Annotated in this window: 50 protein-coding genes and 1 pseudogene (2 of these 51 running past the window's edge); 35 read left to right on the top strand and 16 right to left on the bottom strand. The window is 53.1% G+C overall.

What is annotated here, in order from left to right:
- On the bottom strand, positions 1-399 hold the start of the coding sequence (locus tag PSTEL_RS18520; protein ID WP_169744512.1) for an MFS transporter. 417 nt of this gene lie to the left of the window's left edge; the window shows 399 of its 816 coding nt (coding positions 1-399); the start codon lies at positions 397-399; its stop codon lies off the left edge, out of view.
- A gap of 127 nt (positions 400-526) precedes the next feature.
- Here PSTEL_RS18520 and PSTEL_RS28195 point away from each other — a divergent pair, with 127 nt between their 5' ends.
- The 4 genes from PSTEL_RS28195 to PSTEL_RS18505 all read left to right on the top strand — a co-directional run bounded on the left by PSTEL_RS28195 (position 527) and on the right by PSTEL_RS18505 (position 2702).
- Positions 527-775 (top strand): helix-turn-helix domain-containing protein, encoded by a 249-nt coding sequence (locus PSTEL_RS28195; protein ID WP_218917556.1) that lies wholly within the window; start codon positions 527-529, stop codon positions 773-775.
- A 15-nt stretch (positions 776-790) separates the two neighbouring features.
- Positions 791-1072, top strand: coding sequence for a hypothetical protein (locus tag PSTEL_RS28190; RefSeq protein WP_218917555.1), 282 nt, complete (start codon positions 791-793; stop codon positions 1070-1072).
- Between the two features lie 157 nt (positions 1073-1229).
- Entirely contained in the window at positions 1230-2042 is an 813-nt protein-coding gene (locus PSTEL_RS18510) for a polysaccharide deacetylase family protein (protein ID WP_084065177.1), read from the top strand.
- Between the two features lie 90 nt (positions 2043-2132).
- The gene (locus PSTEL_RS18505; protein ID WP_084065176.1) at positions 2133-2702 is read left to right on the top strand and encodes a cupin domain-containing protein; all 570 of its coding nucleotides are present in this window, start codon (positions 2133-2135) and stop codon (positions 2700-2702) included.
- Between the two features lie 152 nt (positions 2703-2854).
- Here the strand turns inward: PSTEL_RS18505 and PSTEL_RS18500 are convergent.
- Positions 2855-3673: pseudogene (locus PSTEL_RS18500) on the bottom strand (transposase); the annotation flags it as partial.
- Entirely contained in the window at positions 3613-4686 is a 1074-nt protein-coding gene (gene feaR, locus PSTEL_RS18495) for a transcriptional regulator FeaR (protein WP_084065174.1), read from the bottom strand. The pseudogene PSTEL_RS18500 and the gene feaR, both read right to left, overlap by 61 nt.
- 22 nt (positions 4687-4708) lie before the next feature.
- On the opposite strand from feaR, the gene PSTEL_RS18490 reads away from it, so the two are divergent.
- From PSTEL_RS18490 to PSTEL_RS18420, 15 genes are all read left to right on the top strand, one after another.
- On the top strand, positions 4709-5719 hold the full coding sequence (locus tag PSTEL_RS18490) for a carbon-nitrogen hydrolase family protein (protein ID WP_038697582.1): 1011 nt from the start codon (positions 4709-4711) through the stop codon (positions 5717-5719).
- Between the two features lie 157 nt (positions 5720-5876).
- Complete coding sequence (locus PSTEL_RS18485) at positions 5877-6431, top strand: P-loop nucleotide/nucleoside kinase family protein (protein ID WP_052098674.1); 555 nt, start codon at positions 5877-5879, stop codon at positions 6429-6431.
- A gap of 189 nt (positions 6432-6620) precedes the next feature.
- Positions 6621-7253 carry a DedA family protein gene (locus tag PSTEL_RS18480; RefSeq protein WP_038697580.1) on the top strand — a complete coding sequence of 211 codons (633 nt, stop codon included), beginning with the start codon at positions 6621-6623 and terminating at the stop codon, positions 7251-7253.
- Between the two features lie 24 nt (positions 7254-7277).
- The gene (locus PSTEL_RS18475) at positions 7278-8033 is read left to right on the top strand and encodes an ABC transporter ATP-binding protein (protein WP_038697578.1); all 756 of its coding nucleotides are present in this window, start codon (positions 7278-7280) and stop codon (positions 8031-8033) included.
- Positions 8008-8757: an ABC transporter permease gene (locus PSTEL_RS18470; RefSeq protein WP_038697576.1), complete on the top strand. Its 750-nt coding sequence runs from the start codon at positions 8008-8010 to the stop codon at positions 8755-8757. Before PSTEL_RS18475 ends, PSTEL_RS18470 begins: the two co-directional genes overlap by 26 nt.
- A gap of 101 nt (positions 8758-8858) precedes the next feature.
- Entirely contained in the window at positions 8859-9794 is a 936-nt protein-coding gene (locus PSTEL_RS18465) for a hypothetical protein (RefSeq protein ID WP_038697573.1), read from the top strand.
- A gap of 228 nt (positions 9795-10022) precedes the next feature.
- Positions 10023-11489 carry a sensor histidine kinase gene (locus tag PSTEL_RS18460; protein WP_038697571.1) on the top strand — a complete coding sequence of 489 codons (1467 nt, stop codon included), beginning with the start codon at positions 10023-10025 and terminating at the stop codon, positions 11487-11489.
- Positions 11486-12175, top strand: coding sequence for a response regulator transcription factor (locus PSTEL_RS18455; RefSeq protein WP_038697569.1), 690 nt, complete (start codon positions 11486-11488; stop codon positions 12173-12175). The genes PSTEL_RS18460 and PSTEL_RS18455 overlap by 4 nt, the downstream gene beginning before the upstream one ends.
- Positions 12176-12331: 156 nt before the next feature.
- On the top strand, positions 12332-13111 hold the full coding sequence (locus PSTEL_RS18450) for a COG4705 family protein (RefSeq protein ID WP_084065173.1): 780 nt from the start codon (positions 12332-12334) through the stop codon (positions 13109-13111).
- 73 nt (positions 13112-13184) lie between these two features.
- Positions 13185-14363: an MGDG synthase family glycosyltransferase gene (locus PSTEL_RS18445; protein WP_084065171.1), complete on the top strand. Its 1179-nt coding sequence runs from the start codon at positions 13185-13187 to the stop codon at positions 14361-14363.
- Complete coding sequence (locus PSTEL_RS18440; RefSeq protein WP_052098673.1) at positions 14353-15570, top strand: MFS transporter; 1218 nt, start codon at positions 14353-14355, stop codon at positions 15568-15570. Before PSTEL_RS18445 ends, PSTEL_RS18440 begins: the two co-directional genes overlap by 11 nt.
- Positions 15571-15573: 3 nt before the next feature.
- Entirely contained in the window at positions 15574-16392 is an 819-nt protein-coding gene (locus tag PSTEL_RS18435; RefSeq protein WP_038697565.1) for an undecaprenyl-diphosphate phosphatase, read from the top strand.
- 155 nt (positions 16393-16547) lie between these two features.
- The gene (locus tag PSTEL_RS18430) at positions 16548-17297 is read left to right on the top strand and encodes an ABC transporter ATP-binding protein (RefSeq protein WP_052098671.1); all 750 of its coding nucleotides are present in this window, start codon (positions 16548-16550) and stop codon (positions 17295-17297) included.
- On the top strand, positions 17294-18055 hold the full coding sequence (locus PSTEL_RS18425) for an ABC transporter permease (protein ID WP_038697563.1): 762 nt from the start codon (positions 17294-17296) through the stop codon (positions 18053-18055). The genes PSTEL_RS18430 and PSTEL_RS18425 overlap by 4 nt, the downstream gene beginning before the upstream one ends.
- 305 nt (positions 18056-18360) lie before the next feature.
- Positions 18361-20286: a beta-N-acetylhexosaminidase gene (locus tag PSTEL_RS18420; protein ID WP_038697561.1), complete on the top strand. Its 1926-nt coding sequence runs from the start codon at positions 18361-18363 to the stop codon at positions 20284-20286.
- Here PSTEL_RS18420 and PSTEL_RS18415 read toward each other — a convergent pair.
- A complete protein-coding gene (locus PSTEL_RS18415) occupies positions 20283-21170 on the bottom strand; it encodes a helix-turn-helix domain-containing protein (protein WP_245624984.1) in 888 nt (295 codons plus the stop codon). The genes PSTEL_RS18420 and PSTEL_RS18415 overlap by 4 nt on opposite strands.
- A gap of 204 nt (positions 21171-21374) precedes the next feature.
- Between PSTEL_RS18415 and PSTEL_RS18410 the strand changes: the two genes are divergently transcribed.
- The 3 genes from PSTEL_RS18410 (at position 21375) to PSTEL_RS18400 (ending at position 24897) form a co-directional block, all read left to right on the top strand.
- On the top strand, positions 21375-22691 hold the full coding sequence (locus PSTEL_RS18410; RefSeq protein ID WP_038697559.1) for a hypothetical protein: 1317 nt from the start codon (positions 21375-21377) through the stop codon (positions 22689-22691).
- Between the two features lie 122 nt (positions 22692-22813).
- Complete coding sequence (locus tag PSTEL_RS18405) at positions 22814-23830, top strand: NAD-dependent epimerase/dehydratase family protein (protein ID WP_038697556.1); 1017 nt, start codon at positions 22814-22816, stop codon at positions 23828-23830.
- Positions 23830-24897 (top strand): dihydrodipicolinate synthase family protein, encoded by a 1068-nt coding sequence (locus PSTEL_RS18400; protein WP_038697555.1) that lies wholly within the window; start codon positions 23830-23832, stop codon positions 24895-24897. The genes PSTEL_RS18405 and PSTEL_RS18400 overlap by 1 nt, the downstream gene beginning before the upstream one ends.
- Positions 24898-25078: 181 nt before the next feature.
- Here PSTEL_RS18400 and PSTEL_RS18395 read toward each other — a convergent pair whose 3' ends face one another.
- The 11 genes from PSTEL_RS18395 to PSTEL_RS18345 all read right to left on the bottom strand — a co-directional run bounded on the left by PSTEL_RS18395 (position 25079) and on the right by PSTEL_RS18345 (position 39282).
- On the bottom strand, positions 25079-25948 hold the full coding sequence (locus PSTEL_RS18395) for a sugar phosphate isomerase/epimerase family protein (RefSeq protein ID WP_084065169.1): 870 nt from the start codon (positions 25946-25948) through the stop codon (positions 25079-25081).
- Positions 25938-27002 carry a Gfo/Idh/MocA family protein gene (locus tag PSTEL_RS18390; protein ID WP_052098669.1) on the bottom strand — a complete coding sequence of 355 codons (1065 nt, stop codon included), beginning with the start codon at positions 27000-27002 and terminating at the stop codon, positions 25938-25940. The genes PSTEL_RS18395 and PSTEL_RS18390 overlap by 11 nt, the downstream gene beginning before the upstream one ends.
- Positions 26999-28342 (bottom strand): DegT/DnrJ/EryC1/StrS family aminotransferase, encoded by a 1344-nt coding sequence (locus PSTEL_RS18385; RefSeq protein WP_038697553.1) that lies wholly within the window; start codon positions 28340-28342, stop codon positions 26999-27001. Before PSTEL_RS18385 ends, PSTEL_RS18390 begins: the two co-directional genes overlap by 4 nt.
- A 39-nt stretch (positions 28343-28381) precedes the next feature.
- Positions 28382-29308: a Gfo/Idh/MocA family protein gene (locus tag PSTEL_RS18380; protein WP_038697551.1), complete on the bottom strand. Its 927-nt coding sequence runs from the start codon at positions 29306-29308 to the stop codon at positions 28382-28384.
- The gene (locus tag PSTEL_RS18375) at positions 29309-30550 is read right to left on the bottom strand and encodes a DegT/DnrJ/EryC1/StrS family aminotransferase (protein WP_038697549.1); all 1242 of its coding nucleotides are present in this window, start codon (positions 30548-30550) and stop codon (positions 29309-29311) included.
- Positions 30551-30555: 5 nt separating this feature from the next.
- Positions 30556-32364, bottom strand: coding sequence for an NHL repeat-containing protein (locus tag PSTEL_RS18370; RefSeq protein WP_038697547.1), 1809 nt, complete (start codon positions 32362-32364; stop codon positions 30556-30558).
- Between the two features lie 99 nt (positions 32365-32463).
- The gene (locus tag PSTEL_RS18365; RefSeq protein ID WP_038697545.1) at positions 32464-34083 is read right to left on the bottom strand and encodes a type 2 periplasmic-binding domain-containing protein; all 1620 of its coding nucleotides are present in this window, start codon (positions 34081-34083) and stop codon (positions 32464-32466) included.
- A 59-nt stretch (positions 34084-34142) separates the two neighbouring features.
- Positions 34143-35012, bottom strand: a complete 870-nt coding sequence (locus PSTEL_RS18360; RefSeq protein WP_038697543.1) for a carbohydrate ABC transporter permease — start codon at positions 35010-35012, stop codon at positions 34143-34145.
- A gap of 29 nt (positions 35013-35041) precedes the next feature.
- The gene (locus PSTEL_RS18355) at positions 35042-35983 is read right to left on the bottom strand and encodes an ABC transporter permease (protein WP_038697541.1); all 942 of its coding nucleotides are present in this window, start codon (positions 35981-35983) and stop codon (positions 35042-35044) included.
- A complete protein-coding gene (locus tag PSTEL_RS18350) occupies positions 35961-37691 on the bottom strand; it encodes a polysaccharide deacetylase family protein (RefSeq protein WP_052098667.1) in 1731 nt (576 codons plus the stop codon). The genes PSTEL_RS18355 and PSTEL_RS18350 overlap by 23 nt, the downstream gene beginning before the upstream one ends.
- Before the next feature lie 184 nt (positions 37692-37875).
- Positions 37876-39282 (bottom strand): extracellular solute-binding protein, encoded by a 1407-nt coding sequence (locus PSTEL_RS18345; protein WP_038697539.1) that lies wholly within the window; start codon positions 39280-39282, stop codon positions 37876-37878.
- Between the two features lie 193 nt (positions 39283-39475).
- Here PSTEL_RS18345 and PSTEL_RS18340 point away from each other — a divergent pair, with 193 nt between their 5' ends.
- Together PSTEL_RS18340 and PSTEL_RS18335 are read left to right on the top strand one after the other, a co-directional pair.
- Entirely contained in the window at positions 39476-40342 is an 867-nt protein-coding gene (locus PSTEL_RS18340; RefSeq protein WP_038697537.1) for a dihydrodipicolinate synthase family protein, read from the top strand.
- A gap of 76 nt (positions 40343-40418) precedes the next feature.
- Positions 40419-41084: a cyclase family protein gene (locus tag PSTEL_RS18335; RefSeq protein WP_038697535.1), complete on the top strand. Its 666-nt coding sequence runs from the start codon at positions 40419-40421 to the stop codon at positions 41082-41084.
- Positions 41085-41091: 7 nt separating this feature from the next.
- Here the strand turns inward: PSTEL_RS18335 and PSTEL_RS18330 are convergent, their stop codons facing one another.
- Positions 41092-41856, bottom strand: coding sequence for an IclR family transcriptional regulator (locus PSTEL_RS18330; protein ID WP_038697532.1), 765 nt, complete (start codon positions 41854-41856; stop codon positions 41092-41094).
- Positions 41857-42046: 190 nt separating this feature from the next.
- On the opposite strand from PSTEL_RS18330, the gene PSTEL_RS18325 reads away from it, so the two are divergent.
- The 11 genes from PSTEL_RS18325 to PSTEL_RS18280 form a co-directional block, all read left to right on the top strand.
- Complete coding sequence (locus PSTEL_RS18325) at positions 42047-43927, top strand: beta-N-acetylhexosaminidase (RefSeq protein WP_038697530.1); 1881 nt, start codon at positions 42047-42049, stop codon at positions 43925-43927.
- Entirely contained in the window at positions 43879-44073 is a 195-nt protein-coding gene (locus PSTEL_RS27715) for a hypothetical protein (protein ID WP_156995910.1), read from the top strand. The genes PSTEL_RS18325 and PSTEL_RS27715 overlap by 49 nt, the downstream gene beginning before the upstream one ends.
- Complete coding sequence (locus PSTEL_RS18320; RefSeq protein WP_038697529.1) at positions 44051-45361, top strand: M20 family metallopeptidase; 1311 nt, start codon at positions 44051-44053, stop codon at positions 45359-45361. The genes PSTEL_RS27715 and PSTEL_RS18320 overlap by 23 nt, the downstream gene beginning before the upstream one ends.
- Before the next feature lie 28 nt (positions 45362-45389).
- Positions 45390-45764: a RidA family protein gene (locus PSTEL_RS18315; protein WP_038697527.1), complete on the top strand. Its 375-nt coding sequence runs from the start codon at positions 45390-45392 to the stop codon at positions 45762-45764.
- A gap of 20 nt (positions 45765-45784) precedes the next feature.
- Complete coding sequence (locus tag PSTEL_RS18310; RefSeq protein WP_038697525.1) at positions 45785-46537, top strand: SDR family NAD(P)-dependent oxidoreductase; 753 nt, start codon at positions 45785-45787, stop codon at positions 46535-46537.
- 18 nt (positions 46538-46555) lie between these two features.
- Positions 46556-47656, top strand: a complete 1101-nt coding sequence (locus PSTEL_RS18305; protein ID WP_038697523.1) for an alanine racemase — start codon at positions 46556-46558, stop codon at positions 47654-47656.
- A 28-nt stretch (positions 47657-47684) separates the two neighbouring features.
- Positions 47685-48566, top strand: coding sequence for an SMP-30/gluconolactonase/LRE family protein (locus PSTEL_RS18300; RefSeq protein ID WP_038697521.1), 882 nt, complete (start codon positions 47685-47687; stop codon positions 48564-48566).
- 69 nt (positions 48567-48635) lie between these two features.
- Positions 48636-49910 carry an MFS transporter gene (locus PSTEL_RS18295; protein WP_052098665.1) on the top strand — a complete coding sequence of 425 codons (1275 nt, stop codon included), beginning with the start codon at positions 48636-48638 and terminating at the stop codon, positions 49908-49910.
- A 31-nt stretch (positions 49911-49941) separates the two neighbouring features.
- A complete protein-coding gene (locus PSTEL_RS18290; protein ID WP_038697519.1) occupies positions 49942-50769 on the top strand; it encodes an MBL fold metallo-hydrolase in 828 nt (275 codons plus the stop codon).
- A gap of 45 nt (positions 50770-50814) precedes the next feature.
- Positions 50815-52626: a glycoside hydrolase family 35 protein gene (locus tag PSTEL_RS18285; protein ID WP_038697517.1), complete on the top strand. Its 1812-nt coding sequence runs from the start codon at positions 50815-50817 to the stop codon at positions 52624-52626.
- Positions 52627-53074: 448 nt separating this feature from the next.
- A protein-coding gene (locus tag PSTEL_RS18280) for a right-handed parallel beta-helix repeat-containing protein (protein ID WP_038697515.1) crosses the window boundary here: on the top strand, positions 53075-57671 show its 5' portion. 3470 nt of this gene lie beyond the right edge of the window; only the first 4597 of its 8067 coding nucleotides appear in the window; its start codon is at positions 53075-53077; the stop codon falls past the right edge of the window.

The raw sequence follows: 57671 nt of genomic DNA, 5'->3' as shown, positions 1-57671 counted from the left end.
TTTGGCTGACGAAATATTTGACGAAACAAACGGGATGATCAGCTGTGCCGTAACACTGGAAAGGCCCATGAAGAATCCTGCAATTACCATTAAATTAAATGTAGAGACTAAAGTCATTAGATATAATAGTACAGCTGAACCAATCATACTTAAAATAATTAACGGTTTTCTGCTAAATCGATCTCCTAATGGAACAATAAACAACAACCCCAATGTATAGCCGATCTGTATAGAGGTTGCAAGCTTGCCGGATGAGGAAGCAGCTATAGAAAAATAATTGGAGATATCAGTCAATAAAACTTGATCGTAGTACAAATTGGCTACCATTATGGCACAAATAATGGACAACATTACTAATAATTTATTTGTGAAATTCCGGGATCTCAGATCACTGGTCATGTTCACATCTTCCTCTCTGTGAGTTATGAAGATAGTGTATAATGGTGAAATCATTTTAAATAGAAGCCAGGTTATCATATGATTAATAATGCCTATGTTCAGCAGAACCGAAATGGGAGAGGTCGTCATGATATCGAAAAGCAAGGAGCTTGGGTTTTTTTTAAAAAAGAAAAGATCCACACTGAGACCCGAACAATTCGGACTCAAATGCGATAAAAAAAGAAGAGTGGTAGGGCTGAAGAGAGAAGAAGTTGCGGATTTGGCCGGTGTCAGCATTGACTGGTATGTGCGCATCGAACAGGGACAGAATGTGAATCCATCCATAGACGTGCTGCTCTCTTTGAGTCGGGTTTTTCAATTGAATAACGAAGAATAAAGATATTTATTTAATTTGTCAGATAAAAAACCGCCTGTGGAAGACGCCGCTTCCGTTACGATTTCGGACACCTTGCAGAAATTCCTGGATAGTCAAAATCCTTCTTTATTCAATAAATGGTGGAATAACCAAGGCATTATGGGAACGCCAGAGGGTCAAAAACTGTTGCATCACCCTTTAGCAGGAAACTTATATCTTAGTTATATTTCATTTCGATCAACAGAAATTGAGGGAGCAAATATCACCATTCAAATGCCCATAGATGAGGGTACAAGGCATAAATTAAAACAGCTTTAATAGAAACTTGATTGGCTTCATGCCATCAAGTTTTTTTCTGCGAGGGGATGTATTGTGGAGAACGCGCTCTGGGATATATTTCTTCACTAAAAAACGGCTTTAATGGAGAAAGTATTTCTCATAGAGCCAGAACGGAATCGGAAAGGAACAGGGTCAAATGAGAAAAACATTTCGAACGATGATATTGATCATCACTTTTCTTTTGCTGTTCGATCAGGATACGGTATGGGGAAATGGCGTGATGCCCGCAAGCCGTGATCTGTATGAGAAGAATGGAACCGTGCTATGGGAAGTACATACCAATCAAAAGGTTATTGCTTTAACCTTTGATGATGGGCCTGACCCGGTGGAGACGGAACAAATACTAAAGATAATGAAGCAATATCATGCCAGATGTACTTTTTTCGCTATCGGAGAACGTCTCCATGCCTATCCCGAGGTTGCCCGGAAAGTTGTAGAAGAAGGGCATGAGCTGGCTAATCATACGTATCATCATGTGTATTTCAAACGGCCGGTTAACGGGAATCTCGTCGTTAAGGAGCTGGAGCGGACGGAGGAAGAAATTCTAGCCATTACTGGCAAACGGAGCGAATTGTTTCGGCCGCCGGGAGGCTTTTATGATGAAGACTTGGTGAACATCTCGACCCGGCTGGGGCAGAAGCTTATCCTCTGGTCATGGCATCAAGATACCAAAGATTGGAGCCGTCCCGGAGTAAATAAGATTGCGGATAAGGTCATACGAAACGCCAGAAACGGAGATATTGTTTTATTTCATGATCATGTATATGGCCATTCCCAGACTGTTCAGGCCTTGAAGATTATTATGCCCAGGCTGCAGAAACAGGGATTTCGCTGTGTGACGGTCTCTGAGCTCATGAAACTCTCCAATCAACGAAAGGAAAGCACAGAAGATTCTCCCGGGATTCCGCAGGATAATCTCATTTTTCCGAAGCTAACACCTGGGTCATAACGCTCTGGTTGCACTCCGGATTACATCATGCGGAACCTTTCTAACATATGGGCATATGCTGATGTATAAATGATGGAGGGAATGAGATACATGTTTTATGACTCGCGTTGGTACTCTTATCCGGTATACCCGTATCCTTATAGCCCGAATGTGATCCCGAATTATTATCAGGGTACAGGATATCAATCCGTAATTCCGCCATTGCCATTCAATGGCTCCGTGGCCGGGTATACATCTGTACGATTTGCGGAAGCTGTCAAAGACTATGGACCGAACCCGTACGTCGTTAATATTGAAAAGGCTGCGGAGCAAAACAACAACTACCGCACCGCAATATGGACGGGGAAGCATCTCCAGGTGACCTTGATGAGCATCAATGTGGGAGATGATATTGGTCTGGAAGTTCATCCGGATACGGATCAATTTATCCGGATCGAAGAAGGCCAGGGACTCGTTCAGATGGGGGATCGCAAAGATCAACTGGATTATGAGACTATGGCCTATGATGGATATGCGGTCATGGTGCCGGCCGGCAAATGGCATAATATAACGAATAAAGGGAACAGGCCGCTTAAAGTGTATGTCATTTATGCACCGCCGCATCATCCGTATGGGACCGTACATGTAACCAAGGCGGACGCGATGGCGTCCTCCAAGTAGTCATCTATAGCTTCATTAGAAGCAGGGCATTGGCTAAACCCGCCAATTGTGCTAGGGCAAAGGGGCTGTCCCATAAGTAGATTTTCTACGAAGAAACAGCTCATCTTAATTCCAAATGTTGTTAAAAAGACAGCAAGGCAGCGATTCTCCCGTTATTGGAGGGTCGCTGCCTTGCGTTTTTGGTCCACTGCGGCTTGCTTCAGCATATTATGGGCAAGCGAAAGCCACCCGACCTCAAGGGTCACTTTGGACAGCCCTCGAAGCAGAAAACGCCGGAATCCCCGGTTATTTTTCAGTTGCCCAAACACACTTTCTGGCTCAATCATTCGGCGTACAGCCAAGGTATATCCTTCCTCGCTTCGAAGGAGTTCCCGTGCTTGGTGCTGGTATCTTAATCGTTCCAGACTAACGACCACCTCCCGGTCTCCTTTTGCCTTCGTACAACGATCCTTCAGGGGGCAACCTTCGCAGGAGCGGCTTCGATAATGTCGTTTGTGAATTTCGTATCCACTCGTTAAAGCTTCCTTGTGTTCTCTATGAAACTCCAGCGTTTGCCCGGCTGGGCAGGTCCAGGCATCCTCCATTTCGTGATACGTCCAGTTCTCGATCTTAGAGATGTCCGCCTTCCACGCCTTGCTCTTCTCTTTATGGTAACTGCCGTATTTCACGACAGCCCGAATCTGTTCCTGTTCCAAGTAAGCGTAGTTTTCTTCACTCCCATAGCCAGCGTCTGCAATGACGGTCTGCGGCAATTTCCCCAATAATTCCTGAGCTTTATCCAAATGCGGCTGTAAACAGCGGGTATCCGTCGGTCGTTGATGAACACTGTACGCTAAAATGAACTGGTTTTCGGTTCCGATCTGTACGTTGTATCCCGGTTTCAGCTGGCCATTTCGCATGTGGTCTTCCTTCATCCGCATGAAGGTCGCATCCGTGTCTGTCTTACTAAAGCTGTTTCGGTCGCCAAGCAAGTGAATACGCTGCTTCGGAATCCGGTCGGGCTCATGCCAAAATGCTGCTTGAATATCCGGCTAAAATGGGCGGCATCATTGAAGCCCCACTGGAAAGCAATCTCCGTAACGGTGCGATGGGATTGGTTCAGATCGCTAAGGTCCCGGCGGCATTGCTCAAGGCGGCGATCCCGGATTAGCGCAGCGACCGATTGCCCTTCCGCTTCAAACAAGCGATGCAGGTAACGGATCGAAATCCCTTGGCTGGCCGCAACCATGGAAGGGGAAAGATTGGGGTCGGCCAGATGGGAGAAGATGAACGCCCGGGCGCCTGACAGATGGACATTGGCCGTGGAGACAGACTCGCTTAGCTCAGTGCCGGAATACGTACTCAGCGCAGCCGACAGCAAATCCATTGCACTCTCGGCTATTCGCATCCGGGCTGCGGGGTCCAGACCGCGATAGGAGGAGGCCAAAGTTCTGAAGAAGGACGATACCAGGTTGCCGACCGGGTGCTGTGCGCCGGGAATCCGGACAGAAGTCATGCGCTCCGCCTGTCTGCAGCGGGTTATCAGCAGCGAACGGGGAAATTGAAAGACGATTTGCTGGAACGGCTGCTCGAAATGCAGGACGTAGGGTCTGGTGCTGTCGTACAGGACAAAATCCCCCGGTGCGAGTCTCGCTTGACGGCGATCCTGCTCGGTATACCCTTGACCCGCCGTTTGCAGGCTGACGAGAAAATACTCCTCCCCGGATTTCGCGATCTGCTGGTTTGAGCGGACAACATGCTGCGGATCAGACGACACCTCGGATATCTGGATGTCCTCCAGATACCCAACCTCCATTCGTCCGGTGAATCTCTCCCTGGAAAGCTGGGATGCATCGAGCTGCACGAACACGTCACAGATCCGTTCACGCCAATAAGCGAAAGATTCCCGTTCGTCCACCTGCTCTGTCGATAAAATCGTATGCAAGGATAACCCCCCAGTCCAAGAAGTCTTCGAATACTTGAATTGAATAGCACATCGCTTCATTCCATACAGGGAGGTTTATCCAATGTCCAATTATCCCAAATACCGAGTAGCCGCCGTTCAGGCGTCTCCTGTTCTGCTGGACCTTGATGCGACAGTTGACAAAACATGCCGGCTTGTCGATGAGGCGGCAGCCAACGGGGCGAAGGTCATCGCTTTTCCGGAAGCTTTTATACCGGGATATCCTTGGTGGATTTGGCTTGGCAATGCGGATTACGGTATGAAATACTATATTGAACTGTATAAGAATTCCGTTGAGATTCCCAGTCTGGCTGTGCAAAAGCTAAGTGCGGCCGCCAAGCGGAATAAAGTCTATTTCTGTGTATCCGTCACTGAAAAAGAGGGAGGCTCCCTTTATCTGACGCAGCTGTGGTTTGATCCGAATGGGAATCTCATTGGCAAGCACCGTAAGCTGAAGGCGACGAATGCGGAGAAGACCATCTGGGGCGATAGAGACGGCAGCATGATGCCGGTGTTCGAGACGGAGTTCGGCAATCTGGGCGGGCTGCAATGCTGGGAGCATATGCTGCCGCTCAACCTTGCAGCGATGACATCGATGAATGAACAGGTGCATGTATCCTCCTGGCCGATTGGCATGCCGCAGGAAGGTCATTTATTCGGTCCGGAACAATGCGTGGTGGCTACCCGGTACTATGCAATGACCAACCAGGTATTTTGTCTGCTGTCCTCGCAAATCTGGACGGAAGCGCAGCGTGACAAAATATGTGAAACGGAAGAGCAGAAAAATTATATGAAGGTTGGTTATGGTTTCGCCAAAATCATTGCTCCTAACGGCATGGAAATCGGAAGCCCGTTAGCCCATGATGAAGAAGGGATCACTTACGCGGATATTGATTTGGAACAAATCATTCCCGGCAAATTCCTGATCGATCCGGCAGGCCATTATTCCACACCGGGATTTCTGTCCTTGTCGTTCGATCGAACGGAGCATAAGCCGATCAAGCATATCGGCGGGGCTACGCAAAAGGTTTTGACTTATGATGAGCTTCAATTCAAAAGCGAAGCCGGCATTTAGCCTATCAACATTTAAGCAGCAGAACGAATATAAATGAAAGTAGCAAATCCTCAACCCGGAGCGGTTCACGACCTAGCCTAATCACTTCCATGCGCAGCAGGAGTGATCTCATCTCGAACACAGCTTTGCAGGGAGAGACGTGGAAGGGGACTCTACGATGGATTACAAACTTCCCATTTTTTTCGTCATTGGCGCCAGCGGCTCCGGGAAAACAGCGGTTTCGAAAATGCTCCGCAAGACGATGCCGGAATTCGATATCTTCAGCACGGATATGCTTCACTGGATGACGCCTACCCTGGATGAAAGAACCCGGATGAACATTACGCTGCGGTCTGCCTACTCTATTGCGCGTTCTGGCAGAGGGACGATCATTTGCGGCAATTTTACACCATGGGACGCCGCTTTCTGCGAGGATTACGCGAAATTCAGCCAGATGTGCTATATCAACCTGCATTGTGATAGATCGGTTCGGGAGAAAAGGCTGATGAACCGGTTTGATAACTTTACATGGACCGCTGAACGATTTCAGGAGCATCACGAGTTTGCCGAATTGCTGCTTCAGTGTAGTGATACTCACTTTGATCCGCCGCTGTACACCATTGATACCGGTGCCCATTCGGTTCCTGAAGTTGCGGCGCTCATTAAGGAATATGTGATGCCCATTTGGAACGCGGAGCGAAATCTCGTTCTTGAAGACGAATTTGAATTTTAACGGACTTGCCGCCAATTCAGAACAACAATAGGAGCCTGCAGGATGTGTTCATGCATCCTGCAGGCTCTTTCTCTTTTTTACCGGGCAGATGATCCAATGCAAATTTAAGGAATCGTTAAGATTCGTTTCATATCCTGTTTATATCCGAACGTTACATTTAAACATAAGGGTTAGCCTAAGAGGAGGGAAATCATGCATCAACTGTTGTCTTGGATATCCGAAGCGGCGCTGAATCTGGTCAATACCATGGGAATTTGGGGGATCTGGATCGGCATGATACTGGAGAGTGCATGCATCCCGATACCTAGTGAAGTGATTATGCTCAGCGGCGGATGGCTGGCTGCGCAGGGCTCTCTTTCCTGGATTGAAGTCTTGATCGCGGGCAGTATCGGGAATCTGCTTGGTTCTTTAATCGCTTTTTACGTCGGCAGGGCGGGAGGTCGGCGATTGCTCGATAAATACGGGAGATATATCCTCCTTAACACGCATCATCTGGAGCAGGCCGAGCGCTGGTTCGCCCGGTTTGGCGAAGGGACGGTGCTGTTTACGCGGATGCTGCCCTTCGTCCGGACCTTTATTTCGCTGCCGGCAGGGATTGCCGGGATGAAGCCGGGGAGATTCATCATCTTTACCCTGCTCGGCTGTATCCCGTGGAATGCGGCCCTTGTCTATTTGGGATACCGCTTGGGCGATAATTGGGGTGTTGTGGAACAATATATGCGTCCGATCAGCTATGCGATCTGCGGATTGGTCGTCATTATGCTGGCTTGGTGGCTCCTGCGCCGCAACAAGGAACGGACCAATTCCCGGACAAGAGCCTGACCTGAGCGAGAAAGGAGGACTGACATGTATCCAATTGCGAAATTAACCGGAGTTACCAAGGAATTTCGGAACGGCAGAGGCATTAACGGAGTGGATTTGAGTCTGGAACAAGGGGATATCTACGGATTGCTCGGACCGAATGGCGCGGGGAAAACTACGCTTCTGAAAATGCTGACCGGACTGATTACCCCGAACTTTGGGAGCATAACCTTGTTCGGGCAGGACAGGGATGCGTCCTTCGCCTCGGTCATGAGAAAGGTTGGCTGCATGATCGAGTCGGCCGATTTCCACGAATATGTTACGGCGGGCCAATACCTGAAGCTGAATGCGAACTTTTATCCGGAGGTGGGCCGGGAACGAATTGCAGAAGTGCTTGAAATGGTCGGACTGGAGACATATGCCAAAGAGAAAATCGGGTACTTCTCCACCGGTATGAAGCAGCGGCTTGCCATGGCCTCTTCGGTCCTGCACAGCCCGGAGTTCGTCATCTGGGATGAGCCCACGAACGGGCTCGATATCGAAGGGGTTGTACAGTTCCGCGCTTTGGTCAAACGCTTATCGGATGAACAGGGAATTACTTTTTTGATATCCAGCCATATGATTCACGAACTGGAGCAACTCTGCAACCGGGTGGGAATTATTAACCGGGGTGTGCTGATCCGCGAGGGCAGGGTGCCCGATTTGATGAGTGACAACACGTCTCTGGAACAGTTCTACATGAATGAATTGCAGAGAGGAAAGGAGCTGATGGAATATGGACGGCCTGTCAGCGGGACTTAGAAACGAACTTCAGCTCATGCTTTATCGTAAGAAGACGATGGTATTCCTCGCCGTCACCCTGTTGATTCCGCTGCTGCTGGCGGCATTGTTCCGGGCGCTTCACCCTGTTCTTGGACTGGCCGCCGTCAGCTCCTCCTATCCGGTGCAAATGCTGGAGATCTATACGCTGTTCCTGATTCCCTTGTTCATGCTGTTGGAGATCGCCGATTTGTTTCCGCAGGAAATCTCGTCGCGAACCTTGAAGCTGGCGCTGCTTCGGCCAATCACAAGGTTTGGGGCATATATGGCTAAGTTCCTGGCGCTTGGCATATCGGTCGGGATACTGCTGATTCTACTGGGGACGGTGAGCGCCCTCTGCAATCTGGGACTCGGGATGGCGGATACGGGGGGCTTGCCTTTCTTCAATCTGATAAAGGCGTATTCGGCAGCTTTTCTGTCCATGGTGGCGCTTGCGGCTTTGTTTGTATGTGTCGCTCAATTTTTTCGCAGTGCAGCGGGCTTCATGGTATTCTCCATTCTGATCTATGCCGGAGTCAAGGCAGTTCCTTACTTCGTCAAAGGCTTCTCTTATTTCTCCATCGCCTCGTATACGGATTGGTATGTATTGTGGCTCAGCCATAGCGCGTCGGCGGCCCGGCTCGCAACCGGATCGGTATTTCTGCTCTCAGGAATGGTTCTGTTTCTGGCTCTAGGATTTCTTCTGTTCGACCGCAGGGAGGTATAAGGCGTAATTAAGAATGATTTAATAATCTCTTCACAGCGAGTTTAGGATTATCCCTTAGGCTTAGCTTGCAGGACAATTAAGCGGAAAGGGAGAATGGAAGGATGAAGAAGAAGTGGTTGTTAACCGGAAGCGCGGTTGGTATCAGCGGCACGATCATGCTGGTTACCGGTCTTACGGCGTTTGCGGGGACATCGGGTTATGACGATTACAAATCTGCGCTTAAAGCTACGGTGCAGAATCTGGACAGCGTCACGGTCAGCGCCAATGCCGAGCTTAAGGACGACAATACGCTGCTTGTTAAGACGCAGAGCCGGCTGAAGGCAGACGTGAAACGGGAAACCGTAAGCGGCTCCATTTATGTCAGCGGCACAGCCGGTGCCGTTAACCTGGACCTGTACAAGCAGGCCGGGGAAGAGGTCTGGAAGACCGGTGCTTCGGATACTTACTATGTGAAGAAGGACCAGGAAGATCCGGAAGGCAGGGAGCAGGATGAGAAGAGCAGAGACTCTCTCTGGTTCAGCAGCCAGGAAGAGACCGTTATTGATGCGCTGATCGGGAATTTAAAGGATGAGATAACCTCTACGGCCGGAGCTGACGGAACCAAGACGATTTCGCTGCAGCTTGACGGCGCGCAAATTCCGGCTGTCGTCCAGGCGATGGCCCCGCTTGCGTTCAAGCATCTGTCGGATCAGTCGGAATGGAATCGCGATGACAGCAATTCGGCTTCGCATTCATCCGATCCGGAGAAACTGCTGCGGCAGAATCTGGTCAATCTGAAGGATGTGAACCTCAAGGATGGCATCCAGATTCAGAGCGTCAGCCTCAAGGCGGTGATCAGCCCGGACAACGAGATTTCGCAGCAGCAATTAGACATCGCATTTACAGGCAAAGACGCCCAGGGAGTCGCCCATACGCTTACCGGCAGCCTGAATGTTCAGCTGACAGGCATCAACGGAACATCTCCGGATTCTATCGACCTGACCGGGAAGCATGTCGTTCAGGTTAAGGGAGAGCACGAAGGCAGACATCGCGACTAGAGCAGCTTAGTGCCGCTTAAATTCTGGCAGAGAATGCCGTGAGGGCGCAGCCGTTGAAGGAATCCGATTTGCACCGGACAGGATACTACTCCTAACAGGGAGGTCCTGTCCGTTTTTTATCCGCTGCATGACCCGTTTATCCTTGTGTGCATTGGAGGACAAGATGAAATGTCGTATGATGATTCCAGGGTGAAATTCAATCTGTAGATAAGGAGACCAACCCGATCCATGTCCATCCGAATTAAATTTTTACTGTCTTATGCGGCAATGCTGCTGGTTCCTCTGCTTCTGCTTGGCATCACAAGCCTGCTGCTTACGGTGGTCTACCACGGAGATGTGCAAAGTCTCAAGAATGCTTATGAGAGCAAGTTCGAGGGAATGGAAGAAAGAGATACGCATAATCTGATCAAGCATACTTTTCAGCAAAATGCCGCTCTCCTGACGGATCAGGCATTTCTTGCCGAATTCTCGGCGGATATGCGGAGCAAGAACACAGAGGTCTATATCCGTTCCGGCGACCAGGATATTTATATGTCGGATGATTTGAAATCCAGGGCCGGATTAATCGGGGAACTGCCCGCCTTTACGGAAGCCGGTTCTCGTCTCGAGCCGTTCGGCATTAAATATGGGAATGAATGGTACCAGATATCGCAGTTCGACATGCTGTCCAAGGATGCCAAGCCGGTCAGCCTGTTTCTGCTCACCAAGATTGATCCGCTGGTCCATTTCGTACGAACCTTCTTCCCCATTCTGTTTCTCTTGACGATTATTGTGTTCTTGCTAACGCATATCCTGCTGACCACCTATATGTCCAGAAGATTTATCCGCCCGCTGCTGGAGCTTAGAAATGCGGCCAAGCGGGTCGCCGATGGGGATCTTAATTTTCAGGTGAGGATTGGCGGCAACGACGAGTTGGGACAGCTGGGAAGAGTCTTTGAGGAGATGCGATCCCGGCTTCAGGAGTCCCTCGTCATCCAGCAGCAGTATGAATCGAACCGCAAAGAGCTGATTACGAACATCTCCCATGATTTGAAGACTCCCATTACGGCCATCAAGGGGTATGTGGACGGCATTCTGGAAGGAGTAGCGGATTCTCCGGAGAAGCATGACAAATATATGCGGACCATTGCCGCCAAAGCGGGAGAAATGGATCATCTGATCGATGAATTGTTCTTGTACTCCAAGCTCGATATGCAGAAGCTGCCGTTCTCCTTCGAATCCGTTCCCATCCTGCCTTATTTAATGGATTGGTCGGAGGAACTGAAGGTGGAGCTGGACAAACGCGGGGTTGATCTGGACATTGAGCTGGGCGGCGGAGAAGCGATCCGGGTCTCGATTGACCGGGATTCGTTCAAGCGCGTTCTCGGCAACATTATTCAGAACAGCCTGAAGTATATGGATAAGCCGGTCAAGCAAATTACAGTCCGCACCCGCCTGGATCAGAACGGCTTTATTCTCTCTATTGAAGACAATGGCTCCGGAATTCCGGAGGAGGCGGTGGAGCATGTGTTCGAGCGTTTTTACCGGGCGGAGGAGTCAAGAAATACGAACACAGGAGGCAGCGGACTCGGTCTCGCGATTGCCAAGCAGATTATCGCAGGGCATGGAGGCATCATCTGTGCGGAGAGCACGGAGGGGGAAGGCACCGCCATCCGCATCATCCTCCCGGCCCAGAAAGGAGATGGTCTACAATGAAGCGAACGGTTCTGGTTGTGGAGGATGAATCTGCCATTGCGGAGCTTGAACGGGATTACCTGGAGATGAACGGATTTCAGACCGAAATCGCCGTTGATGGCGAACAAGGACTTCATCTGTCCCTGAGCGGCAACTTCGACATGATCATTCTGGATGTCATGCTGCCCAAGCTTAACGGCTTCGAGATATGCAAAAAAATACGCGCGGAGCTGGATATTCCGATCCTTATGGTGACGGCCAGACGGGAGGATATCGATATTGTGCGGGGGCTCGGGCTTGGAGCGGATGATTACATCACCAAGCCGTTCAAGCCTTCGGAACTTGTAGCCAGAGTCAAGGCCCATTTATCCCGCTATGAACGTCTGAAGGGAAGCGGCGCTTCGTCAGCCGAGCTTGAGATCAGGGATTTGCGGCTCGACCCCGATTCCCGCCGCGCTTTTGTCAGAGACGAGGAGATTGTACTGACCACCAAAGAATTCGATTTGCTCCATTTTCTCGTGCTGCACCCGAATCATGTATTCAGCAAGGATCAGCTCTTTGAGCGGTTATGGGGCGCCAGTGCTCTGGGAGACACCCAGACGGTTACCGTGCATATCCGCAAGCTGAGGGAGAAAATTGAGGAGGATTCGGCCAATCCGGTCTATATTGAGACGCTGTGGGGAGCCGGTTACCGGCTTCGTTCCTGAATTAACTAGCAACGAGCCAAGGCCCATCTTCGGATGAGCTTTGGCTTTTTTTGGCCGGCAGAAGGAATTAAGAATTATTTAAGCGTCTGTTCACAGGCACTTTAGATTTACCCGTTAGGCTTGTATTGCGCGATAAAAAGCAGGAGGGGATTAGCATTGGAACAAACAGGGTCTCTATTCTCGAATGAACACGCAATAAGGAACAAAGTTCCGCAAGTCACACTTTTCTTCTGGTTGATTAAAATGATGTCCACCACTGTAGGAGAGACGGCAGCCGACTTTCTGAATTTCAATCTGAATTGGGGACTGACCAACACAACCCTCGTCATGAGCGGTCTGCTGCTGATTTCCCTGTATGTTCAGGTGTCGGCGAAAAAGTATGTCCCGGCTCTCTACTGGCTCGCGGTTGTGTTAATCAGTGTCGTGGGCACGCTGATCTCCGACAATCTGGCGGATAATCTCGGAGTTCCGCTTGAGTTGTCGACCGTACTCTTTGCTTCGGCGCTGCTGGTGACGTTCGTGGTGTGGTACAAGAGTGAACGGACGCTGTCGATCCATTCAATTACCACAAGAAGACGCGAGGCGTTCTACTGGTTGACCATTCTGTTTACGTTCGCCTTGGGTACTTCAGCCGGGGATCTTGTTGCGGAGAGCCTGAATCTGGGGTATTTCGTCTCGGCATTGATATTTGCGGCGGTAATCGGAGCGGTTGCGCTTGCGCACTATCGCTTTAAGCTGAATGCGGTAACGGCTTTTTGGCTGGCTTATATTCTGACCCGTCCTTTGGGAGCATCTCTTGGGGATTATTTGTCCCAGCCACGCAGTGAAGGCGGTCTGGAACTGGGCACGACTAGCACCAGCGTAACATTTGTGGTCATCATTTGTGGGCTTGTTGTTTATTTGACGAAGACGAAGAAAGATCAATTCGTGCTTTAGATTAAGTTAACCATCCCTTTACGATCATAAGTTACAGTCAAGAAAGGCCGGATAGAAAGAAGGGATCTTTCTTGTGAATAGGACACCAACAGTGCTTATCGTGACTTCCAAGTTCGGAGATGGACATGTCAAAGCGGCGGAAGCGATCAAACAGGCTTTTGAAGCCAGAGGCATCAATCAGGTTCATATTGTCGATCTGTTCGCAGAGGTCTTTCCGCGGCTCAATGAGCTGTCCCGAAGATTCTACTTGAATAACTCGCCCCTTGCGCAAGAGTTGTACGGGTTCATCTATGAAACGACAAGCACGATGAAACCGGATCGGGCCTTTGGGAAGCTGCTGCATTCTCTGGGAAAAATGAAAGTGCGGAGGCTGCTTGATAAGCTTCGTCCCGATCTCATCATTCACACCTTTCCGTATTTGGCTGCCGCCGGGATCAGCAGGGAAGCAGGCGGTCAGGTGCCGGTGTTCACAGTTCTCACGGATTATGTCGTGCATGGAAGATGGCTGCATCCTTATACGACCACATATTTTACCGCAAGTTCGGCAATGAAACAGGCTCTGCAGGCAGCGGGGGTCCCAGGTGAGAGCATTGTGGTCAGCGGGATTCCCATTCGGCGCCATTTCACGCAGCTTCTGGACCGCGAAGAAACGCTTTATGAGCACTGGCTGGACAGCAGCCGGCGCTATTTTCTAATTGCGGCAGGCGCTTACGGCGTTCTCTCCAATATCGGAGGATTGATTCAGTCCATCCTGAACCACACCGATTACGACCTGATTGCAGTCTGTGGCAATAACCATAAGCTGCGCGCAGCGATGGAAGAGAAATTTCAGGGGCAGGATCGGGTACATCTTCTGGGGTACACCGACAAAATGCATGAGCTGATGAGCATCTCCGATGGCCTCCTCACGAAGGCGGGCGGAATTACACTGACGGAAGCGCTGGCGAAATCTCTGCCCGTTATCGTCTATCGTCCGCTGCCGGGCCAGGAGGCGGGCAATGCCAGATGGCTGGCAGGCCGGGAACTGATCGATGTGGCGAATGACGAAGACCAGCTCATTGCGATGATTCGCAGGCTGGAGCAGCCCTTCTACCGCGAGGAGCGGAAGCGCGCGATGAGAGAGTACGCGGACCAAGCCTCTTCGGATCTTATCGTTGACGAAGCGCTGCGAGCACTGGAGCTGCACCATCCTGCTCGCCAGACGTCACCCGAATTCAAGGAAGGGCAGGCGAAGACCGCTCATGGATATTAGCGGAACGAAAGAAGGACAATCGCAGGCATTTACCGGACTGGCCATTATTTTGTTCTTGACCGAATGGATCAGAGGGGCCGTATTGGTCTCGTATTTGCCGGCTTATGCGATGACGGGTTTGGGGCTTTCCACTTCCGCCTTGGGAATCGCGGTGTCCGTCCACTATTTGACGGACAGCCTCATCAAAGGGCTGGCTGGCTATTTGCTCGACCGGTTCCCGGGGCGGATCGTGCTGCACGGCGGATTTATCATCGGGTTTACCGGTCTTGCCCTGCTGCTGACTGCACATAACCCCTGGCTGTTAATAGCCGCCGCCGCTCTAATGGGAGCAGGCTTTTCCCCGATTTGGATTCTTTGCATGAGCCAGGTGAAGGAAGATAACCGGGCGCAGCAAATGGGCACGCTCTATATGTTCTGGATGGCTGGTCTCGGTCTCGGTCCGGTCACGATGAATCTGATCGTCGGCCGAAGTATTCCGCTGTCGCTCACCGTCATTGCCGGTGTACTCGCAGCGGGATGGATTACGGCAGTCCTTGTGAAGCTGGACCGCTGCCGGATATCGCGAGTGAAGGTCTCTGCGGGCGAGCAGTTAGGCGCCTTGTGGAGCAAAGTGAAGAAAGGCGGCTTCCTGCTTCCCGGGATGCTGCTGCAGACGACGGCGGGCGGCATGCTGGTGCCTCTCTTGACAAGCTTTGCCGTCCAGCATGTCGGCCTGTCCCACTCCGAGCTGTCAATCGTGCTGCTGATCGGCGGGGGCGGCGCGGTTCTGCTGCTCGTTCCAATGGGCAAATGGTTCGACCACACCGGGGGAAGATGGTTCCTGGTGTCGGGATTCGGAGTGTTCGCGGCGGCCTTGTTCGCGCTGACCTCTGTCAGCACCTTCACGGGAGCCGCGGCATTATCCCTGCTGCTCGGCAGCGCCTATGCGGCCCTGCTGCCTGCATGGAACGCTTTGATGGCGCGTTATATTCCTGAAGAAGCAGTGGGGGTCAGCTGGGGTCTATTGTCTTCCGTAGAAGGACTTGGCGTTGTGATCGGTCCGGTTATTGGAGGCTGGCTGGCAAGCTATGGAGACGGGCTGCTGCCTTTCCGGGTCAGCGCGTTCCTGTTCGCAGTGATCGGACTTGTCTATCTAATGTCTCCTTCCCTCGACTCCAGACCGGCACATCCCACCGTAATGCAACCAAGCAGAAAGGAGCTTAGATAAAATATGCACAATACGTTTATTGCTATCATTCAAGGCATCGTGGAGGGGCTGACCGAATTTCTGCCCGTATCCTCGACCGGGCACCTGATCTTAAGCGGACAGCTTCTTGGATTCACGGGAGATAAAGCCGATACCTTCGAAATCATCATTCAGCTGGGTGCCATTTTGGCCGTGGCGATCATTTACTGGAGGCGCATACTGGGCCTGCTGGGGCTGAAGACAGTTGAGACCGGCGAAGCGGTTCAGAGCGGACAACCGAAGCTGAATCTGCTTCATGTCATACTGGCCTGCCTTCCGGCGATGGTGCTGGGCCTTGCCCTTCATTCCGTAATCAAGACGTATTTGTTCTCTCCTTATACGGTACTTGCGGGACTAGTGCTGGGAGGGGGATTCATGCTGCTTGGGCAAAAGAAACAGACCGCTGTACAGGCGGCGACGATCGACCAGCTGTCATATAAGCAAGCGGTATCCATTGGCCTGTTCCAATGCCTGTCGTTATGGCCGGGCTTCTCGCGTTCCGGAGCGACCATTGCCGGCGGACTGCTGTCAGGCGCGAGCTATAGCGCAGCGACCAACTTCTCCTTCCTGATCGCCATTCCGATGATGATCGCCGCTAGCGGCTTTGAGCTGTTAAAAAGCATTCATACGCTGAACGCGTCCGATGCCGGATTCTTCCTTACCGGATTTATTGTCGCCTTTGTCGTGGCGTTCCTGGCTGTCATCACGTTCCTGAAGCTGCTCGAACGGCTCAAGCTTGCTCCTTTCGCTTATTACCGCTTCGTGCTTGCTGCGGTATTCCTGGTCTATCTGCTGAGCCAGTAAGGGGAACCGAAACCCAAACTATATAGAGCCAATAGCTGAACAAACCGAGGGAGCTTCCTTCGGTTTGTTGGTCTTTAATATTCCCGCCACGGGACGAATTGGTATAATAAGTACCAGTGTCACGCACGCGCAATAAGGAGTCAGGAGGAGTGGAAGTGAACCCCATATTTGAACTGAGGAATGTGTCCAAATCGATCCGTGATCAGGAGGGACAGCCGTCCAAGCGCCTGTTCTCCAATATAACGGTCGAAATCACCCGGCCCGAACGGATTGCTCTGATTGGGGCGTCAGGACAAGGCAAGAGCACCTTGCTGCGGTTGATGGCTCTGCTGGATGCGCCGGATGACGGCGAACTGAGGCTGGATGGAAAAGCGTCCCGCGAGACGGACCCCCGGCAGTGGAGAATGGAGGCGGCTTATGTCGCCCAGCAAGCGGTGATGCTGCCCGGCAGCATCGAGGACAATCTGCGGACGGTCAGCGTTCTGCACGGAACACTGTATAATCAGGAGCTTGCCGCACGGCTGATGGAACAGCTTGGCCTGGACTATCTGGACCCCGGCAAGCAGGCATCCGACTGCTCGGGCGGCGAGAAGCAGCGGATATCGCTGATCCGGACGATGCTGCTTCAGCCCCGTATTCTGCTGCTGGATGAAATCACAGCCTCACTCGATGTGAACAGCGCCCGCAGGGTTGAAGAATTGCTGACGGGCTGGCACAGCGAAGAGGGCGGGTCGTACATATGGGTCACCCATGATTTGGAGCAGGCCCAAAGGATCAGCGATAAAGTCTGGGTCATGAGCGGGGGCGGGCTTCATGAATATCCTGGCGAATCATTCTTCAGCGTGCCGATCGACATGCTGGCGAAGCAGTATATTCAGCCTGCGGAAGGGAGTCTGCCGCAATGACGCTAACCGCACTCAGCTTCACGCTGCTGTTTGTAATTGGAACCATGCTCGTCTCCATTTGGCAGAAGCTTGGTCTGGAGAAAGATATTATGGTCGGAACGATCCGCGCGGCGGTTCAGCTTCTGGCCGTTGGATATGTGCTGCAGTTTATTTTTCATGCCGAGCATGTCGTCTATATTCTGATCGTGATCTTCATTATGATTGGCGTCGCCTCATGGAATGCAGCCAAACGGGGGCGGGGACTCAAGGGGCTGGTCTGGAGAATCGCGGTATCGATTGCCGCCTCCGAGCTGCTGATGATGGGCTTAATGCTGGGCCTGCATATCATCAAGCCGACTCCCCAATATATCATTCCGATCAGCGGGATGACCATCGGGAGCGCTATGGTGGTGTCCGGGCTGTTCATCAATCATGTCAAGCATGAGATTGCGCGGAGCGCAGGGGTGATCGAGACGCTGCTGTCGCTGGGCGCGACGCCCCGGCAGGCGATGCAGGACGTCCGGACAAGAGCGGTGAAATTCAGCATGATCCCGACGATCGACGGGATGAAGACCGTGGGCCTTGTGCAGCTTCCGGGCATGATGACCGGGATGATTATCGCCGGAGCAAATCCGGTTATCGCTGTGCGTTATCAAATTCTCATCGTCTTCTCGTTCACCTCTTCCGCCGCGATTACTAGCATTCTGCTCAGCATGCTCATTTACCGGCTCTTCTTCACCACCGATCAGCGGCTTAAGCCTCTTAAAGACGGTAAGTAGAGGGCTCGGCTGGTGCCGGTTGCGGGTTCAGAAGGCTGCAATTGTACAAAAAGAGGAATCATGCCTCCATCGACCGCCCGGAAGGGACGGCTATAAAATAAGGGGTGATCGGGCTTGAAACGCCATGACCACCATTCAGATTAGGGAGGCTGATTAGCATATGCGCACATCGTTAATAGGACCCGAAAGGACGAAGCCGGAATTTCCGGGACGCTTCGGACATCGCACATTCCGCTATCAAGGGGTAGACAGCAGGTTTAGCTGCCAGGATGTAGACCCGATCGCACAGGGAGGCGAGTCCTAAGATGCGGATTTACTTGCAGGGCGATTTCTCCTCGCTGGCGGCAGGGCTTCCCCGTCTGGCAAGCCGGCTTGACGGAATCGCGCTTGTTGAAACCAGGGAGGCGGCAATCCCCCTTGTGTGGGAGCTGCGGGAAGGGCCTCTTGAAGCAGAGTGGAACGGCAGCAGCGGGATAATCCGGTATGAGAAGCCCCATCACGGCTTCCGGGCATTCGGATTATTTGTGGAGAGAATGCGCAGCGAAGGAGCGGGCTCGGAGCCGCAGCAGCTTCCTTTTTTGATCCGGGAGACTCCGCGCTTCGATTCGGTAGGGATAATGATGGACGCTTCCCGCAACGCTGTGCCGACTGCCGACTCCCTTGAAGCAGCCATTGTTACGATGGCGTTGATGGGGATGAACCGGCTCATGCTGTATACAGAGGATACGTATGAGGTTGAGAGCTATCCTTATTTCGGCTACATGCGGGGACGCTATACGCAGCAGGAGCTTCGCCGGATCGACGATTGGGCCTATGCGCTCGGCATCGAAGTGGTTCCGTGCATCCAGACGCTGGCGCATCTTACCGAAGCATTGAAGTGGAACTACGCCGCAGGAATGCGGGACACTTCGGACATTTTGCTGTCAGGCCGGGAGGAGACATACGCTTTTATCGGGAGTATGATCCGGGCCGCCTCGGCTCCCTTTCGCAGCCGCCGCATCCATATCGGCATGGATGAGGCGCATCAGCTCGGGCTGGGCCAATATTTGAAGGACCACGGCTACCGGAACCGGTTCGAGCTGATGAACGAGCATTTGCACCGTGTGGTGGAGATCGCGGAGACCAACGGTTTGTCGCCGATGATCTGGAGCGATATGTACTTTCGGCTCGGTTCGCGCAGCGGGGATTACTATGATCCGGACGCTGTCATCCCCGAAGAGGTCCAAGAAGGCATACCGGAAGGACTTAGCCTCGTCTACTGGGACTATTACCATAAGGAACAGAGCTTGTACGAGACCTTCATCCGCAAGCATCTGGAGATCGGGAGGCCGGTTCTGTTCGCCGGCGGCGTGTGGACCTGGAACGGGATTGCCCCCAATACCGGAAAAATGCGCTCCGTCACCGACCCCGCGCTCCTCGCGTGCAAGAAGCTCGGCGTGAGAGAGGTCGTCGCGACGATGTGGGGGGACAACGGGGCGGAAACCCCCTGGATGTCCGCATGGTACGGGCTGCTGCTATATGCGGAGCACGCTTATGCGGAACAGGTGGATGAACGCCGCCTGGAGGAGAGATTCCGCTTCTGCGTGCAGGGTGAACCGGCGGATTTCCTGTCTCTTGGCCGGTTCGATGAGACGCCGGGGATCGAGCCCGGCAACGGCCAGGAATCCAATCCATCCAAGTTTCTGCTCTGGCAGGATGCTCTGATCGGCCTCTATGACGCCAATATTGAGGGGCTTCCGCTGGCGAACCACTATAGGCAGCTCACTGAAGATTTGGAGCATGCGGCTGAGCGAAATCCGGTGTACCGGAGCATGTTCGAATGGTACCGTATGCTGGCGGATGTTCTTATCTCGAAGTGCGATCTGGGGAACCGGTTGAAGAAGGGGTATGACTACGGAGATAAACAGGGACTCGCGCGGCTGGAGCAGGAAATGCTTGGGCTGATACTCCAGGTGGACAAACTGCGCAGGCTGCATCAAAAGGTATGGTTCGAGTCTTTCAAGCCTTTCGGCTGGGAGGTCATCGACATGCGGTACGGGGCGCTTCTGATCAGATTGCAGACAGCAGCAGACCGGCTGCATCAGTATCTCGACGGCAGTGTGGCTTCGCTGCCCGAGCTGGATGAACAGCGGCTTCCCTTCGATTCGGAGTGGGGATACGCTAACGGAACATTGGGAAGAGGGGTATATCACCGGATCGTCAGCGCGAACTGTCTGTTCAACCCGGTCTAATGGGCCGAGGAAGAGCTGCCGAGGTTCCTCCACTCCTTGGGAGATACTTTTTTCAATCGCTTGAACATGCGGCTGAAATAGTAGACATCGCTGAACCCTGTCGCCAGAGCGATTTCGGAAACGTTCATTCCAGTGCTGCGGAGCAGGTCCTCCGACCGGTTAATCCGGACGAGATTGATATACTCGGTTATCGTCTTATTTGTCAGCTGCTTGAACAGCCTGCTGAAGTGGACACGGCTAAGCGGGACTAGGGCGGCCAGTTGTTCAACTGTTATTTTCTCATTGTAATGCTCATCCACATATTGAAATACGAAATGAAATCGCTCCAAATCCTGCTGCCGGTGGCGGTATGCGTCCGCCTCAGTGGCAGGTGTTACATACTTGCGGACCAGCACAGTAAGCAGCCCATACAAATGCGATTTGATCGACAGCTCGTAGCCAAGACTGCGTTCATTCAGTTCACGGACCAAAGAGATTAAGCAGTTGTTGATATCGGCATCGCCGGTAATCAAGTTCTCGAACAGCATCAGATTGCGGGAAATGGGAGTAATAAATTTCGTCTCGATAGCGTCGACGAAGTGGCTCTGGAGCAAGGAGAGGTCAACAATAATGACATAATAGAACAAATCATCGGCGGTGCTGATTCCGTAGTGCAGCTCGTTGCTGTTCACAACGACCAGATCCCCGGACTCTGCGTGCAGCTGCGTGGCGCTGCATTCAATCGTGGCGCTGCCCGATGCAATATATAGAAATTCGAGATGCTCATGCCAATGATGGGAGAAGAGCGTCTGGCCATGCTCATAATTGGAGACTTTATGGAGCTTCACCGGAAATGAAGGATCGGGCATCGGCATCGGTTCTTTCAATGCAAGCGGCTTATGCAAGACATTCACTCCTCAATGCGGAATCTGCAGGGGTATCCTTCCTTTTGAGTATAAACCGAAGTGACCGATAATGCGATTGGGACGGGACTGATCCCGCTTGGCTGGCCCTGTGATGATCGGACTTCGGGTTGTATTCATCCGGTACGGCTCGATATAATCAATACTGAAGTTCAAGCCTGATGGCCGGAGGAATGAGACCCTTACATGCAAATCAAGATCGGAATCATTGGAACGCGGGCGGTAACGGAAAAAATAATAAAGATGGTTCAATCCTTTCCCACCTTCGATCCCGTTGTACGGATTGTCAACCATGAGGAGGAAGCCGCAGCCTGCGCTGTGGAGCTGAGTCAGGAAGTTGAAGTAATCCTGTTATCGGGTCCGCTGGCGCATTGGAAAGTAAAAGAAGTGCTGCCGGCCTCGATCCCCGTCCATTATGTCCCGCTTACCGGCGCCGGGCTGTTCAAGGCGCTCCTGCATCTGGTGGCATTGGGGAAGCAGAGCGGTACGCTGTCAGTTGATACGTTAACCCAAACCATAGCAGCACGTACTTTGCGCGACCTGGAGCTGGACCGCTTTCAGGTGGTTGTATATAACGGGCCTGCCTATTCGTCGCCCGAGGAACTGATTGCCTTTCATCGCGAGCAGTCGGAGAAAGCCGATTTCTCCATGGCCCTGACCGGAGTAGAGCGGGTGGCCCAGCGGCTGACGGAGCTACAGATTCCGAATGAGTGGATGATGCCCTCCGATCAGGATATTATCGTATCCCTCGAACGTGCCCTGCTGTCCACCGAATCGCGGCGGGGGAAGGAGCTGCAAATTGTCGTTGGCATCATCAATGTCGATGATTTCGGCAGGCTGGTTATGAAGTGGAACAGTGAACATGAGGTGCAGAAGCTGAAGCTGGATATTCATCGAATGGTCCTCGGGTATGTGGAGTCGCTGGACGGCTATTTAATCTCTACCGGCGGAGATGAATATCTCTTCTTCACGACACGGGGAATTTTCGAGCGGGAGACCGGGGGATACAAGATGATTCCTCTGGGAAAAGAAGCGAATAAATCCTATGGTATATCCCTGAGCATCGGGATCGGCTTCGGAATTTCGGCGAATGAGGCCGGCACACACGCCAGAGCCGCGCTTCGCAAGTCCAAGGAGGCCGGCGGCAATACCTGCTTCATCGTCAGAGAAGACCGGACGCTGATTGGACCGCTCGAAATGGCGGACCCCATGGAGAAGGTGCTGCCGCCTGTTGAAGCTGAACTCATGAGGGAGGCGGAGGAGGCCGGGATGACGAGCGCCTATCTCAGCAGACTGATCACTCAAATGGCCCGCTACGGTAAATATGAGTACACCGTTCATGATTTGGCCGCTCTGCTCGAAATAACGGTCAGAAGCGCGCATCGGCTGCTCCTGCTATGGATAGACAACGGGCTTGTTGAAATATCCGGTATGGAAAAAGTCCCGAAAGGCAGACCCCGGCAAATTTTCCGGTTCTCTTTTTTGGTCGATCGAACACTTTGAGAATTCTTTGAACGGGGGAAGCCCCGTTTTTTTTCTTTATTTAAAGACTATATAAAGACCTGTCTTTATATAATGACTTTCAGTATGATAGAAACAGGAAGACATTAGGGAGGGTGACCTGTTTGATTACTGTGGAGGAATTGGAAGATAAGCTTGCGGAGCCATCAGATGAATTGGTGCATGAACTGGCCAAGGTATCGGGAGATATCGCCATATTGGGCGTTGGGGGCAAGATGGGGCCCAGTCTGGCGAAGCTGGCGAGAAATGCGGTCCTCAAGGGAGGACTGTCCAAACGGATTATCGGGATTTCCCGATTCTCGAATGAGAAGGCCCGCGCGGAGCTGGAGGCTGCCGGAATTGAGACAATTTCCTGCGATCTGCTGAATGATCAGGAATTGATGAGTCTGCCGGATGTGGAAAATGTGATCTACATGGCGGGGAACAAGTTTGGAACGACGGGGAGAGAGCATTTTACCTGGGCGATGAATACGTATTTGCCGGGCAGAGTTGCGGAGAAGTATAAGAACTCCCGAATTGTGGTCTTTTCGTCAGGTAATGTCTATCCGTTCACACCGGTTTCCAGCGGAGGAGCGGATGAATCCGTGACACCCGAGCCGATCGGCGAGTACGCTCAATCATGTCTGGGACGGGAGCGTATTTTCGAATATCATTCCCATAAGAATGGGACACCGATGACTATATACCGGTTGAACTATGCGATTGATATGCGCTACGGCGTCCTGCTGGAGCTGGCCCGCGCCGTCTATGAGGGACGTCCGATAGACCTGACCATGGGCTTTGTCAATGTCATCTGGCAAGGGGATGCGAATGCTATTGCGCTGCGCTGCCTGGCAGAGTGTACGAGTCCGCCGAACCTGATGAATGTGACCGGACCCGAAACCGTGTCCATCCGGTGGGCGGCCTCTGAATTTGCCAAGCGCTTTGACATAGCTGCATTGTTCGAAGGCAAGGAGTCCGAGACCGCACTATTGAATAATGCGGCCAAGTCGCATCAGCGGTTCGGGTATCCGTCTGTATCGCTGCTGGAAATGATCAACTGGACTGCGGAATGGGTCAAGAGCGGCGGGGAAGTTCTGAACAAGCCGACACATTTTCAGGAACGGAAGGGGAAATTCTGATGAAAGCCTACAAGGCATTATCCGCCGAACTGCTGAATGCTCTGCATCAAGGGCTTGTTATTCCGGCTCATCCGCTGGCCCTGGACGAGCACCGCAAGCTGGATGAACGGCATCAGCGGGCGCTGACCCGCTATTATATCGCCTCCGGCGCCGGAGGTGTGGCGGTCGGTGTCCATTCCACCCAATTCGAAATTCGCGACAAGGCGCATAACCTCTACGAAACGGTGCTGCGGCTCGCATCCGAGGAGGTGGAGCGGGCCGGTCTTGCACGTCCTTTTATCAAAGTCGCCGGTATTTGCGGACCTACCGAACAAGCGCTGAACGAGACCGAGACTGCGGGCAAGCTTGGCTATGATGCGGCTCTGCTCAGCATGGGAGGGCTGTCAGGCTGGAGCGAGCAGGAAATTCTCAAACGGACGGAGCTGGTAGCGGAGAAAATGCCGGTTATCGGCTTTTATCTGCAGCCTTCGGTCGGGGGCCGGATCTTCAGCTATGAATTTTGGCGCAGCTTTGCGGAGATTCCTGGTGTTATTGCTATCAAGATGGCTCCATTCAACCGCTATCAGACGCTTGACGTGGCGCGGGCCGTATGCCATTCCAGCCGGTGCGATGAAATTGCGCTCTATACGGGGAATGATGATAACATCATTGCGGATCTGCTGACGACTTACCGGTTCGAAGTGGACGGCAGGCTTGTTGAGAAATCCGTTGTCGGCGGGCTGCTCGGTCATTGGGCGGTCTGGACGAGAAAAGCTGTAGAGCTGCTGGAAGAAATCAAAGGGATACGGGGCGGAGAATCGTTCTCCAGGGAATGGTTGACGCGCAGCATACAAGTGACGGATTCCAATGCGGCTTTTTTTGATCCGGCGCATCATTTCGAAGGCTGCATACCAGGCATTCATGAGGTGCTGAGACGTCAGGGGTTATTGAAAGGGACTTGGTGCCTGAATCCGGATGAGAAGCTGTCCGCAGGACAGGCGGAGGAAATCGATCGGGTGTATCGCCAGTATCCGCATCTTCACGATGATGATTTCGTTGCGGCGCATCTTGAAGAATGGCTGGAGTAGAAATAGGTCCGGATTCTGTTTCGGTCATATAGGGCATGCGTAGAATGGCAGCGGATATACGGATATACGGATATACGGATATACGGACCCCGCCCGGTTATAATTTGAAGAAAGAAGAAGCTGTCTCTCAGCAGGAATCTGCTTGAAGACAGCTTCTTCTTGGTGAGCGCCGGAATGGCAATTAGTGCTGTAGCAGCTGACGCAGTCCATTTAATGACATGGCGCTGCCATCCGCTGTGCTTCCATTGAGCGGACGGTAATGCGTCTCGATGGTGAACAATCCTGTATACCCATCCTTCATAAGAGCGGCCAATTGCTGTGCGTAATCAACACTGCCCCGGCCGATTGGCACACATTGCCCACCGGAATCCGGATGATAAATGGCGTCCTTCAGATGAACGTGGGCGATATAGGGTTTCACGCTGTTATAGCCATCGGGGTAAGCCGGGCGACCGAGGAATGCCTCGTTGCCCGGGTCCCACAGCAGCTTCAGCGCAGGATGATCGGCCAATGCCGCCAGCCGTCCGATTTCCTCCGCGGAGCCTCCGTTGCAGCTGGGCTCATTCTCCAGCAGTAGAATGGCTCCCCGCGAGTATGCGATTTCAGCCGCTGCGTACAAGCGTCCGGCGATTTCTTCGGCGTATGATTCCGGGTCATCTTCTCTCCAGAAGGAGAAGATCCGGATATATCGGGTGCGGAGGATGTCCGCTGCATCCAAGGCCCTGTGCAGCAGCCGGAAATGCCCGGCTACATCATGATGCTCCAGCTGACCGAACTGATCGCCCTGTATTGTGGTCCTGTCCGGACTCAATGGACACTTAAAGACCGGCGAGGCCAGGGCGGACACGAACAAACCCCGTGACTCGATTTCTTTCAGCATGTCTGCGATTTCCGCGCTGCTGAAGTTTAATATGTTCATCCCCTGCACAGAGCGAAGCTCGACATGACGTAGTTCATTAGCGGCAATCCAATCCAAAGCTTCTATTAAATATGGGGAAACCTCATCTGTCAGAATCCCCAGCCGGTCGAGCAGCTTCTGCTTAGTCTGCATGAGTGTCACCTCGCGTGTATGAAGTGGATAACAGGGCAATTTCCTTGCCGGAAGCGTAGGAAGCGTAAATGGCTTCGATGAGTTCAACAGCCAATGCTCCTTCACCGCCGCTTACCGGAGGATCATTTCCTTGATCCAAGGCTTGCAGCAGAGCTTCGAACTGCCGCTTATGGTGCATTGGCGAGATATCCAGCGGATTGGAGGACCCGTCTGTCTCTAAGCTGCCTTCGAATACTGGACTCGGACTCGGCTCACCTTCGACCGACCACTGCACGATGGACGATCCACGCAGTTTGACGCTCCCTTTCTCCCCGAAGAGATGAAGGTATGGCGGAAATCCGGGCTTCATGCTCGTGGAAGCCATAACCGTTCCAATCGCTCCGTTGACAAACCGGACGATGGCTGTGCCCGTATCCTCGGCTTCCATCCGGTGCGAAAGGGTGGCGACTTGCCCATACACGCTGCTGACAGGCCCTGCCATCCAGAGCATCAGATCGATCTGATGGATGCCTTGATTCATCAGCACCCCGCCATCCATGTCGAGGGTTCCTCTCCATTCCGACTGATCGTAATATTGCTGTGTCCGATAGTACGGCGTTCCGGCTTCAATATACAGCAGCCTGCCTAATTTCCCGGCATCGACCGTCCGCTTAACCGCAGCCACTTGCGGCTCGAACCTGCGCTGTGAGACGACGGACAGACTCAGCCCGCGATCCGCCGCAAGTCCGGTGAGCCGCCTCGCTTCCTCGGCCTTCATAGCCAAGGGCTTCTCGATGATGGCATGCTTGCCTGCGAGAAGCACCTGCTGGCCGACCTGGAAATGCGACCCGCTCTCCGTAGTGACACAGACAATATCGATCCCGGGATGTTCGAGAAGCTGCTGGTAATCGCTCCAGCATTCACAGTGCCCGGATTCCAGGGCAAAAGCCTTGGCCCGCGCTCCCGACCGGCTTGCTACACCGACCAAACGGGCGTTGTCCAGCGAATGAATGGCCGCGCGATGGAAGCCCGCGATGCTTCCGCAGCCAATAATGCCGAATCCCCAATCTCTCATGTGTGCGCCTTGAACATGTTCCAGCCACCCATAGCAGGCGGATTGCCGGGATCGTCTTCGAGCAAATCTTTATAGTTCGCTGCGACCTTCCGGAAAGCCAGCGCATATTGTTCGATGCTCTCCGGGTTATAGTGCTTGAACCAGGGGATGCTGTATACTCTGGCGGCTATTCCTTCGCTGACACTCAGGCCGGTATCCTGCTCACGGATGTCGGTGGAGGAATGGGCGATTCGCGTCGGTCGTCCATGGCCATATACATCGGCATCCTGAAACAGGCGATGGGTATGCAGTGGAAGATTGCAGCCGGGGGAGCAATCGCCAACGCCTTCGGCCCTTACCGCTTCGCAGAACCGGTACACCGACAGCCCGCCAAGCTCCTCCGGAACATAGTGTCCATGCGCTGCGTACCAGCCGCCCATCAAGCTGTCCGATTCCTTCTCTGTCCGGTGGGCTTTAAGCCCAGGAATCCCTTCGAGCAGATCCCAGAAGCAGTTCATAGCCCGGCGGATTTCCGCCAATCGGGCTTCGTAATGCCGCAGTTGTACCCGGCCTACCGCCGAGCTGAGCTGGTGCATCCTGTATTTCTGACCGCCGAGGGGCAGACCCATGAAAGGGCGCAGCGCGTCCGAACGGATTTCTTCATTAAAACGTTCGTAATGTCCGAATGCAATGGCTCTTTCATAGATGTTCCCGTCACTGGTGACCAGCATGCCCGCTTCACCGACGGCGAGTGATTTGCCCGCCATCATGGACATTGCGCCTGCATGTCCGATCGTTCCGAGCGGACGGCCCTTATAGATGCCGCCATGGGCATGGGAGACATCTTCAATAACTTTCAGATTATACTTATTTGCAATGTCCATGATCGGGTCCATATCGGCGGGATAGCCGAAATAGTGGACGACGACAATCGCTTTGGTTCGTTCGCTAATCCGGTGCTCGATGTCTTTCGGGTCAAGACATAGGGTGACGTGATCGATATCGGCGAAGACAAGTGTCGCACCGAGCGAATAAGCCGGGACGCCGGAAGCCCAATAAGTGATGCTCGGGCAGATCACTTCATCGCCGATCCCGACACCGCAGCCGTACATGGCCGCTTGCAGCGAAGCCGTACCGTTATTGAATCCAAGCGCATACTCAACCTGCAGCCACTCTCTGAAATCCGCCTCGAATTGCTTCGTTACATCGGTTCCGGACATGGCGCCTCTCCGCAATACCTCCAGCGCCGCTTCTTCATCTTCCTTCGTGATGATGGGCCATGTAAATAAGTCGCCGGGATGCTCGGTTACGGCTTTGGGCCCTCCGAGCAGTGCCAGCTGCGACTTGTTATTGGTCGTCATGATGAGCTTAACCTCCATAGGTGATGTGATGAATGTTCACTATTCATGTGGAGCCTGCAGCCGAATAGTTCTTCCGGTTTCACGGCTGAGGTTGGCAGATTCGATAAAACGGATGATTTCCAGCGTCTCTTCAGGATCGATATCGACGATGCCGGTATGGAACATCCGGACAATCTGTTCCAGCATCGAAGCGTAGAAGGGCTTGTGATGATCGCTCATGTTGGCATAACGGGTAGTCTGATCGCCGTGCAGCAGGACGCCGAATTTGTTATTGCCTTTGCGGTTGCCGCGAATTGTGCCCATTCGTCCGTCATCCCAGATCGCTGTAATCTGATCATAATCCTCGCTCTTGGCCGCGCTGACGCTCACACAGCCTCGTCCCAGCACCTTGTACAGCATTTCTACAGCATGGATTCCGTACCAGAACAGCCCCGGCTGCGTAGGCTCAATCGCCATGGGCCCGTGACAATCGGCGCCGATTATCGACTCGGATTCCATGCTTCGAAGCTGTTCGGATAACGCCTCTCCGTAACGAAGGGAGGAGCAGCTCATCCACGGAACGCGGAACCGCTCTGCCGCATCCAGCATCTCTCTGGCTTCCCGCGAGCTTAAGGCGAACGGCTTGTCGATGAAGACCGGCTTGCCATATGGAACAATCCGCTTGAACTGCTCCGGATGGACTCTCCCGTCCACCGATTCCAGCAGAATAGCGTCGCATTCCTCGGCAACGGCTTCCTCAGAGTCGGCAAGCCGGATGTGGTAATTGCTCACCAATTCCTCGGTATAACCTTCAATTCTGTCGCAGCTAAGTGCGAAATCGGGAGAAGGCTTGCCGGGATAGGCGACCTGAATGGTTGCGCCGGGGATATGATGCGGATGACCCGGATCATTCAGAATTTCGGCAAATGCGGTCACATGAGACGTATCCAGTCCGATGACACCAAGCTTCAGCGGCTTTGCACTCATTTAGCTCAGCCCGCCTTTGATCATGTGAGCGGCAACCTTGGCGATAGCTTCAATAATTTCCTCGATATCGCCCGGAGTATAGAACTCGCTGATTCCAATGCGGACAGAGGTCTGCAGCACCTCTTCAGCCTGTGGGCAAATGCCTTTCTCGTAAGAAACCTCGGACAGCGTGAAGGGGTAATTCGTGCCTGGATAGGCCTCCTTCGTCTGGAACAGAGGCTGGAGGTACACGGGCTGCGGAATATACCCGCGCACACAGGAGATGCCTTCCGCATTCAGCGCAGCCACAAAATCATCTACGGAGCCTGTCAATTTCTCCGTATCCAGACGAAACAGAAAGAACCAGAAGGAGCTTGTTCCGCCCTCCGTAATTTTCGGAGGATAAACACCGGCAATTCCGGAAAGACCTTCAATCAGCCTCGTACCGTACTTTTCCCGCATATCGCAAATCCAGGTCAGCTTGTCCAGCTGGGCAATCCCAACAGCTCCCTGAAGCTCGGTCATCCGGTAGTTGGGCGCGATATGATGGATATCCCGGCTTACGACATGATCGAAGCGCTGATAATTTTTGTCCGCAAAAGCGTGGGTGACGGCATAATCATCCTCCCGCCCTGAATTAACGGTCACCATTCCTCCGTCTCCGGTGGAGATATGCTTGAAATCATTCGTGCTGAAGCAGCCGTAATCTCCAATAGTGCCGGTCAATTTACCTTTGTAATAGCACAGGTAGCTTTGCGCGCAATCCTCGATCACCTTCAGCTCATGTTTGCGGGCGATCGCCATAATGGCGTCCATGTCGCAAGGGCTGCCGGCCAGATGGACGACGACGATGGCCTTCGTTCGTTCCGTGATGCGCGCTTCAATTGATGCCGGGTCGAGATTGTACGTATCGGGCAGAACATCCGCAAATACGGGAATCGCATTCTGATACAGAATGCCGATGACGGTCCCCTGATCGGTGATGGGGCTGGTAATTACCTCGTCTCCGGCTGTGACGCCTGCCGCGCCCAGCGCGACATGAATGGCGGCGGTGCCTGACGAAGTGGCGACACTGTATTTCACGCCGTACATCTCATTGAATTTATGAAGGAATTGTTTGACCTTCTCGCCGTAATGATAGAACAGGGTTCCCTGCTCCAGCGCTTCTTTAAGTTCCATAAGCTCTGCCTCTCCGAACCGGTTGCCGCTTCCGAAAGGGGTTGTCTTGGTCTTTGGTCCGCCATGGATCGCTAGCTTGTTCACTGTGTTTATCCCTCCAAATATGTTCGATTCAATACGTATAAGTCAGACCCTGCTGCAAAATAAAGCTTGCCGTCATGCAGGGCCGAGGCCCGGACATAACCCGGAGTACGGATTACCTGATGTCCGCTGCCTGTCTCCATATCGATTTCCCAATACTCTTCACCGCAAAAGGCGCCGGCTGTACGCTCATCCAGCGCCACCAGCCATTGGCAGCTCTGTCCGACCGGAACAGCAGCTACAAATTCCCCTTGTCTGCGGTCAAAAATATGAATCGCATCCCCGGCGCAGCAGACGACCTTGCCGCCCAGCGCGGCAATGGCATTGCCGGCTTCTTGCTCTTCTTCAAAAAGCGATTCCAGAACGATGCCCTTCCCGGGCTCCCAGACGATGAACCGACTCTGCACCTTCCGGGTAGGAAGGCCGCTTGCGCCTCCATTCGTAGTGAAATACAAATATTTCTCATCGGCGGCCAGACCGGAAACCTGCTGTCCCGGGACGGGATCATACCAAATCTCGACTTCAAGCGTTGCCGGATCGACCCGTGAAAGGCCGCCGCCATACACGCCGTACTGCGCAGACCAGCCGGTCCAGAATGCTCCATCGGGCCCCAGTACACTTCTTCCTTCGGGACGGATCAGCTCCGGGGCGACGGATCGGAGAGTACGGGGATTGACGTTGTGGAGTTGCTCCCAAGGCCTGGAAGGATCGTACAGCACATGATCCCCGCCGACATAGGCGCTCATGAACAGGCGGTTATCAATGAACTGCAATCCGTACACCTCGCCGCCGGCGTTGCATACAGAAGGTGAATTCCAGTAGGCGCCGGTGGAGGGATTGAAGCTGAAGACGGTCTGACCGAATCCGCTTGCGCCCCACAGCAGCTCCTTGCCGTCCGATTGCAGCGTGAAGATGGCTGTAGCAGGCGCCTCAACGGGGATGCGCTTCAAGTCCACCTCCATAGGCTCGGCGTATGAAGCGGAATCCGGCGGTAAATCCGCGATGAAATACTCTTGCCCTTTCACCCCGGCTGCGCGATTGCCGCCTAAATGCCTGATAGGAACAGACTGCCCGCCGGTCAAGGTGAGCGTCAGCAGGGGGATGTCCCTCTCCGTGACAGCGCCGCCGTCTACCGGTTGCAGCGCAGCCGCATCGTAATAGGCCAGCCCATTTCCATTTTCTTGCTCCGTGCATACCAATTTGCCGGTAACCCATTTAATCTGCTCTCCCGGTGAGCCGAATTCGATAAACTGGCCGTCGCTGATCCGGTATGCCTTCATTCCGTTCGTGTCAAAGCCGTAATTCATCAAAATATAACCGGCCGCTTCTCCCCAGACCGGACGGCTGTACTGATTGCTCACGTTGTCAGATACCTTGCCCAAGTTCAGGAGCGTATGGGTCTGCGGATCATACTGCATCAATGAGCAGCCCGGATAGGTCCCCCCGTACACCTTCCCGTCCGAGCCGAGCGTCATCCCCCAGAAGTAAGATTCTCCTTCGGATATCAATACCGGCGCCCATTGCCGTGTGCGCAAATCAAGCACATGCAAATAGGCATGATCGACACAGGTCCCCACAACCAGCTTCTCATGATGCCAGTTGACCAGCCCCCAGGCTCCCGGTCCAACGGGAAGCGGGAGGTTCTCTCCCTGACCCGTTATGGTGTCGATCAGGATGAGGCTGCCGGTTTCTCCCATCGCGTAGTTGGAGAGCACGAATTTCTCTCTGCCATCGACAGGGTCAATGAGCACTTCCGTCGCGAGGATATTAAAATTGCGGCAGGGCTTCCCCGCATGGCTGTACAGCTGCTGATTCACAACAAGCCCGCCTTTCATTAAAAAATAAGAACAACCCAAGGCCGTATGGGGCCTTGGGTTGCGGTCCATTGCAGCGGTTGAAAATAAGTTTCGCCCGGATTACTTGCTCATGTTCTTATAGCCGATCAATTCCTTGCCTTTCAGGCTGTCATTCATTTCTTTGATAATGTCGGACCCGCCGCTCTTCATGAATTCATCCACCATCTTGTCCCAATCGGAGAGAGGGGTATCGCCCATGATCATTTTCACTTGCGTATCGGTCACTTTATTCATTGCATCCGTGCCCTTACCGCTATTCAGTGTTGCGGAGAAGCCGGAATTGCTAGGGTCAGCATATTGCTCGAAATCCTGATATTGCTGTTCAAGCTCTTTGACAAGCGGTTTGTAGAGTGGATTAGTCTGGAGCTCGGAATATTTGTTGTCAAGTACGCTTGGAGCCCACATCACAGCATCTGGAAGATAGCTGGCAGGCATCAGCCCTTGATCCGGCTGGGAGAGGGTGGCAACTCCGTTCTCGTAGGTGTAGCCAACACCGTTCTTGCCGTTACGGAAATCAAAAATTTCATTATCCGGTGTCTGCTGATCAATCGGAACAAAGGTGCGCCCGTAGTCGATCATGGAGAGAATGCGGTCGATCTTGCCTTCGTCACCGGCCAGCTTGGCGTTAAGTACGGTGATCCGGTAGTATCCCTTCTGGGCCATAAAGCCCTGGGAGCCGTCCGGTGCAACGAACGGCGGAATGGCGGAGAGCTTGGCATTCGGGTTGACCGACAGCAGGGAGTTCGCCAGATTCTCATCCAGACCGCGGATGCCGGTAATATAGATGCCTGCCTTGCCATTATAGAAGTCGGCCTGGCCTTGCTCGAAGCTCGTATTGGCACCGAAGCCCTTCGTAATCGCCCCTTGCTTGTACAAATCGGCGAATACTTTAACGGCTTCCTTGCGGCCTTCACCGATATAACCTGGGATAAAGTTGCCGTCCGCATCCTTATGGTACCAGGAGTTCAAGTCCCAATAGGCGCCCATCGCATAGTTCGGATAGCCTCCACCGCTCATCACGAGGCCGTAAGTATCGTCTTTGCCGTTTCCGTCGGGATCGTCTTTGGTGAAGGCCAGCGCAACTTTTGCCAATTCGTCGTAGCTCGTCGGCATCTTGAGTCCGAGCTTATCGAGCCAGTCCTGGCGGATTGCAAAGTTCTGGGCAGCCGTATTCGGATAGTAGCGGGGAATCCCCCAGATCGAGCCATCCTTGTTCGTCACAGCCCCCCAGACTTCGGCGGGTACCATTTTGAGAGTCGGGTATTTGTCGATATAATCATTCAGCTTCAGGAAGGCGCCCTGGTCAGCCCACTTCTGGAGGGACCCGGCTGCTACATATTCCTCGATTCCTAGAATATCCGGCATATCGCCCCCGGCTATGGTGGCGGACATCTTCTCCAGGTAGCCGTCATAAGGCACGATGGTCGTCTTGTAATCGACATTAAATTTCTCATTGATCATCTTGACGCCGGCCCCGTCACTCGGGGGGATTTTGCCATAGGTCATATCCATCATCGAGATCGTGTACTTCTTGTCAGATCCGTCAGAAGGTGCTGCCGAAGAGGCGGAATTATTGCCGGCAGGGGAAGTATTTCCATTATTTGAGGATGAACATGCCGCTGTTGTCAATAACGCAATCAGGGTAAGTGAACTCAGAACCGTTTTGTTAAGCTTTTCCATAGTAATAGATCCCCTCCGTAATAAATGTTGAGTCTGGATTGTCTGCGAGCTTCAACCGCTTATCCTTTCACTGAGCCGAGCATCACCCCTTTGGCAAAATGCTTCTGCAGAAACGGATAGATGATGAGAATCGGAAGTGTAGCTATCAGAACAGCTGCCATTTGAACGGTCTGCGCTGGAGGCGGTTCCCGCAGCAAGCTGGATAACAAATTGTTGTCCGGCGGTGCGACGATGACGATCTGGCGAAGGACGACCTGGATCGTCCATTTGGTGGTGTCATTCATGTACAGGATGACGTTGAAGTACGCGTTCCAGGCATCCACCGCATAGAACAGGGCGAAGGCGGCAAGGGCCGGTTTGGACAGCGGCAGGGCGATTTTGCGGAAAATTTGCAGTTCATTGGCTCCGTCAATATTCGCCGCTTCGAAAATCTCCTTGGGCAGACCCTGGAAAAATTGCCGGATGACGATGAGGTTGAAGGTGCTGATCATACCGGGAAGTATCAGTGACCAGTAGGAATTGATTAACCCGAGATTGCGTACCATCAAATAGCTGGGAATCAAGCCAGGAGAGAACAATAGCGTGAACACGATCATACGGAGAATCAGCTTGGAGCCGGTGAACCGGAAGGTTGTGGCAAAAGCCATTGTGCTCGTCATGAGCAGATTGACACAGGTGATGACAACGGTGAGACAGGCACTGACGAGCATGGCCCGTCCGAATGTTTCGGTGCTGAAGATGTAGCGGTATGCGCCAAGATCCCATTTGGAGGGCCACAGAATAATATCCTTTTGCACAAAGTCCTGCATGGTCGAGAAGGATACCGAGAAAATGTACAGCAGCGGAAAGATCATACACAGGCATACGATACTTAGCAAAAGATAGTTGAAGGCGTTGAACCATTTGTCGGCTCTGGATTTATAATGCATGGCAGGCGCTCCTTTCCATTGAAGTGAGGTTAGAATAATCCGTCATGGCCGAATCTTTTGGCGATTTTATTGGCGCCCAGGACCAGCACAAGACCGACAACCCCTTTGAACAGGCCTACCGCCGTACTGAAGCTGAAATCGCTTTGCTTGATCCCTTTTTCATAGACGAAGGTGTCCAGCACGTTGCCTATTTCCTTATTGAACGGGTTCAGCATGAGGAAGATTTGCTCGAAGCCTGAATCCAGCACGGAGCCGAGCCGCAGGATCAGCAGAATAACAATGGTGCCGCTGATGGAAGGCAGGATGATGCTCCAGATTCGTTTCCAGCGTCCGGCTCCATCGACAATCGCCGCTTCCAGAAGCTCATTATTCAGGGAAGCCAGCGCTGCCAGGAAGATGATGGTGGACCAGCCGGTCTCCTTCCAGATCAGCTCAATAATGACGATGGGAACGAACATATGCGGGTTAGTCATGAACGAGACCCAATTATAGCCGAGGCTTTCCAGGATCTGATTGATGATGCCTTCCGGCTTCAGAAAGATAGTGGCGATGCTGATGATGACGACCCAGGAGAAGAAGTGGGGCAGATACACAACGGACTGAATAATGCGTTTGACTTTGCTGTTGGCAACCTCATTGAGCATGATAGCCAGGAAGATCGGAGCGGGAAAGACGAATACAATTTGCGTAAAAGAGATGTATAGCGTATTGCGCAGCACTTTCAGCACTTCCGTGTCTTCGAATATGCGCTTGAAATTGTCCAGCCCCACCCAATCGCTCGCCCATATTCCCTTAAAAGGATTGAATTCCTGGAACGCGATAATATTTCCGAAGACGGGGATGATCTTGAAGACCAGGAAATAGATGAGACCGGGGAGGAGCAGCAGGAAAATATACCGCTCTCTCCAAAGCTTGCTGCGCCATGTCCGGGGAACATAACTCGATTCTTCATACGGTTTGGATCCGGTCATTACCTTTGACAATTTCAATCTCCTCCTCGCCCACGATATGCTTGCTGCACAACACTCCGAATTTACGCTCACGGATGCTCCCCTCGGCGGGATTGCCGCTCGTTACCGGAACATAAACGGCGGTCTGCCGCGGCAAAGCCGTTCCTTCCAGAACAGGAACACCGGAATCGTCGAGGCCGGCAATCCATAGATTCCGCCGCGCTCTTTCCCAGTCGTTAACCTCGGCGATGGTCCAGAGAGCGAAACCGCGTCTTCTGGCGCCGTCTACTACTTCACGGATAGCCTGTCTGACCGATTCGAAACGGTGGATATGCGCCTGATGAAAAAGGAAATGGGCAACGCCTTCCGCCTGCTCAATGGCATTGAGGAACGGATCGACAACACTGGAATCGTAAAGCTCGGGGTGGTTCAAATCCTGGCTGAGAAAACCGATCTCAAGCACATCATAGAACCGGTTGCCCTCGGTGAAATCGCTGATTGGAAAATAGGGATGGCAGGTGCCGAAGATCAGGCCGATGTTACCCGCTTTGCTTGGCCCCCTCGACTGATCCGCTTCAATTCCATTGCGTTCGCACCAGAGGAATAATTCTCCCCAACCCTCGAAGCGGGTGTAGTGATTTTTATTGGAAGGGATTTTGGTGAGCCGGGCTGACCGCTTCAGCCATTGGCTCTGACTGCGAAAGGCTTCTTCGCCCCAGCTTCCTCCGTCCATTTCCAGTGCATTGTAATGAAGGGAGAGCTCATGGCCGTCGGCCTTTGCTTCATCATAGTACCGGGCGGAATAACCGGGCTCCAGCATGCACCAGGTCGTCCGGATGCCGAGTTGCCGGAGAAAATTCAGTGTGGTCTCGGCGTGCTGATCTACATTTAGATCGCTGTCATGCGAGATGGATAATACCGCCGGAACTCCTTCAGGCCAATAATTCAGGAAAGGAAGAGGGAGATCCTTGGCGGCGGCGGCCTTGATCAAATGGCTGATGAATACCTCCCGCCACCAGTCCGCGTAGGGATAGGCGTAGTAGCTCATGCCGGTCGGCGTCTGCAGCCGGTCATACTCCCAATCCATTGCACAGCGGTCATCGGCCTTCAATATATCCTCCCTGATCGGAATGGTTCCGTCCGGGGAGGCTGAACCATCATCGTAGACAGGTCCCGTACCCTGCTGCAGGGCAACGATCGTGAAGGGGATGTTCACCGACCAGCGTTCGATGAAGCCTTGTCCGACCGGGATGGACAGCAGCGCCGGTCCGGCTTCTGCGCCTTGCGGTCTGCCTTGGTGCAGCATGCCGGACGCCCCTGCGGCACTGTTCTGTGTGCGGTTAGGGCTCCATGGCATCGCCGCCAGGAAGCGCAGCGGGGAATGATTAAATTCCGGAAGCGCCGCGTACCCTGAACCTGTCGGCCGGTCTTCATAATATCCCAGTTCCTCGGCAAGCATGTTCAGTCCGGCATATGAGATAACAGTTCCGCCGTTCTCTGCATAGGATTTCAACTTGCTGCCATTCTCGCGGTTCTCTTCGCACAGAGCGACAATAAGAAGATCCGGCTGATTGCTTAAGGCTTCATCCAGAGTCTTGAAGCTGCGATAGGGGATTCGGTGCTGGTCCAGAAGCTCCTCTATAAATCCTTCAAATGCATTAACGCCGTATCGCCATCTTCGCAATTGAACGGATTGCTCATTTACGACTGCTAATTTTGCAATGTTCATCTGATGTCACTCCTTTTTTTGATTGCAGCATCCGCAATTACGTGGTAGATATTATAACATGTTTCTCGGATAATAAATGGTATAGGTTTAGTACCGATTCCATTATATCATGAGGTTATGAAGAGAAGTCAACCACCAATGTTAAGGATAATGACATATAAAATAAAAAAAAGAGCCGCTGAAATTACTCAGCGGCTTCGATATGAGGGGGTTCGGAGGGGGCGAACAAGCCTTGCAGTCTATGGGCGAGCTCATCGGGGGCATCAAAACCCGCCCAGAATTTAATCATTTCACTATGCAAAATCTCGGCTGCCGAATTCGGAAGGAATTCATGCATGAAGTACAGATGCTCCGGATTGTCCTGGGATAGCCCGAGCGCTCCAAGCTCAAGCTCTGTCCACACTACTTTGTTGACCTGGGGGTAGACAGACAGAAACTTGGCTTCGCTGGCCATTCGCATCTGATAATCCATCCGCATCGAGAACTCGGCGAACAGCTTGGCCAGTTTCGGATTGCCGCTCGTCTGCGGAATCATCATCCCGTTCGCAATCGTGAGATTCCCTTTATGGGCTTCCGGGCTCATGGGAATCGGAATGACCGTAACCGGGAAGTCCCCGTTATGCATGCCGGTGGTCAGCGTTGTCGTCAGGAACATGCCAAGATGGCCTTCGTCGAACAGTTGGGCCAGCAGCTCCCAATCATTGATCGCTGCGGCCGGACTGCTTCCGTCTTTATAAATCATGGTCTGGATGTAACGGAGGAACTCGCCGAGTCCGTCAATATTCAATGTGCCCGAAGACTCCTGCTGCAGAGAGCAGCCGTACTTTCTGGCGAGCACGGGCCAGCGGTACAGGGAGGAGGACAGCCCCAGGCCATAAATATCGCTTTGCCCGTCTCCGTTAGCATCTCTCGTCATGATTCGGGCCGCTTCCGCGAACTGCTCCCAGCTCCAGTCCTTTGTCGGCATTTCCAGACCGTTATCGCTGAACAGCCGGGGATTACAGGCCAAAAATACCGGGGAGTAGGTGAGAGGAACGGCGTACTGCCGGCCCTCATGGCGGAACACATTAACCAGCTGATCATTGTTCACTTCCTGTTCCGGAATGATATCCTCAAGCGCAAGGAACTCCTCCAGCGGCAGATGCTGCATATCATGATCGCTGATGATAACCAGGTCCGCCCTGATGCCGAAGCCCGACAGATCCTTCAGCAGCTTCTCGTTGCGCAATTCCGTCTTGAACTCTCTGAACTCCACATGCGGATACTGCTCCTTGAACATTTCTATCAATATGGGAAGTGCTTTTCTGACATAGGAGGAATCGTAGGGGCAAATGATGTTAATCACGTTGGACTCATGTTTGGTGATGTCCAGATCCTTGGCAACCATAGTCCCCCGGCCGACCATCTTGATCAGAAGGCCCTCATTGGTAAGCAGCTCCAGTGCCTGGCGCAGGGAGTTTCGGCTGATGTTGTAGAGCTGGCACAGTTCTTTCTCGGGAAGCAGAAACTGGCCGGGCTTCAGGAAGCCGGACAGGATCTCCATCCTCAAAATCCCTGCCATTTCAATATATCGAAATTCTTTGTTATTCAACCATACCCCTCCAATTTAGGTGAATCAAATTCAATTCTAGAAAACCATTATAATATGCCGGAAAAAATAATGGTACAGGTTTAGAACAAATTTGTCCCATTTTCGTTGACACTATGAAGTTTGGGGTGCTATATTAGTTTCTAATTCATTCAGCAAAACAAATTTTCAGCATAAAGAAAAATGGAGGCCTGTCATGAAAGGGAATATTCCGGTTATACCGACACCGTTCACCAATGGGAAGATTGATTATTCCGGATTTGACAATCTGATCGACTATACGTCCGAGTATTTGGAAGGTTATGTGATCGGAGGGAGTACAGGAGAATCGCCGGCATTATCTGCTGCGGAGCGGATTGAAATTGCTCAGTATTTCGCCAAGGCCGTACCGGACAAGCATGTTGTGATCGGTCTCGGACATACGAATTTGCAGGAAGCGGCCGGCATCGGCAAGGCGGCGGCGGATGCAGGAATCCGCTCGGCGCTTGTTCCGAGTCCCTACTATTTCCCGAACTCGCTGGAGATGGTCAAGGAGTATGTGGGAAGCCTGGCGGAACAGACCGGCTTGCAGATTATTTTCTACGACAACCCGGTAACGACCAACACCTTCTACACGGCCCAGCAGCTGATCGAGCTGGCGGCAGCCGTCCCGGCTATCAAGGCGATCAAGATGACCGATCACAACATGGGCAAGATTCGCGCGCTGAAGAAGGATGGCGGATTGGCGGTATTCGGCGGAGACGATATTATTTGTTACCGCGCTATTGAGGCGGGAGTGGACGGGAACATGATCATTGCCCCGATTATTTACCCGAAGGAATTCAAGGAAGGCTGGGATCTGTACCAGGAGGGAAGACGTGAGGAGAGCTTCGCGGTATTCGCAAGAACGATTCTCCCCTTCATTCATATGTTCGGCCCCGGAGATGAAATCCCGACGACCAAAGCCTTGTACCATCATCTGGGCTTGTTCAAAAGCGCGGAAACCCGGCTGCCGCTGCTTCCTTCCGATGAACAGCGCGTGAGAGAGACTCTGCTGGGCTATCAGTATGGTCGGAAGGGATAGGACGACTGGAAGTCCCGGCGAGAATGGTCAGCATCCGGCGAGAATGTCAGCATAAAGGTATGAACGGAGGAGCCGAATGAAGAAATGGCTTGATCTTACAGGGAGACTGGAGAACGGGATGTGGAATTACGGGAAGCCGTTTCCCGACATTTCGGTGCAGCAGGTTGCGTCGCTTGAAGCCGACGGCTATGAGGGACATGCCTTTCAATTACATTCCCTTGCAGGGACATATCTGGAGACAGCCAATCATCTGTTTGAAGGCCGTGAGACTATTGGCGATATCTCCTTGGACCGGCTGATGCTCAGAGCCTGGGTAGCGCAGCTTCCGGACAAGCAGCCTTTCGAACCGATTACAGCGGATGAGCTTGAAGCAGCGGTAGAAGCGGCAGGGAGTGGTCTTGCGCCAGGCGAGGCACTGCTGATTGCAACAGGCTGGGATGCCTATTGGAACAAGCCGGGTTACATCGAAACAAGTCCGTTTTTCCTGCCGGAAGCGATGGACTGGATTATCGATCATGACGTGGGACTGCTGGGACTGGACATCACTTCAATAGAAGATCCGCGCAAGCCGGCTGCTGAAATGACGCTACTCCAGCGCTATTACGCCAAGGACCGGCTGATGATGGCTCCTTTGGTGTCGCTGCGGGAAGCGGGGCAAGGGCCGTGGAACCTTGCGGCGCTGCCGCTGCATATTCCCGGTGTCTGCGCCGCCCCCTGCCGGGCTGTTCTGTTTCTGCCCTGAATCGGCGTCAGGCTCCGAACCCCAGCTTCCGGGATATCGCCATCGCCTTATCCTGCAGCTGATGGCCGAAATCATCGAAAGAGATGCTTGGCAGTTCGCTTCTGAGGGCGGTAATTCCGAGGGAGCCGGCGGTCATCCCCGTATTGTCGAAGACAGGGACGGCAATACAGCGGATTCCCGCTTCGCCTTCCTCGTCTTCAATAGCGTAGCCTTTCTCCCGGACACTGGCCAGAAAGGACTTGAAAGCTTCCGCTGTCTGGAGCGTATGCTCCGTAGTCTTGGGCATTCCGTGCTTCTGGATCGCCTGTTCCAGCTGCTCGTCCGTTAAATAGGCTGCCAATGCTTTTCCGACAGCAGAGTTGTGCAGATACTGGCTCTGCCCGACCTGTGTCGAGAACTGAACGAATCCCGGGCCGTTCACTTTATCAATATAGAGTGCTTTGTCATTCTCAAGAATGGCCAGATGCACGGTAAATCTCATATTCGCGGCGACCCATTCCATCTCCGGTCTGGCTGCCTGGCGGATATCGAGCTTGGCTAATCTCTCCATTCCGACGTTGTACAGCTTCAGCGTCAGCTGATATTTACCCTCATGCGTCTTCATCACATATCCCAGGTTCTCGAACTCGCCAAGAATCGTAAAGATCGATGATTTTGGCATTCCGTTTCGTTCATAAATATCGGTGACGCCCAGGGCTTCCTTGGAGGACGCCAGCATTTCCAGAATCGCCATTCCTTTGGCCAGGGCAGGTACACTGTACTGTTTTTTCATAAAAAGATTGGATCACACCTTTTCCGTATACTGAAAAATTGAAACTGCAGACTTAATTAAAACATATTCTTCAAAAGCTAGCAACGCTTGATAAGCTTGATTTAATCAGATTTTCGGGCATATTTCTTATATTATATGGAATTCTGCATGATGAAATATCATTTTTTATATTGAAAATGGGGGGCTTCCATTGAAGTTGCACTTTACCGGAGATATCGACGGATTAACCGAAGGGCTGAGAGAACTGGCATCTGATGCAGGGATGGAGCTCTCTGCCGATGGCGTTGAAGTGAAGGTGGTTCACCACATCGATCCGAGGATTATTGTGGAAGCCAATAAGGAAGGGCTGTATATTCATTTTCACCGAACAATTCATTTCTTCCGGGCGGTCGGATTGCTGATTGAAGCTCTGCGCAGCCAAAGTGAATTCCGGATTGAAGAAGTGCCGCAATTCGAGATGAACGGACCGATGTTCGATGTGTCCCAGGGCGGTGCCGTCATTCGAACGGACTCGGTCAAAGCCTTCCTGCGCCGCATGGCCCTGATGGGCCTTGACATGATCATGCTCTATGCCGAGGACAGCTTCGACCTGGAGGGACATCCCTACTTCGGCTATATGAGAGGACGTTACTCGCAGGCGGAAATCAAAGAGTTGGATGACTATGCCGACCAGTTCGGCATTGAGATGATTCCTTGCATTCAGACGCTCGGCCATTTGGCGGATGTGCTGAAATGGAATGCTTATGCCGATATCCGGGACGATCTGGAGACGCTGCTCGTCGGTCATGAGCGCACGTATGAGTTCATTGAACAGATGCTCATTGCCGCTTCGGCCCCGGTCCGCTCGCGGCGTATTCATATCGGCATGGATGAAGCCTGGAAGCTGGGCCTTGGCGCGTATCTGATTCAGAATGGCCTGCATTCCAAATTCGATATTATGAACGCCCACCTCAAGAGAGTGATGGAGATCGTGGATCGCCTGGGACTCTCGCCGATGATGTGGAGTGACATGTATTTCCGCGCCGGCTCGCCCAAGGGAGATTACTATGACAAGGATTGCGTGATTTCGGATGAAGTCATCGCGGGCATGCCGGATCATATCCAGTTCGTGTATTGGGACTACTACCACTATGACGAGGCCTTTTACACGGATTGGATTCGCCAGCATAAACGTTTCGGATCGACGCCGGTCTTTGCCGGGGGCATCTGGAATTGGAAGGGGTATGTGCTGAACTACGGAGCCACCCTTGCTTCGACCAATGCGGCGCTGAATGTGTGCAAGCGCGAAGGGGTAACGGAAGTAATCGCAACGCTGTGGGGCGACGACGGCACGGAATGCGACTGGTTCTCCGCACTGCTCGGCCTCCAGCTGTTCGCCGAGCATGGCTATGCGGCGGAGCTGGACGAAGATAAGCTGAGCCGTCGCTTCCATTATTGTACGGGAGCCCGAATGGATGACTTCATGGCGATCAAGAATGTGGACGAGCCGCCAGGCATTCAGCCGGGCAATCTGGAGACGTACAACCCGTCCCGCTATATGCTCTGGCAGAATGTCATGATGGGCTTGTTCGATGAGAATATACGCGGGCTTGATGTGGCCGGACATTATGAAGCACTCCAGGAGCAAATGGCTCTCTTCGCAACGCGGAATGGCGCCTACGGCTTCGTGTTTGAAGTGCTTGAACGGCTCTGCAGTGTTCTTGCCCTGAAAGCGGACGCAGGCCTTGTAATCACGGATGCCTATCTCGGCGGAGACAAGCAGGCGCTCTCGAATATTGTGCGGGAGCTGCTTCCGGAAATCCGCGTGCGGGTGGAGCAGCTGCGCTCCTATCATCTGGAGCGCTGGCATGTCGTGAACAAGCCGTTCGGCTGGGATATTATCGACCTGCGTTATGGCGGGCTGCTGGCGAGTCTGGATACGGCGGCTGCGCGAATCTCCGCTTACTTGGCGGGCAGCGTGGACCGGCTGGAAGAACTGGAGGAGCAGCGGATTCCCTATCAGGGCCAGGAAGGCATGGTGGATTGCTATCTGTACAAGCATATGCCGACACCGAGCCGGATTTCGCAGTAGACGAGCGCATGGCGGAGGAGCGCGAGATTGGTGAACGGAAGGCGGACGAACGGAAGGTGGGCGAACGGAAGGCAGACGAATGGAAGGCAGACGAATGGAAGGCCACAGAGGGGAGGCGAACCGATGGAGGACAAGCTTCAGGATGAGAAGCTCCGGATCAGAGAATGGGTGCAGCTGAACCGTGAGCGAATGATCGAGATGCTGTCTGAGCTGATCCGGCATGATACGGTCAATAAGGTAATCAGCGGTTCGGAGAAGGAGTGCCAGGAAGCGTTATGCATGATGCTGGAAGATCTTGGTCTTGAGGCCGAGCTGTACGAGCCCGAGCAGGTTCCCGGGTTCCACGAGCATCCGGCCTACTACCCTGGGAAGGATTACAGCGGCCGGCCAAATGTCAGTGCGGTGTGGACAGGAACAGGCGAAGGCAAATCGCTGCTGTTCTCCGGCCATATCGACACGGCGGCGGTTGCCCCGGGATGGCAGGGTTCTCCGTTCGAGCCGGTCATCTCGGGCAGCAAGCTGTATGGGCTGGGCGCCTACGATATGAAAGGCGGGCTTGTGGCATCGATTCTGGCGGTGAAATGCTTGATGGATCTCGGGCTGCGGCTGAAGGGGGATGTGGTGATCGAATCGGTTGTGGATGAAGAATTCGGCGGCGCCAACGGAACAGTGGCAGGCCGGGCGCGCGGGATCATCGCCGATGCGGTTATCATCCCCGAGCCAACCAATCTGGCCTTGTACCCGGCGACCCGGGGAGGAGCCTTGTGGCGGGTGACTTTCAGAGGGACGACAGGACTGTCCTTCAACGGCGAGGAAATTCGCAACCCGGCGGTCGATGCGGCGAGATTCATTCTGTTTCTGGAGCAATATGAGGTGCTGCGCGCCGAAGCGGAAGGACCTGCTCCGTGGTATTCCGGACGGAAGGAGCAGCTTCCGATTATCGTTACGCGGCTGGAGGCCGGGGATCTGAAGTCGCCGCTCTGCGACGTCGGACCCGTTGAGTGTCATGTGGACATCTGGGTGGAATGTTACCCGGGTGTGGACGAAGATCAGCTCCGCGAGGAGCTGCTGACCGGCTACCGGGATTTCTGCGGAGTGCGGCCCGGTGATGGTCTCGCCCTGCCGGAGTTCAAGCGGATGATCCGCTTCCTGCCGGGCAGTCAGGTGGCGGCGGATATTCCGCTGATTCCGCTGCTCGCTGGGGAGATTGAATCGGCTACGGGACAAGCGGCCGAGGTGACCGGCTCGCCGTTCGCCTGCGATGCGTTTGTCTTCAATGAATACAGCGATTCACCAGCGCTGATTCTGGGACCGGCGGGCGGCAACGCCCATGCGCCGGGTGAATATGTCGATCTGGACAGCCTGTCCGTCCTGATCGAAATCTATGCAGGCGCGATGCTTCGCTGGTGCGGATCATCAGCCGCCGAATTGTAATTGCAACTACAAGTTAGGAGAGATGACGATGAGACAAGCCATTCGCACCCGTAATGCCTCCGTCGGAAGCGGACCTTATTCCCAAGGGATTGCCGCCGGAAATATGCTGTTTATTTCCGGACAAGGCCCCCTTGATGGGGATGGAAGCATCGTGAGCGGTGATATTGAAGCGGAGACCAGACTGACCATGAACAACATCAAGGCGATCGTGGAGGCAGGCGGATGTACGATGGACGATATTGTGAAGATCAATGTTTTCCTCGCCAGCCTTGCCGACTTCGACCGTTTTAACGCGGTCTATCAATCTTACTTCGAGAGCCCGTTTCCGGCGAGAACCTGCGTGGAGGCCGGCCTGGACGGAATCAAGGTGGAGATCGACGCCATCGCATACAAGCCGGAGTAATGGAAGGGAGAGACTGCCTAATGCGGCGTTTTGAGAATTCAACAGCACTGGTAACAGGTGCGGGCCAGGGAATTGGCCTTGCAATTGCGGAGCGCTTCGCAGCGGAAGGTGCGCATGTCATCCTTGCGGATATTCAGGAAGCGCTGCTGCTGCAAGCGGCGGAACGCTTCAAGGACTTGGGATACTCTGTTTCTTATCAGGCGCTGGATGTGTCCCGTCCCGAACAGGTGGACCGGATGGTTGAGCGCATTGTCCAGGACGGAAGAAGCATCGATATTCTGGCGAATAATGCCGGTGTGGCCTGGGAGGAGTCCTTCCTCGACATCAAGGATGACAACTGGCGAAGAATGATTGATGTGAATTTGAACGGCATGTTCTATGTGGCGCAGCGGGTTGCCCGCCAGATGAAGGAACAGGGCAAGGGAGCGATTATCAACATGTCCTCCACCAATGGACTCGCGGGGGAAGCGAAATACGCGCATTATAATGCTTCCAAAGGCGGGGTCATTCTGCTGACGAAGACCATGGCGGTGGAACTGGGCGCTTCGGGGATTCGCGTGAACGCGGTCTGTCCGGGCTATATTCAGACCCCGATGTCGGAGGCAATCGATGATCCCGAGTTTGTCAGCCGGTATATTCAGAACCATATCCCGCTGGGCCGTGTCGGGGAACCGAAGGACATTTCCGGCGTGTTCGCCTTTCTCGCTTCGGAGGATGCGGCCTTTATCAACGGCGAATGTATCGTCGTAGACGGCGGACAGCTGGCATTTTAAGGACAAGGAGAGACTGCCATGAATCAATACGAATTGGATACTCCCTGTATTCTCGTCGATTACAGTAAGCTGCTGAATAACATTTACCGTTACCAGCAAATTGCGGATGATGCCGGAGTTGCTCTGCGGCCGCATGTCAAAACCCATAAAACACCGCAAATTGCCCATCTGCAAGTTGAGGCCGGAGCTGTAGGCATTACCGTTGCCAAGCTTGGAGAAGCCGAGGTTATGGCGGACGCGGGCATTCGCAATATAGTGATCGCCTATCCCATCGTCGGTGAAGCGAAGCTGGAGCGTCTGATCCGGCTGGCTAAGCGCGTGGAGCTTACCGTTGCCTGCGACAGCTATGAGGTGGCTGCGGGTATATCCGCAGCGGCGCTCAATGCGGGGATCGTCATTAACATGTGGATCGAGATCGATCCCGGTTATGGCCGGGTGGGTGTGCAGCCCGGGGAGAATCTGCTGCGGCTGGCCGAATCGCTTGCTCCGCTGCAGGGAATCCGGGTGACCGGCGTGCTGGAATTCGCCGGGCATTCCTATGATGCGGAGACTGACGAGCAGCGCCAGGAGGTTGCGGTCCGAGAGGCGAAGGCCGCTGAAAGTGCGGCGGATGTTCTGCGGGGCTGCGGCTTCCCCGTTGAGACGGTCAGCGGAGGCTCGACGCCTGTGAGCCGCTTCGCCTCCATGATGGAAGGCGTCACGGAGATTCGCCCCGGCACTTATGTATTCGGGGATTTGACGCAGGTCAAAGCCGGAGCACTTGATATCGGGCAATGCGCATTGACGGTGCTGGCTACGGTTATCAGCCGTCCCGCCCCCGACCGTGCCGTCATTGACGGCGGGACGAAGGTGTTCACCATGGACGGGGAAGATTCTGTCATCGGAACCGGGCGCGGCTTCGTTGTCGGACACCCGGATATTACCGTGTCCTGGTTCAATGAAGAGCATGGCGTGCTGACACTGCCGCCTTCGGAACAAGGGCTGAAGGTCGGGGACAAGCTGGAGATTATTCCTGTCCATTGCTGCGCCGTCGTTAATATGCTGGATGAACTGAACATTGTCCAGGATGGTCAGGTTAAGGATACGTGGACGATTGCTGCAAGAGGCAAAGTCAAATAAGCGCTAATGCAGATTTGGAGGGACGAACTTGGCAAATCAGCCGGAATTGCTCGTAGAGGAGCTGGCGCTGCTGGGCGAGGGGCCGCTGTGGCTGCCGGAGAGCAAGACAATCGTATGGGTGGATATCGAGGAAATGTGCATCCATCTGTATACGCCGGGAACGGAAAAGAAGGAAGTCATACCCGTTGGCGAGCGGATCGGCGCCGTTGTGCCTGCGGCGGACGGGCGCATGGTCTGCGCGCTGCAGACCGGATTCGCCTATCTGGATTTAGCCTCCAGAAGTTTGGAGCGAATTGCCGATCCGGAAGAAGATCAGCCGGACAATCGGTTTAATGACGGAAAATGCGATCCGGCCGGCCGCTTCTGGGCGGGGACCATGCCGCTTGAAGGCGGTAGCCCGGCCGGGGCGCTGTACAGGCTGGATGGTGACGGCACCGTTACTAAAATGCTTGCCGGAGTTGGCTGCTCCAATGGTCTAGCCTGGAATGCTGAAGCGACTGCTATGTATTATATCGACACGCCTACCGGCCGGGTCGATCAGTTTGACTATGATGTTCTGACAGGCAACATCAAGAACCGGCGGACAGCCTTTCACCTTCCGCCCGATCAAGGATTCCCCGATGGAATGACTATCGACATCGAAGGCATGCTGTGGGTGGCTCATTGGGGAGGAAGCTGCGTGAGCCGCTGGAATCCGGTTACCGGGAAGTGTCTGGAGAGCGTGCAGCTGCCCGTATCCCAGGTAACCTCCTGCTGCTTCGGCGGGGAAAACCTGGATGAACTGTATATCACGTCGGCGAGAGATGGCCTCAGCGATGAGCAATTGCAAGGTGAGCCGCTTGCGGGCGGCATCTTCAAATATACACCCGGAGTCAGAGGGGTCACGGCAAATGTCTTCAAGAACAGGTAACGACGGTGGAAAGAGCACACAACCTTACTCGGCGGGCGGCGGTCTGGCTGAAGCGAGACGGAGAAACCGGTGAGAGCGGCCTATGAAAGGAACAAACTTGCTGATGCCGGGAGCATCAGGACTGTATTTTTCATCTGCTGGATCACATACACCTCGACGTACATCGGCCGGCTCAATTTCAACGCAAGCATGGGCGAGATGATGACCTCCGATCATTTCAGCAAGTCCCAGCTTGGACTCGTGGCGGCAGCCTTTTTCTTCGCCTATGGCATCGGCCAGTTCATAAGCGGCATTCTGGGTGACCGGGTATCCCCCAAGCTTCTGGTGTTCCTTGGACTCACTTGTTCTTCGGCATTGAATCTGGCGATGGGGATCAGCTCAACCTATGAAATGATGGTCATTCTATGGTCTCTTAACGGGCTGGCGCAGTCCTTGACCTGGTCGCCGATGGCGAAGCTCATTGCCGACAGGCTGCCGAAGAAAGAGAGCTTCAGAGCGCTGGCGGTCCTTACGACCACCGTCCCGGCCGGTACGCTAATCACCTACCTGATGTGCTCCTTGCTCATTGATTATTCGGGCTGGCGGATGGTGTTTGATATGGCGGCCTTCCTTATGTTTCCCGTTGCCGTAGTCTGGTATATCGTCATCTCGAAGCTGGAACACAAGGCGGACAACGGCGGATTCACAGAACAATCCCCGGCTCTAGCCGCCACCGGCACAACCTTTCCTCTTCATCATACGCCCCTGTATACGTTGTTTGCAGTCTCCGGACTGCTGTTCATTGGCATGGGAGCCATGCTTCACGGCATTTTGAAAGACGGAATTATGACCTGGATGCCCACCTACCTAGCGGAAGGATATCATACCGGCTCTTCGCTTGCGATCCGATTAACGATGGTTCTGCCGGTTATTAATCTGGCGGGCGTCTATTTGGCGGGCTTGATCAATCGGAAAATATTCCAGAATGAGCTGGTTACGGCAGCGGCCCTGTTTGCCCTGACCGTGCTGGCTTTGCTGGTTCTTATAGGGTATGGAAAAAATAGCCTGCCGCTCGCGCTCCTGATGCTGGGGATCGTCACCTCGGCAATGCTGGGAGTGAATGCGATGCTGGTAAGCTTCGTACCGGTCTACTTCAGGGAGAGCGGAAGAGTATCGACCGTCTCCGGGCTGCTAAATTCGGCAACTTATGTGGGCAGCGCCCTTTCCAGCTATGGAATCGGAGCTGTTGCCGAACAGTTGGGCTGGGGCTTCACCCGGTTGTCATGGTGTGTGCTGGCATTGGGAGGGGCCGTGATCTGCGTAATCGCGAGCGGCCGCTGGCGGGCTTTTACGAGAAAGATCTAGAACAAGAATGCTAGGGCGAAGGAGAGTTCATATGAAGCTTCAGTATTTAGGCACGGCGGCGGCGGACGGATGGCCCGCTCTTTTTTGCAAATGCGAGCCTTGCGAGGCGGCCAGAAGGGCAGGCGGGAAAAATATCCGCACCAGGTCCCAGAGCATTATTGATGACTGTCTGCTTGTCGACATGCCGCCGGATACTTATTATCATGCGCTGAAATACAATGTGGATTTATCGGCCATCGGGCATATCCTGATCACCCATTCCCATGAAGACCATTTCTATCCGGCAGATATGATTCTGAAAGCCGAGCCTTATGCCCATCTGGGCGAAGCCAAGAGCATTAGCGTGTATGGCAACAGGGTGATTGTGGACATGCTGCGGCAGGCGATGGACAGTAGCGGGATTGAGGACATTGAGGATTATATAAATCCGGTATATGTGGAGCCTTTTGTACCTTTTGCGATTGGTCCGTATACGGTAACTCCGCTGCCCGCCTACCATATGCCCAATGAAGAATGTTACATCTACTGCATCGAGAAGGACGGCAAAAGGCTGCTCTACGGTCATGATACAGGGGTGTTTCCGCAGCCGACCGCTGAGTATATTGCCCGGACCTTTTTCCATTTGGTGAGCCTGGACTGCACGTTCTGCTTAAGACCGTGGGAGCACGGCCATCTGGGGCTTCCGAATAATGCCGAGATCCGGAAGGAGATGCTGGAACAAGGCTCTGCGGATCAAAATACCATGTTCGTCATCAATCATTTCTCCCATAACGGCTACACCATCCATGATGAACTTGTCCCGCACGCGGAAAAATTGGGCTTCATCACGGCGTTCGACGGCATGATTATTGAGGTTTGAGGATTGGGGCTTGGGGTTTGAAACAAAGTGAGGAGTGACTGAAGAATGGCGGTTGTTGAATGGAAAGGATCTCAGCTGATCCAGGACGGAGAGCCGGTTCAGCTCCTGTCGGGAGCGCTGCATTATTTCAGGGTGGTGCCCGAGTATTGGGGTGACCGGCTGCTCAAATTGAAGGCTTGCGGGTTCAATGCCGTGGAGACTTACGTGCCGTGGAATTTCCATGAGCCGAAGCCCGGGCAGTTTCGCTTTGAGGGCATGGCTGATGTGGAGCGCTTCATCCGGTTGGCGGGGGAGCTGGGCTTGTTCGTTATCGTCCGCCCAAGCCCTTACATCTGTGCGGAGTGGGAGTTCGGCGGGCTGCCTTCATGGCTGCTGGCGGATTCAGAAATCCGGCTGCGCTGCCAGGATGAGAAATTTCTGAGCCGGGTGGACAGTTACTATGATGAGCTGCTGCCCCGGTTAAAGCCGCTGCTGTGCACCAATGGCGGACCGATCATTGCGCTGCAGATCGAGAACGAATACGGCAGCTACGGCAATGACCTCCGGTATTTGGAGCATATCCGCCAGGGAATGATCAAGCGCGGAATGGATGTCCTGCTGTTCACCTCGGACGGGCCAACAGACCATATGCTGCAGGGTGGTTCAGTGCCGGGGGCCTGGGCTACTGTGAATTTTGGGTCCGGTACGAAAGAAGCCTTTGCCAAGCTGCGCCAATATCAGCCTGATCAGCCTCTGATGTGCATGGAGTATTGGAACGGGTGGTTCGACCATTGGGGAGAGTCTCATCATACGCGGGACGCCGCCGATGTAGCCAAAGTATTCGAAGAGATGCTGGAGGAGAAGGCATCGGTTAATTTCTACATGTTCCACGGCGGAACGAATTTCGGGTTCTGGAACGGGGCGAACTGCCAGCTGAAGGATCAGTATGAGCCTACGGTTACGAGCTATGACTATGATTCGCTCTTGAGTGAAAGTGGCGAGCCGACGGATAAATTCTTCGCGGTGCGTGACATCATCGCCAAATACAAGGATATCGGCGAGCTGAAGCTGCCTGAACCGATTGGCACGAAAGCGTATGGCGAGGTTGCGATGACCGGGCGGGCGCCGCTGTTCACCCAGGCGGACCGGCTCTCTGCTCCTGTCCGCAGAACGAATCCCGAGCCGATGGAGATACTGGGCCAGGATTACGGGTTTATTGCATACAGCACATGGATTTCCGGCCCCAGAGAGAAGCAGCACCTTGTCATCCAGGAGGTTCGGGATCGTGCGCTGGTCTTTCTGGACGGGAAGCTTCAGGGCGTGCTGGAACGCGGGAAGCCGGAGCTGTCGGTAGCGTTCGCAGTGCCGGAGGAAGGTGCGGAGCTGACCATTCTAGTTGAAAATATGGGGCGGATCAACTATGGTCCGTATTTGAGAGACCCGAAGGGAATTACGGAGGGGGTCCGGCATGGATTTCAGTTTCTGTTCGGCTGGACGATCCACTGTTTCCCGCTTGAGGATTTGTCCGCACTGCAATTTGGCGATGTGTTTGTCGATGAATCTGGCGATGTATCTGGCGATGAATCAGTATTGAACAGCCCGTCCTTCTACCGGGGATACTTCGAGGTTGATGAGGCGAAGGATACCTTCCTTCGGCTGGACGGCTGGACCAAGGGAGTCGTATTTGTGAACGGTTTCAATCTGGGGCGGTACTGGAACATAGGTCCTCAACGCACATTGTACGTGCCTGCGCCCCTCTTGCGCCAAGGCTGCAATGAGCTGATCGTATTCGAGCTGCACGGAACCGCCCGTGAGGTTGCAGTCTTTGTGGATACACCAGATTTGGGTCCATCGGATGAACAAAGTTACGAAGACTGAGAGTACCGGAATGTGCTGAAAATAGGACATCAATCTCTTTTCGATTAGGAGGAAGACTTCTTTCGGGGAGAGTTAGATGTTAAGTGATGTGACATAGAAAGCTGCTTTTTATTCGGAAATGGGATGGGTTTAGGATAAGTTTCTCTTTTTTACGACAAAATTAAGCATTTTCCGAGGTCTTATGACAGCTTTTCTGACAAAAATTCGTTGACGTTCATTAGCTTTGGGTGATATAGTATCCTCAGATTTAATAAGTGGAATTTATTTTCAGTATACTGAAAATCGGAAATGATCGGAGGGGATCAAAAAAGTCTGCACTACTGAATTTGTAATAGTTCGCTTCAAGTCAAATGTAATCTTGCCAATTGGTGGAGGCTGTCTCTTCGGAATATGTGGAGAGCTGTGAGGCTGCCGAGTGAACCGTAAATGATCATGGGGAGGTTCTGGAATGAGGAAAACGTTCAGCGGATTTATTGCGATTCTAATGGCTGTCATGTCCATATTTACATTCACGCCGCAGGGGAATGTGCTTGCAGCAGGAGGCGGGGAGACGTATTACGTCTCCAATGAGGGGGCGGATACGAACGCCGGCAGCGCTGCTGCACCATTCAAGACGTTGGCAAAAGGCGTGTCCCAATTGCTGCCCGGCGATACGTTAGTCATTAAGGCGGGCGAGTATACGGAAGCGCTGCTGGTGGATGGCTTGGCCGGAACCGCGAACGCTCCGATTACGATCCGCGGAGAGGCCGGTACGAATATAACAGGCAGCGCTTATGTCAACGCTCCGTTCTGGAAGAACTTTACCCTCAGCATTACGAACAGCCAATATGTCAACATCAGCAATATCAGCTTTGCATTTGGCGGTTCACCGGAGTCGGGTGACAGCTATACCGCCGGAATAAGCGGAGTGAAGAATGTTAAAGTCCAGAACAGTTATTTTGCCGCCAGCGGCCCCGCTTATGCTGTATTTTACCTGAATACGAACAATGAAAATCTGGTGATTGACGGCAACTATGTTGAAGGCTCGGACAATGCCTTTTATGGCTATGGAATTAACAATACGACCATCACCAACAATATCTTCACTGAATGGTGGACCTTTCATTTTGAATCCAGCACTTCTACAAACAATGTAATCAGCAATAATGTGTTTGCCGGCGCAGGCGAGCATTTCTACGGTGGAACCTATGAGAACAGCATCATCACCAACAATATTTTTCTCGGGAATCCGTCGATGGCCCAGGGCAGCGGAAATACAGTCGGGTATAACAGTGTTACGAGTGACAGCCTGAGAACCTCCTCCACGGATGTTGTGGGAACAGCAGCAGACACCTTCGTATCAGACTCCGATTATCATCTGAAAGAAGGCAGCCCCAGCATTGATTCGGGCACTTACACCGGGATGCCGCAGGCTGACCGTGACGGGAATGAGAGATACGGCCCTGCGGACATTGGAGCGTATACGTACGGCAAGGTGTATTACCTGGACGCCAATGCATCAGGCGGTGGAGACGGTTTAAGCGAATCGACTGCGTTTAACAACCTGAATGATGCGAATTTGACGCTTGAACCGGGAGTTACGCTGCTGGTTAAACCGGGCAGCTATGCCGGGACTCTAACCATTACGGGAACTGGTGCGCTGGATACGAAATCCATTACGATTCGCAAGTTGGGCGAAGGCACAGCCAGCATCGATGGCGGCTCAAGCCCGGCGATATCATTGATCCATGCTGCGAATGTGAGCATTGAAGGACTGTCGCTCGCAAGCAGCGGGATATCCGCAATTGTCGCTGACGGTGCAATCCATAGCGAAATTTCCGGTTCGACGGTTACTGGCGCGACCTATGGAATTGAAATTGCCGGAAATACCCGGGGATCGAAATTCTATAGCAATACTTTTAGTCAGCCTGACGGAAGCGGGATCTGGTTGAAGGACTCCACGGATAATCAAATTTACAACAACATCTTTGACAACCAGACTGGTATTCGGAACGAGGGCGGCAGCTTTACTGATACCCTTATCATGAACAATGTATTTGTATCCCATGGCAGCGATGGAGCCAATATTGCGCTTGCGGAAACCAATACGGGCAATACCATTGCCAACAATATTTTCCGGGCACAGGGACCTGCGGCTATTTCAACAGTCGGTTCAGCCGTGTATTTCCTGGATGCCGAATCGAATAATACGGTTGATTATAACTTATACGACAGCACCAGTTCGCTGGCAGGCAAGCCAGGGAATGAGACCCACAGTATATATGCCGATCCTTTGTTCGTGAGTGCTTCAGATTATCATCTGCAATTGGGCAGCGCGGCGATCAATGCGGGCACGGATGTGAATGCCCCGGCATTTGATCGGGACGGCAGAGGCCGCCTCGGTATAGCGGATATCGGAGCCTATGAATATTTAGGAGATTCCACCGCTTTCTATATTGTCAATCAGACTCCGCAGGGCAAAGATGTGCCTGTGAATTCGGCGATAGAGTTCACGCTATCGGAACCTGCTAATGCGAATAATGGTAATTTCACGAATAATATTTCGGTTACAACAGTCGTTGACGGCAGCACGGTACAAGTACCGGGCAGCTTCAGTGCGGCGGATCACGAAGCGGGAACTACGATTACTTTTACACCGGAGAACCGTTTGAATTATGATGCCACTTATACCGTTACGATCAGCAAGAATCTGATGAGCTCGAACGGCAATTATCTTCCGGCCGACGTCTCCTGGAGCTTCACCACCGAAGCTTTTATTATGAATGAATATTACATTTCTCCAACTGGCAGCGATGCTAACTTAGGAACGATTGACAGCCCCAAGAGAACGGTGTCGAGCAGCCTGATATCCAAACTAAAGGCAGGGGATACGGTCTACTTCAGGGAAGGCACGTATAACGGCGTTATTGTGCTGCAGACCTACTCGGGTACGGAGGACAAGCCGATCACCTTCAAAAGCTATCAGAATGAAAAGGCAGTCTTAACGTCGGATAACCCGGACTACATCATCTATCTAGGCCATAGCCGGAACATCCGGATTGAAGGGCTGACCTTTGCGCCGAATGCGTCGCAGAACGGATCACGCGGCACGGCTATACGCATTGATAATCATACGGCAGGCAGACAGGCCAGTTCGAATATTACGGTTAAAGGCAACCTGTTCCAGAACGTCGATACCGCAATTGCGACAAGAGACCTGGTGAATATCGGATTCGGCAATTTCGAGTTCTCCAACAATGTCATCTTCTCGAATGGCGGCTGGGGATTGTATTTCCAGGAGGTCAGGGAGCAAGCGGGCAGCTACGGCAAGATCTTCAACAATGTGATCTATGGAGCGTCACGCAGCATTAATCTGTGGGGCAGAAGCACAAATCTGCTGTTCTACAATAATACGTTTGCAGATACGTACGATGCTGTAGGCGGAAGCGGCAAATATGATGTGTATCCGGTGCAGGGCACATATGATCCTGTAGGGGCACCCATCAACATTTCAACCGATTTGGTATTCAAGAACAATATCTTCACGAAGCCGATCCGCACCCAGCTGGAAGGCGGGAAATCCATCATTGATGCCTCACAGAATGTGGTGTTCGAGAACAATGTGTACTCCATCAATGGCACCCAGAGAGTGACTTACAATTTGGGCGGTGAGGGCCCTGTTCTGACACTGGCTCAGCTGCAGAGCGGAACGGCATGGGCCAATCAGGGCCGACCGCTGGAAACCAACGGGAAGTTCGGCGAAGTGGCTTTTGCGGATGCGGCCAATGATGCCAGAATTATATTTGCCACGAACCCCGCAATCGGTGCGGCAGATTCTACTATTATTCCGGGTGTTTCGGCCCCGGCGACCGATATTAACGGGAATCCAAGAACGCAGAATGAAGCTGGCGCCTATGCATTTGACCAGACCTTTGCTTTTGTCGGGAACAATACCGGAACCGTGGACGGATCGCCCGCGCATCCTTATCCTTCAATTACCGCTGCGGTGAATGCAGGGGCGAAGAACATCCAGGTAATGGCGGGCAGCTATGACACTGATGAGAACATTGAGATGCCGTCATCGGCTGGCGACGGTGACGTAACCGTATCGCCGTATAATGGTGACGTTATTTTGAACGGTACGGTGAATATTGCAGGCTCAGCGGATAAGGCGATTACGGTGAAAAATCTGACCTTTGCCGGGAACATTGCGGTATCGGGACAGCAAGTAACCATTGACGGCAGCCGGATAAAAGGCACGCTTTCCCTGGATCAGACGGATGGAGCGGTGGTTGCCAATACGGTGTTTGCTCCTAAAGCTGCGGATGCCATTGCTGTCAACAACAGTGTGAACAGCTCCATTGTCAACAACGTCATTACGGAGAGACAGAATGCGGTCTCCTTGACGGCAGCATCTACAAGTAACAAGGTCTACAATAATACGTTCTATGCAAATGGAAAGGATGTTGAAATCAGCGCCGATTCCATCGGCAATACTTTTAAAAATAATATTTTCTCCACCAAAATGGACAGCACCGCAAATAACGAGTTTGATTATAATCTGTACAATGCGGATGTGATTTCCCCGGCGGATTTAAATGCCGTAACGGAGAGTCATGCTGTGAAGGCATCTGCCGAATTCATCAACGCCAAGGCTCAGGACTACCGAATCTATAAGCAGAGTCCGGCAGTAGGCGCTGGTATTAAAGATGCCAATTCTCCGGCCAAGGATATTAACGGCATCACACGAAAAAATCCGCCGGACATCGGCGCCTATGCGGCGGCGGCTGTCGAGAATAGCTATTATGTCGATGCTGCGGCCGGTGATGATGCCAACTCAGGAACAGCGGCGTCGCCGTTCAAGACGATAGGCGCGGCGTTGAATGCTCTGCGGAATGGTGAAGCCGTGATTGTCAGAGCAGGCACTTATAATGAAAGCATAAGTCTTGCGAACCGGGCGGGACAGGAAGCAGATGATTATGTAATCCGGGCAGACGGCGCCGTTATTTTGAACGGTAAAATTACGCTGGACGCCGCAACCGGCGTCACCATCGACGGCTTCACGG

The sequence above is a fragment of the Paenibacillus stellifer genome (assembly GCF_000758685.1).
Lineage (GTDB): Bacteria > Bacillota > Bacilli > Paenibacillales > Paenibacillaceae > Paenibacillus_AQ > Paenibacillus_AQ stellifer.
This window is presented reverse-complemented; position numbering and strand designations above follow the sequence as displayed.

Bases quoted from the DNA above. Each gene is read 5' to 3' on its own strand.
- PSTEL_RS18470 (WP_038697576.1), top strand. From the start codon at position 8,008: ATGGACGGCCTGTCAGCGGGACTTAGAAACGAACTTCAGCTCATGCTT.
- PSTEL_RS18315 (WP_038697527.1), top strand. From the start codon at position 45,390: ATGAGACAAGCCATTCGCACCCGTAATGCCTCCGTCGGAAGCGGACCT.
- PSTEL_RS18475 (WP_038697578.1), top strand. From the start codon at position 7,278: ATGTATCCAATTGCGAAATTAACCGGAGTTACCAAGGAATTTCGGAAC.
- PSTEL_RS18365 (WP_038697545.1), bottom strand. From the start codon at position 34,083: ATGGAAAAGCTTAACAAAACGGTTCTGAGTTCACTTACCCTGATTGCG.
- PSTEL_RS18335 (WP_038697535.1), top strand. From the start codon at position 40,419: ATGAAGAAATGGCTTGATCTTACAGGGAGACTGGAGAACGGGATGTGG.
- PSTEL_RS18440 (WP_052098673.1), top strand. From the start codon at position 14,353: ATGGATATTAGCGGAACGAAAGAAGGACAATCGCAGGCATTTACCGGA.
- PSTEL_RS18395 (WP_084065169.1), bottom strand. From the start codon at position 25,948: ATGCAGACTAAGCAGAAGCTGCTCGACCGGCTGGGGATTCTGACAGAT.
- PSTEL_RS18420 (WP_038697561.1), top strand. From the start codon at position 18,361: ATGCGGATTTACTTGCAGGGCGATTTCTCCTCGCTGGCGGCAGGGCTT.
- PSTEL_RS18460 (WP_038697571.1), top strand. From the start codon at position 10,023: ATGTCCATCCGAATTAAATTTTTACTGTCTTATGCGGCAATGCTGCTG.
- PSTEL_RS18510 (WP_084065177.1), top strand. From the start codon at position 1,230: ATGAGAAAAACATTTCGAACGATGATATTGATCATCACTTTTCTTTTG.
- PSTEL_RS18290 (WP_038697519.1), top strand. From the start codon at position 49,942: ATGAAGCTTCAGTATTTAGGCACGGCGGCGGCGGACGGATGGCCCGCT.
- PSTEL_RS18385 (WP_038697553.1), bottom strand. From the start codon at position 28,342: ATGACGACCAATAACAAGTCGCAGCTGGCACTGCTCGGAGGGCCCAAA.
- PSTEL_RS18410 (WP_038697559.1), top strand. From the start codon at position 21,375: ATGCAAATCAAGATCGGAATCATTGGAACGCGGGCGGTAACGGAAAAA.
- PSTEL_RS18350 (WP_052098667.1), bottom strand. From the start codon at position 37,691: ATGAACATTGCAAAATTAGCAGTCGTAAATGAGCAATCCGTTCAATTG.
- PSTEL_RS18285 (WP_038697517.1), top strand. From the start codon at position 50,815: ATGGCGGTTGTTGAATGGAAAGGATCTCAGCTGATCCAGGACGGAGAG.
- PSTEL_RS18355 (WP_038697541.1), bottom strand. From the start codon at position 35,983: ATGACCGGATCCAAACCGTATGAAGAATCGAGTTATGTTCCCCGGACA.
- PSTEL_RS18340 (WP_038697537.1), top strand. From the start codon at position 39,476: ATGAAAGGGAATATTCCGGTTATACCGACACCGTTCACCAATGGGAAG.
- PSTEL_RS18425 (WP_038697563.1), top strand. From the start codon at position 17,294: ATGACGCTAACCGCACTCAGCTTCACGCTGCTGTTTGTAATTGGAACC.
- PSTEL_RS18490 (WP_038697582.1), top strand. From the start codon at position 4,709: ATGTCCAATTATCCCAAATACCGAGTAGCCGCCGTTCAGGCGTCTCCT.
- PSTEL_RS18320 (WP_038697529.1), top strand. From the start codon at position 44,051: ATGGAGGACAAGCTTCAGGATGAGAAGCTCCGGATCAGAGAATGGGTG.
- PSTEL_RS18360 (WP_038697543.1), bottom strand. From the start codon at position 35,012: ATGCATTATAAATCCAGAGCCGACAAATGGTTCAACGCCTTCAACTAT.
- PSTEL_RS18390 (WP_052098669.1), bottom strand. From the start codon at position 27,002: ATGAGAGATTGGGGATTCGGCATTATTGGCTGCGGAAGCATCGCGGGC.
- PSTEL_RS18400 (WP_038697555.1), top strand. From the start codon at position 23,830: ATGAAAGCCTACAAGGCATTATCCGCCGAACTGCTGAATGCTCTGCAT.
- PSTEL_RS28195 (WP_218917556.1), top strand. From the start codon at position 527: ATGATATCGAAAAGCAAGGAGCTTGGGTTTTTTTTAAAAAAGAAAAGA.
- PSTEL_RS18305 (WP_038697523.1), top strand. From the start codon at position 46,556: ATGAATCAATACGAATTGGATACTCCCTGTATTCTCGTCGATTACAGT.
- PSTEL_RS18465 (WP_038697573.1), top strand. From the start codon at position 8,859: ATGAAGAAGAAGTGGTTGTTAACCGGAAGCGCGGTTGGTATCAGCGGC.
- PSTEL_RS18455 (WP_038697569.1), top strand. From the start codon at position 11,486: ATGAAGCGAACGGTTCTGGTTGTGGAGGATGAATCTGCCATTGCGGAG.
- PSTEL_RS18505 (WP_084065176.1), top strand. From the start codon at position 2,133: ATGTTTTATGACTCGCGTTGGTACTCTTATCCGGTATACCCGTATCCT.
- feaR (WP_084065174.1), bottom strand. From the start codon at position 4,686: ATGAAGCGATGTGCTATTCAATTCAAGTATTCGAAGACTTCTTGGACT.
- PSTEL_RS18485 (WP_052098674.1), top strand. From the start codon at position 5,877: ATGGATTACAAACTTCCCATTTTTTTCGTCATTGGCGCCAGCGGCTCC.
- PSTEL_RS18310 (WP_038697525.1), top strand. From the start codon at position 45,785: ATGCGGCGTTTTGAGAATTCAACAGCACTGGTAACAGGTGCGGGCCAG.
- PSTEL_RS18380 (WP_038697551.1), bottom strand. From the start codon at position 29,308: ATGAGTGCAAAGCCGCTGAAGCTTGGTGTCATCGGACTGGATACGTCT.
- PSTEL_RS18330 (WP_038697532.1), bottom strand. From the start codon at position 41,856: ATGAAAAAACAGTACAGTGTACCTGCCCTGGCCAAAGGAATGGCGATT.
- PSTEL_RS18435 (WP_038697565.1), top strand. From the start codon at position 15,574: ATGCACAATACGTTTATTGCTATCATTCAAGGCATCGTGGAGGGGCTG.